We start from the raw sequence: 53,659 nt of genomic DNA on the forward strand, positions 1-53,659 counted from the left end.
GAAATGGTGATGCCGGGCGACAACGTGAAGATGAACGTGACGCTGATCGCGCCGATCGCGATGGAAGAGAAGCTGCGCTTCGCCATCCGTGAAGGCGGTCGTACCGTCGGCGCCGGCGTCGTCTCGAAGGTGTTGAAGTAATCAAGTGTTCGGGGCGCGGAGCATCCGCGCCCCGGCGTTGTAAAGCCGCGAAAGCGCAAGGCCGATAGGCTGAGGAACGAAAATGCAAAGGCAGAAAATTCGCATCCGGTTGAAAGGCTTCGATCACCGCGTGCTCGATGTTTCGACCCGCGAGATCGTCAATACGGCGAAGCGCACGGGTGCTCAGGTGCTCGGTCCGATCCCGCTTCCGACCCGGCTTGAGAAGTTCACCGTGCTGCGTGGCCCGCATATCGACAAGAAGAGCCGCGAGCAGTTTGAAATTCGGACACACAAGCGTGTGCTCGACATCGTAGACCCCACTCCCCAGACGGTGGACGCGCTGATGAAGCTCGATCTCGCTGCGGGTGTGGATGTCGAGATCAAGCTCTAAGCCTGATCGTCGATCAAAACGAGGAATGGGACCCATGCGTTCCGGAGTGATTGTCAAAAAGGTCGGTATGACCCGTCTCTTCATGGAAGACGGTCGTCACGTACCTGTCACGGTGCTGAAGCTGGACAACTGTCAGGTTGTCAGTCAGCGCACGGATGAGAAAAACGGCTATACGGCGGTTCAGCTTGGCGCGGGTCGCGCCAAGGCGAAGAACGTGCCGAACGCCCAGCGTGGTCAGTTCGCGCGTGCGTCGGTAGAGCCGAAGCTTGAGCTCGTCGAGTTCCGCGTCAGCGCGGATAACCTGCTTGATGTGGGTGTCGAGATAACGGCGGACCATTTCGTGGCCGGCCAGCATGTCGACGTCTCTGGCACATCGATCGGTAAGGGCTTTGCCGGTGTCATGAAGCGCCACAACTTTGGTGGTCTTCGCGCATCGCACGGCGTTTCGGTCAGCCATCGTAGCCACGGCTCGACGGGTCAGAACCAGGATCCGGGCAAGGTCTTCAAAGGCAAGAAGATGGCCGGTCACATGGGCGCCTCGCGCGTCACCACGCAGAACCTCGAAGTCGTCCGTACGGACGTCGAAAAGGGCCTGATCATGGTGAAGGGTGCGGTGCCGGGGTCCAAGGGCGGCTGGGTGCTTGTGCGCGATGCCGTGAAGACCGCACTGCCGGACAGCGTTCCGATGCCCGGCGCGTTCCGCCGCAATGGCGAAGCTGCTGCCGCTCCGGTCGAGGCCGCGCCCGCCGAGGCGCCTGCTGAAGAAGCCGAAGCTCCGAAGGAAGGTGCGTGATGAAGATCGACGTTCAAACGCTTGAAGCCAAGAAGGCCGGCACCGTCGATCTGACGGATGAAGTCTTCGCGCTTGAGCCGCGTCAGGACATCCTTCACCGGATGGTCGCCTGGCAACTCGCGAAGCGTCAGGCCGGAACGCACAAGACGAAGGGCCGCTCCGAAATTTCGCTCACGGGCAAGAAGTTCGTGAAGCAGAAGGGCTCTGGCGGCGCCCGTCATGGCGACCGCAAGGCGCCGCAGTTCCGCGGCGGCGGCAAGGCTTTCGGTCCGGTTGTTCGCAGCCATGCGTTCGATCTGCCGAAGAAGGTTCGCGCGCTTGCGCTGCGGCATGCGCTCTCGTCGAAGGCGAAGAGCGACAACCTGATCGTTCTCGACGAGGCGAAGTTCGCCGAGCCGAAGACAAAGGTTGCGAAGGAAGCCTTCGCGAAGCTCGGTCTTACTTCGGTGCTGGTTATCGATGGCGCCGAGCTCGATCAGAACTTCGCTCTGGCGGCGCGTAATCTGCCGAAGGTCGATGTGCTGCCGGTGCAGGGCATCAACGTGTACGACATTCTGCGGCATGAGAAGCTTGTGCTTACCAAGGCCGCACTTGAAAGCCTGGAGGCTCGCTTCAAATGAACGAGCGTTATTACGACATCATCGTGTCGCCCGTGATTACCGAAAAGGCGACCATGGCTTCGGAAGCGAACCAGGTCATCTTCAAGGTGGCGGCGGATGCAACGAAGCCGCAGGTCAAGGAAGCGATTGAGAAGCTCTTCGAAGTGAAGGTGAAGGCGGTCAATACGCTGAACCGGAAGGGCAAGACGAAGCGGTTTCGCGGTATCGCGGGGCGGCAGAGCGATTTCAAGAAGGCGATCGTTACCCTCGAAGAGGGCCATTCGATCGACGTGACGACTGGACTTTAAGTCCTGGACTTCAAGTGGGGCTTTCTGAAGCCTGCAAAGTGAGAAGCCTGGAACGATGGCACTGAAAAAGTACAAACCGACAAGCCCCGCACAGCGCGGCCTCGTGCTCGTCGACCGCTCGGGCCTTTACAAGGGCAAGCCGGTCAAGAGCCTGACCGAAGGACTGTCGAAGTCCGGCGGCCGCAACAATCATGGCCGTATCACGGTCCGGTTCCGGGGCGGCGGTCACAAGCGCAGCTATCGCATGATCGACTTCAAGCGCTCCAAGGCGGATATGTCCGCCACGGTCGAGCGTCTTGAATACGATCCGAACCGCACGGCGTTCATCGCCCTCATCAAGTATGAGGACGGCGAGCTGTCCTACATCCTGGCGCCGCAGCGTCTTGCCGCTGGCGACAAGGTTGTCTCGGGCGCCCGTGTGGACGTGAAGCCTGGCAATGCGATGCCGCTCGCGAATATTCCGGTCGGTACGATCGTGCACAATGTCGAGATGAAGCCGGGCAAGGGCGGTCAGATCGCACGTTCCGCGGGTGCCTATGTGCAGCTCGTCGGTCGCGATCAGGGTTACGCGCTTCTCCGTCTCTCGTCCGGCGAACAGCGCATGGTCCCGGGTACCTGCATGGCGACAATCGGCGCCGTCTCAAACCCCGACCATTCGAACATCACCATCGCCAAGGCCGGCCGTAATCGCTGGCTCGGCAAGCGCCCGCATGTTCGCGGCGTCGTGATGAACCCGGTCGACCATCCGCATGGCGGCGGCGAAGGCCGCACCTCGGGCGGCCGCCACCCGGTTACACCGTGGGGCAAGCCGACCAAGGGCAAGAAGACACGCGCCAACAAGGCAACCGACAAGTACATCGTCCGTAGCCGTCACCAGAAGAAGAAGAAGGGTTAAGGGAGCTCGATATGGCACGTTCTCTCAAAAAGGGTCCCTTCGTGGACGGCTACCTTCTGAAGAAGGCGGATGCGTCGCGCTCGTCGGCCCGTAAGGAAGTCATCAAGACGTGGAGCCGTCGCTCCACGATCCTGCCGCAGTTCGTGGGCCTGACGTTCGGTGTCCACAATGGCAAGAAGCATGTTCCGGTGCTCGTGACCGAAGACATGGTGGGCCACAAGTTCGGCGAGTTCTCGCCGACGCGGACCTACTACGGTCACACCGCCGACAAGAAAGCGAAGAAGGGCTAAATCATGGGCAAAGCTGCTACCAAGCGTCGCCTGCCCGATAACGAGGCGCAGGCTGTCGGCCGGATGCTCCGGGTGAGCCCGCAGAAGCTCAACCTCGTCGCGCAGCTCATTCGCGGCAAGAAGGTCGACACGGCGATTGCCGACCTGACCTTCTCGCGCAAGCGGATCGCGGACGATGTGAAGAAGGTTCTTCAGAGCGCCATCGCGAACGCAGAGAACAACCACGACCTCGATGTCGACGACCTCGTCGTCGCAGAGGCCTATGTGGGCAAGAACCTGGTCATGAAGCGCTGGCATGCGCGGGCTCGCGGTCGCGTTGGCCGCATCCAGAAGCCCTTCAGCCAGATCACCATCGTTGTGCGGCAAGTCGAGGAGCAAGCCTGATGGGTCACAAGGTAAATCCGATCGGTCTGCGGCTCGGCATCAACCGCACTTGGGATTCGCGCTGGTTCGCGGGCCGTCATGAATACGGTCAGCTCCTTCACGAGGACATCAAGATCCGCGAACTGCTCTCCGAGCAGCTGAAGCAGGCCGGCGTGTCCAAGATCGTGATCGAACGTCCGCACAAGAAGTGCCGCGTGACGATCCACACAGCCCGTCCGGGCGTGGTGATCGGCAAGAAGGGTGCGGATATCGAGAAACTGCGCCGCGACATCGGCAAGATCACCTCTTCGGAAGTGCATCTGAACATCGTCGAAGTGCGCAAGCCTGAGATCGACGCGACGCTTGTCGCCGAGAACATTGCGCAGCAGCTGGAGCGCCGCGTGGCGTTCCGCCGGGCGATGAAGCGGGCAGTGCAGTCGGCCATGCGTCTCGGGGCCGGCGGCATCCGCATCAACTGCGCGGGCCGTCTCGGCGGTGCCGAAATCGCGCGCACGGAATGGTATCGCGAGGGCCGGGTGCCGCTGCACACGCTTCGCGCCGATATCGACTACGGCGTAGCCACGGCGAAGACCGCCTATGGCACATGCGGCGTGAAGGTCTGGATCTACAAGGGCGAGATCCTCGAGCACGATCCGATGGCTTCCGAGCGCCGTGCGCTGGAAGGCAGCGGTGAAGGCGGCGGTGGCCGTCAGCGTCGCGAAGATCGCGGCTGAACGGCAGAGAATTGAGCGAAGAGAGTTTCGACAATGTTGCAACCGAAGCGCACTAAGTTCCGCAAGGCTCACAAGGGCCGTATCCATGGCAAGGCCAAGGGCGGAATGAATCTCGACTTTGGGGCTTTCGGCCTCAAGGCGCAGGAACCGGCCCGTATCACGGCCCGGCAGATCGAGGCGGCGCGCCGCGCGATCACCCGTCACATGAAGCGTGCGGGCCGCGTGTGGATCCGGGTGTTCCCGGATGTGCCGGTTTCCTCGAAGCCGACCGAAGTCCGCATGGGTAAGGGCAAGGGCGCGCCGGAATACTGGGCGGCGCGCGTGAAGCCGGGCCGCATCATGTTCGAGATTGACGGCGTTCCGCATGCCATCGCCGAAGAGGCGCTGCGGCTTGGTGCGGCGAAGCTTCCGATCAAGACGCGTTTCGTTTCGCGTCCCGGCGAGCACGCCTGAGGATCAAGACCCCGCCTTCTTCTGGCGGACGAATGAAAGGGTAAGGCCATGAAGGCCAACGAAGTACGAGATATGACGCCGGATCAGCTCCAGGACGAGCTGCTGAAGCTCAAGAAGACGCAGTTCAACCTGCGCTTCCAGGGTGCGAGCGGCCAGCTCGAGAAGGTTCACCAGATGCGCCAGGTGCGTCGTGATATTGCGCGGGTCAAGACGATCCAGCGCCAGCGCACCGCCGAAGCGAACAAGGGCTGAGGACACTAAAATGCCGAAGAGAATCCTTCAGGGTGTCGTGGTCAGCGACAAGAACGAAAAGACGGTGGTCGTGAACGTCGAGCGCCGCTTCAAAGATCCGCTGCTCAAGAAGATTGTGCGCCGGTCCAAGAAGTATCACGCGCATGACGAGAACCGGAGCGCGAAGATTGGCGATATCGTCAAGATTCGTGAGTGCGCACCGATCTCGAAGCTGAAGAAGTGGGAAGTTTTTACGGACGAGGCCTGATCCCTTTCGGATTAAGGAACCGGTTCGAGCAAGGCGGATGAAGTCATGATCCAGCAAGAGACCAACCTGGAGGTAGCCGATAACTCGGGTGCGCGTCGTGTGATGTGCATCAAGGTTCTCGGTGGCTCCAAGCGGAAGTACGCTTCCGTCGGCGACATTATTGTCGTCAGCATCAAGGAAGCGATCCCGCGCGGCAAGGTGAAGAAGGGCGACGTCATGAAGGCGGTCGTCGTTCGCACGGCGAAGGATATCCGTCGCGCCGATGGCAGCGTCATCCGCTTCGACCGCAACGCGGCGGTTCTGATCAACAATCAGGGCGAGCCGATCGGTACACGTATCTTCGGCCCGGTGACCCGCGAACTTCGCGCGAAGAACCACATGAAGATCGTATCGCTTGCGCCGGAGGTGCTGTGATGGCTGCGAAGATCAAAAAGGGCGACAAGGTCGTCGTTTTGGCCGGTAAGGACAAGGGCAAGAAGGGCGACGTGGTTGCCGTCTTCCCGAAAGAGAGCAAGGCGCTCGTTCAGGGCGTCAACATGGTGAAGCGGCACGAGAAGCCTTCGCAGACTGCGGCGGGCGGCATCTCCACCCGCGAAGCGAAGGTGCATCTGTCGAATCTCGCGATCCAGGATCCGAAGACCGGCAAGCCGACGCGAGTTGGATTCAAGACGCTGGACGATGGCCGCAAGGTTCGCGTGGCCCGGGCGTCGGGAGAGATGATCGATGGCTGAAGCTCAATATACGCCACGGATGAAGGAGCAGTACCTCGCGCAGGTACGCCCCGAACTCACCGAGAAGTTCGGCTACAAGAACCTGCTCCAGGTGCCGCGGCTCGAGAAGATCGTGATCAACATGGGTGTTGGCGAGGCTGTTGCCGACTCCAAGAAGATCAAGAGTGCTTTCGAGGATCTGCAGGCGATTTCCGGCCAGAAGCCGGTTGTCACCAAGGCGAAGACCTCGATTGCGACGTTCAAGCTGCGTGAAGGCATGCCGGTCGGTGTGAAGGTCACGTTGCGCGAAGACCGGATGTACGAGTTCCTCGACCGTCTGGTCACGGTCGCGCTGCCGCGCGTTCGAGATTTCCGCGGGCTCAATGCGAAGAGCTTCGACGGCCGCGGCAATTTTGCCATGGGTCTCAAGGAGCACATCGTGTTCCCGGAAATCGACTACGACAAGGTCGACCAGGTCTGGGGCATGGACATCATCGTCTGCACGACGGCGAAGACGGACGACGAGGCGCGTGAGCTGCTTCGCCGGTTCAACTTCCCCTTCACGAAGTGATTTTTTCAGCGGTCCGCACGACGCGGACGCACGGAGGTTAAAATGGCTAAGAAGAGCGCCATTAATCGGGACCTGAAGCGGCGGAAGCTGACGGCGAAGTACGCCGAGAAGCGTGCCAAGCTCAAGGCTGCCACGAAGGACGAGTCGCTCTCGATGGAAGAGCGCTTCCAGGCGCAGCTGAAGCTCGCAGAGCTGCCGCGGAATTCGTCGAAGACACGTATTCACAATCGCTGCGAGATTACCGGCCGTAGCAAGGCTTATTACCGCAAGCTGCGCATGTCGCGTATCGCCCTTCGGGACCTCGCGTCCAGGGGTCAGATTCCCGGCATGGTAAAGTCGAGCTGGTAGGAGAGACGCGAATGACGATGACCGATCCTCTTGGCGATATGCTCACGCGCATCCGCAATGCTCAGCTTCGCGGCAAAGGCAAGGTGGTAACGCCTGCCTCGAAGCTGCGTGGCTGGGTGCTGGACGTGCTCGCCGACGAAGGCTTCATCCGGGGCTATTCGCGCGTCGAATACCCGGGCGGAAAGAGCGATTTCGAGATCGAATTGAAGTACAACGAAGGCGCACCCGTCATTCAGATGATCGAGCGCGTGTCGACGCCGGGCCGCCGGGTTTATTCGTCCGTCAAGACGATGCCCACGGTTCACAATGGCCTCGGCATTTCGATCCTCTCGACGCCGAAGGGCATCATGTCCGATGCGGCGGCGAAGGAACAGAATGTGGGTGGCGAGGTGCTCTGTCGCGTCTTCTAAAGACGGGACGGCAACGAGATACTGACGACAGGAAAAAGAGACCATGTCGCGAATTGGTAAGTACCCCATCGAAGTCCCCAAAGGGGTGACGGTGACGCTGAGCGGCCAGGATGTTGCCGTGAAGGGCCCGAAGGGCGAGCTCAAGCTTACGCTGGTTGACGATGTCACGGTGGAGCAGGGCGAGGCCGGACTGAAGGTTGCTCCGCGTGAGGACACGCAGCGCGCTCGCGCGATGTGGGGCCTCAGCCGTACGCTGGTGAAGAACCTCGTGGACGGTGTCACGGACGGCTTTACGAAGACGCTTGAAATCAACGGCGTCGGTTATCGTGCGGCCATCCAGGGAAAGAACCTTCAGCTGAACCTTGGTTTCAGCCACGAAGTGCTCTATCCGATCCCGGAAGGCATCGATATCAAGTGCACGAAGCCGACCGAAGTCGTGATCAGCGGCATCGACAAGCAGAAAGTCGGGCAGGTCGCCGCCGAAATTCGCGGCTATCGCGGTCCCGAGCCCTATAAGGGCAAGGGCGTGAAATACGCCGGCGAGTATATCTTCCGCAAGGAAGGCAAGAAGAAGTGAGCGGATGCAGGTCATGAGCAACACGAAGTCACTCTCCAATCGCCGGGCCCAGCGCACACGCGCAAAGCTGGCCCGTGCGTCGGCGGTCCGTCCGCGTCTGTCGGTCTTCCGGTCGTCCAAGCACATCTATGCGCAGGTGATCGACGATTCACGCGGCGTCACGGTCGCGGCCGCCTCTTCGATCGAGGAGGCGCTCAAGTCGAAGACAGGCGCCAATACGGAAGCCGCGGCACAGGTGGGCAAGCTCCTCGCCGAGCGTGCGAAGGAAGCGGGCATCACCGATGTCGTCTTCGATCGTGGCGGTTACATCTATCATGGGCGCATCAAAGCGCTCGCCGACGGCGCCCGCGAAGGCGGTCTCAACTTCTAAAGGATTTTGGCTGTGGCACGTAAAGACAACAGAGACCGGGAAGAGCGCGATAGCGAATTTGTGGACAAGCTGGTTCACATCAATCGCGTTGCCAAGGTCGTGAAGGGCGGTCGCCGCTTCGGCTTCGCCGCGCTCGTGGTCGTAGGCGATCAGAAGGGCCGCGTCGGCTTCGGTCATGGCAAGGCACGCGAAGTGCCGGAAGCGATCCGCAAGGCGACGGAAGCCGCCAAGCGTTCGATGGTCCGGGTGCCGCTGCGCGAAGGCCGCACGCTGCATCACGACGTCGACGGCCGCCACGGTGCGGGCCGCGTCGTACTCCGCGCTGCGCCTCCCGGCACCGGCGTCATCGCCGGCGGCCCGATGCGCGCCGTGTTCGAGACGCTCGGCGTTCAGGACGTGGTTGCGAAGTCGCTTGGTTCGTCGAACCCCTACAACATGGTGCGCGCGACTTTCGACGCGCTTAAGAATGAGCAGAGCCCGCGTATGGTCGCGGCGCGCCGGGGCAAGAAAGTCAGCGAGATCGTTGGCCGCCGTTCGGACGCCGCTGCCGAGGCCGGCCTCGAGTAAGGCGAGAGGAACGAGCGATGTCAGCGAAAAAGTCCGGCAGCAAGACGGTGACCGTGCAGCAGATCGCCAGCCCCCTGCGGCGTGAGCCGTCGCAGCGGCAGACGCTGGTCGGGCTTGGCCTGAACAAGATGCGCCGTACGCGCACCTTGGAGGACACGCCCGCCGTGCGCGGCATGATCAACAAGGTGGCTCACCTCGTCCGCGTCGTGGACGAGGCCTGAACCCCATTATCGACTGAGCATCAGGCTCGCGAGGCAAAGTTATGAAACTGAACGAAATCCGGGATAACGAAGGCGCGCGCAAGTCGCGCATCCGCGTCGGACGCGGTATCGGCTCCGGCAAGGGCAAGACCGGCGGCCGTGGCGTCAAGGGTCAGAAGTCCCGTACCGGCGTCGCGATCAAGGGGTATGAAGGCGGCCAGATGCCGATCCACATGCGCCTGCCGAAGCGCGGCTTCAAGAACCTTTTCCGTCTCGACTACAACACCGTGAACATCGGCCGCGTCCAGACGGCGATCGACGCGGGCAAGCTCGACAAGGGCGCGAAGGTCGATGCGGCGGCACTCATCGCGGCCGGCGTCATTCGCCGCGCGAAGGATGGTGTGCGTCTTCTCGGGCAGGGCGAGCTCAAGGCGAAGCTGGACTTCGTCGTCGCGGGTTGCTCCGCCGGCGCGAAGGAAGCCGTCGAGAAAGCCGGCGGTACCGTGACTGTGGTTGAGCCGAAGGCAAAGGCCGCGGCCGAGTAATCTTCGTCACGGGACTTAATCCCCTGCGCGCTCAAGGTGAGATGAATGGCATCAGCGGCTGAACAGCTTGCGGCGAACCTCAACTTCTCTGCCTTTTCCAAGGCAACGGAGCTGAAGAATCGCATCTGGTTCACTCTGGGTGCGCTTCTCGTCTATCGCCTGGGCACCTATATCCCGCTGCCGGGTATCGATCCCACGGCTCTTGCGCAGGTCTTCCAGCAGCAGCAGTCGGGTATTCTCGGCGTCTTCGACATGTTCGCAGGCGGCGCAGTCGGCCGTATGGCGATTTTCGCGCTTGCGATCATGCCCTACATTTCGGCCTCGATCATTATTCAGCTGATGACGAGCGTGTCGCCCCATCTTGCCCAGCTCAAGAAAGAAGGCGAGCAGGGCCGCAAGCAGATCAACCAGTATACGCGCTACGGTACGGTGGTTCTTGCGACGCTGCAGGCTTACGGTATCGCTGTCGGCCTCGAAGGGGCGGGCAATGTCGTGCTCGATCCGGGCATCTTCTTCCGCGCCACCACGGTTATCACGCTGGTTGGCGGCACGGTTTTCCTGATGTGGCTCGGCGAGCAGATCACGTCGCGCGGCGTCGGTAACGGTATTTCGCTGATCATTTTTTCGGGCATTGTCGCCGAGCTGCCGCGTGCGCTCGCCGGTACGCTCGAACTTGGCCGTCAGGGCGCTCTTTCGACCGCCGTCATTCTCTTCCTTGCCGTCATGGTCATTGCGGTGATCATGGGGATCGTGTTCGTGGAGCGCGCCCAGCGCCGTCTCCTCGTGCAATATCCCAAGCGCCAGGTCGGCAACAAGCTCTATGGCGGCGACAGCTCGCATCTGCCGCTGAAGCTGAACACGGCCGGCGTCATTCCGCCGATCTTCGCCTCGTCGCTTCTGCTGCTGCCGATCACGATTGCAAATTTCACGTCGGGGCAGGGGCCGGACTGGCTCAATACCGTCACGGCGCTGCTCGGCCACGGCCAGCCGCTCTACATGGCGTTCTATGCCGCGGGCATCATTTTCTTCGCCTTCTTCTACACGGCCATTGTTTTCAATCCGCAGGACACGGCCGACAATCTGAAGAAGTATGGTGGCTTCATTCCGGGCATCCGTCCGGGCCAGAGGACCGCCGAACATATCGACTATGTGCTGACCCGGCTGACGGTCGTCGGCGCTCTCTATCTCACCATCGTTTGCCTGCTGCCGGAGATCCTTATCTCGCAATACAGCGTGCCCTTCTATTTCGGCGGTACTTCGCTCCTCATCGTGGTGAGCGTGACGATGGATACGGTGTCGCAGGTGCAGAGTCATCTGCTGGCGCACCAGTATGAAGGGCTGATCAAGAAATCGAAGCTGCGCGGGGCCAAACGATGAAACTGATACTTCTCGGACCGCCCGGCGCCGGCAAAGGCACCCAGGCCAAGCGTCTGGAGGACAAATACGGCTTCATCCAGCTTTCGACGGGCGACATGTTGCGCGCCGCCGTCGCAGCCGGAACCGAGGTCGGCAAGGTTGCCGAAGGCATCATGGCGCGCGGCGAGCTCGTTCCGAACGAGGTGGTCGTCGGGATCATCTCGGACCGCATCGAGCAGCCGGATGTCGCCAAGGGCTATATCCTGGACGGCTTCCCCCGGAACGTCGCCCAGGCCGAAGCGCTGGACGAGATGCTGAAGGGCAAGGGTACGGAACTCGATGCCGTTGTAGAACTCGCGGTCGATGACAGCATTCTTCTGAGCCGCATCGAGGGACGCGCCGCCGAAACGGCTGGCGGCGCCCGGGCGGATGACAATGCGGAGGCGCTCGCGAAGCGCCTTACGGTCTATCATGAGCAGACGGCGCCCCTGATCGCCTATTACAAGGGCAAGGGCAAGCTCAAGGCCGTGGACGGCATGACGGATATGGATGAGGTAACCCGCCAGATCGAGGCGGCCCTCGGGCTTTAATAAGGAAAGGGGAGTTTGCTTAGCCGGTTGACTGGGAAGTAGTAAATTCTATAATCCCGGCCTTCGCGGCGGTGCTTTCATGGAATTGTCCGGTTATGGGCCGAAAATTGGCGGATTTCCGCGGTTTTCGGGTGGTCCCATCCGGGGTTTTCGTACAGGTGCCGTGTAAGCGATTCCCGAAGTTTAGGAGAGACACGTGGCTCGTATCGCTGGCGTCAATATCCCGACCAACAAGCGGGTGGTCATTGCACTGACCTATATCCACGGCATTGGCGACACCAAGGCCCGTGAAATCTGTGGTTCTGTCGGCGTTCCCGCCGAGCGCCGGGTCAATGAACTGACCGACGCCGAGGTCATTCAGATCCGCGAAACGATCGACCGCGACTATCTCGTCGAGGGCGATCTGCGCCGCGACGTCGCGATGAACATCAAGCGGCTGATGGATCTCGGCTGCTATCGCGGTCTGCGTCACCGCAAGGGCCTGCCGGTTCGCGGCCAGCGCACCCACACCAATGCGCGCACGCGCAAGGGCCCGGCGAAGGCGATCGCAGGCAAGAAGAAATAACGCCCTTAGGACATTGAGAGCCGGGGCGCGGTTTCGCGTTTCCCGCCTGACACGAAGGTTGAATACGGATGGCGAAGGAAAAGACGCGCGTCAAGCGCAAGGAACGCAAGAACATCTCGTCGGGCGTCGCCCACGTGAGTTCCACGTTCAACAACACCATGATCACGATCACGGACGCGCAGGGCAATGCGATTTCGTGGTCGTCGGCGGGCATGATGGGTTTCAAGGGCAGCCGCAAGTCGACGCCCTTCGCCGCGCAGATGGCGGCGGAAGATGCGGGCAAGAAGGCCATGGAACACGGCATGCGCACCCTTGAAGTCGAGGTTTGCGGTCCGGGTTCGGGCCGCGAGTCGGCGCTTCGCGCGCTGCAGTCGGTGGGTTTCACCGTCACGACCATTCGCGACGTGACGCCGATCCCGCACAATGGCTGCCGTCCGCCCAAGCGGCGCCGCGTCTAGCGACCGGTATCCGGCTGGCGCCTCCCAGGAGGTGCGGCCACGTCCGGGCTCGCACGATTGAATGGTGGAGCGGACGTTAAAGAGATCAGGTGGCGGATGTCTCCCGCCCGGAGTGCCGCAAGCACTCCGCAAACGACGGCACGAGGTTATCGACGTGATCCAGAAGAACTGGGAAGAGCTTATCAAACCGAACAAGCTCGAAATCAATTCGGGCCATGACGCGCAGCGTTTCGCGACGGTTGTCGCCGAACCGCTCGAGCGCGGCTTCGGCCTCACACTCGGCAACGCGCTTCGCCGCGTGCTGATGTCCTCGCTCCAGGGCGCGGCCGTGACCGCCGTCCAGATCGACGGCGTGCTGCATGAGTTCTCCTCCATCGCGGGTGTCCGCGAGGATGTGACGGATATCATCCTCAACATCAAGAACCTCGCGCTGCGTCTGCATGCCGAGGGCCCGAAGCGCATGTCGCTTTCGAAGAAGGGGCCGGGCGTCGTGACGGCCGGCGACATCACCGCTGGCAGCGACATCGAAGTGCTGAACCCCGAGCTGGTGATCTGCACCCTCGACGAGGGCGCCGATATCCGCATGGAATTCACCGTCGCGCTCGGCAAGGGCTATGTCGCCTCCGACCGCAACCGCCCGGAAGATGCGCCGATCGGACTTATCCCGATCGACAGCCTCTACAGCCCGGTGAAGCGCGTTTCCTACAAGGTCGAAAACACCCGTGAGGGCCAGGTTCTCGACTATGACAAGCTCGCGCTGCAGATCGAGACGAACGGCGCCGTGACGCCGGAAGATGCGGTGGCTTATGCCGCGCGCATCCTGCAGGACCAGCTCCAGACCTTCGTGAACTTCGAAGAGCCTGAACAGAAGCATGTCGAGGAGAGCCGCCCGGAACTCGAGTTCAACGCGGCGCTGCTCAAGAAGGTCGACGAACTGGAACTTTCCGTCCGTTCGGCCAACTGCCTCAAGAACGACAATATCGTTTACATCGGCGACCTGATCCAGAAGACGGAAAGCGAAATGCTCCGCACTCCGAACTTCGGGCGCAAGTCGCTGAACGAGATCAAGGAAGTCCTCGCTCAGATGGGCCTCCATCTCGGTATGGAAGTCCCGAACTGGCCGCCGGAGAACATCGAAGAACTGGCGAAGCGGTACGAAGATCAGTACTAATGCATTTTCCGGTTGGGCGGCGTTCGGCTAACCGGAAAAATGCGACGTCCAAAGTAAGTAATTTATTGCCGCGTCCTGACGACGCCGCAGCTAACGAGGAGAAGGGCCCATGCGCCACGCAAATGCAGGCCGCAAGCTCAACCGGACCGCAAGTCACCGCAAGGCCATGTTCGCCAACATGGCGGTCGCGCTCATCAAGCATGAGCAGATCGTCACGACGCTGCCGAAGGCGAAGGAGCTTCGTCCCTATGTGGAGAAGCTCATTACGCTCGGCAAGCGGGGCGACCTGCATGCGCGCCGTCAGGCCTATGCGGCGTTGCCGGACAAGGTCTGGGCCGCCAAGCTCTTCGACGTGCTTGGCCCCCGCTATCAGGAACGTCAGGGTGGTTACATCCGCGTCCTGAAGGCCGGCTTTCGTCATGGCGACAATGCGCCGATGGCCGTGATCGAGTTTGTCGATCGCGACGAGAGCGCGAAGGGCCAGGACTCCGGTCCGGTCTTCTCCGCAGAGGAAGCGGAAGACGCCTGATCTTCGCGTCTCCTCCAGAGATTCAAGGGCGGTGCCTTGCGGGTGCCGCCCTTTTTCTTTGTGCGCCCTCTCGCTTCCTCCCGCACTCCATGACGGGATCGTAACGCGCGGGAGCGCATTTGAGCCTTGTCAGGCCGTGTCCGTCCCCGCAAAATTTACCCGCGGCATGTGGTTTGTTGGGGCTTTTAGAGGCCGAATGCCCGTCCTCTCCGGGGCGAGCTCAATGGTGGTGGAAATGTTGTCGGGAACTTCCTGGACGGGCGCATTCACAATGGCGCTCGCAGCCGTGCTGTTCGGCGCGGTGCTTGCCTTCTTTCCCTGGTCCGTGCGCGCGGAAGCGGCGAAGCAGGTGCCCTCCAGCCATGCGCAAGTCGAGCTTTCCTATGCGCCGGTGGTGAAGCGCGTCGCGCCCGCCGTCGTCAATGTCTATACGAAGCGCGTGGTGAAGGAGAGCGCCCGCTCGCCCTTCTTCAACGATCCCTTCTTCCAGCAGTTCTTCGGCAATCGCTTCAGCTTCGGCGTGCCGCGCGAGCGGGTGCAGCAGTCGCTGGGGTCCGGCGTCATCGTCGACCCCTCCGGGCTCATCGTCACCAATTTCCATGTCATCAAGGGCGGCGAGCAGTTCACCGTCGCGCTTTCCGACCGGCGCGAGTTCGAGGCGGAGCTTGTTCTTGCCGATGAGCGCACGGACCTTGCCGTGCTTCGCATCGACAATGGCAAGCAGAAGCTTCCTCATCTCACCTTCCGAAATTCCGATGCCGTCGAGGTGGGCGACATCGTGCTCGCCATCGGCAACCCCTTCGGCGTCGGGCAGACGGTGACGTCGGGCATCATCTCGGCGCTTGCGCGCACGCATGTCGGCGCATCCGACTACCAGTTCTTCATCCAGACGGACGCCGCCATCAATCCGGGCAATTCCGGCGGCGCGCTGGTGACGATGGATGGCCGTCTCATCGGCATCAACAGCGCCATCTTCTCGCAGACGGGCGGCAGCATCGGCATCGGCTTCGCGATCCCTTCCAACATGGTCGAAAGCGTCGTCGCCAGTGCGCGTGATGGCGGCCGTGTGAAGCGGCCCTGGTTCGGCGCCGCGCTCCAGCCCGTCGATAACGAGCTGGCGCAGTCGCTCGGGCTCGACCGGCCGGGCGGCAGCCTCATTCGCGACATCTATAAAGGCGGCCCGGCGGCGAAGGCGGGGCTGGAGGTCGGCGATGTCATTCGCGCCGTGGACGGTTTCGAGGTCGAGGATCCGCAGGCCGTTCGCTACCGCTTCGCGACCAAGGGGCTTGGCGGCAAGGCGCGGATTTCCTATCTGCGGAACGGCAAGACGGGTCAGGCGGAAGTGGCGCTCGTGGTGCCGCCGGAAGTTCCGCCTGCGGATGAAACGGAAATCGAGGGCCGCAACCCCTTCGCGGGCGCAACCGTCGCCAATCTCTCGCCCGCCATTGCCGACAAGCTCGGCCTCGATGCGATGGGCGGGGAGGGCGTCGTCATCTCGCAGGTCGAGCCCGGCTCGGCCGCAGACCAGATCCAGTTTCAGCGCGGCGACATCGTGGTCGAAGTCGCAGGCGTGAAGATCGGGGAGGTGTCCGATCTCGTGAAGGTCACGGCCACGCGCCGCCCCCAATGGGACTTCTCGGTGAAGCGCGGCGAGCGCGTCTTCTCCGCGACGGTGGGCGGGTAGGGGGCGGTCTTACGACCCTTCCTCTTCGCCCATCTGCGACTGGAGATAGTTTTGAAGGCCGACCGTCTTCACCAGATCGAGCTGCGTCTCGAGGAAGTCGATATGCTCTTCCTCGTCCTCCAGAATGCGCTCGAAGATTTCACGGCTGATGTAGTCGCGCGCCTGCTCGCAATAGCCGATGGCCTCCTTGTAGAAGGCATGGCCCGCATATTCGAGCTTCAGGTCGCATTCCATGCATTCGACTGGCGTCTCGCCGATCAGCAGCTTGTCGAGGTCTTGCAGGTTGGGCAGGCCCTCAAGGAAGAGGATGCGCTCGATCAGCTTGTCGGCATGTTTCATCTCGTCGATCGATTCGTGATACTCGACCTCGCCGAGACGCTTCAGCCCCCAGTTCCTGAACATGCGCGCATGCAGGAAATACTGATTGATGGCGGTCAGCTCCATCTTCAGGGCCTTGTTCAGATATTCGATGACCTTGGCGTCGCCGCGCATGTTTGACCTCGTTTTGCCGACTCGTTTGAGAAAGAGTAGGCCGAAGGCGCGCGGGGTCAAACTCGCATTTCAGAAAAATGCAGTAAAAACAATCAGTTGCGAATGCTTTTGAGAGTATTTCTCGGCTAAGAGCGTTTCCAGGCGAAGTGCCTCCTCCAAAAGAAGGGGCGGTTCGCCGTCCGAAGCGCGACCCAAAGAAAAACCGGCCGGCGAGGGTCAGTCCGCAGCGGCGAGGACGGAGGCCATAGCGGTTTCGTTCCGCGCTTCCTCGATCATGCCTGCAAGGGTGGGCAGGCAGCGGCCGCATTGCGGCTTGCAGCCCATGGCGCGGTGGGCGGCGGCGGGCGTGTCGACATGCGGGGCGTTTGCGAGGACTTCCCGCACAGTCCGGCAGTTCTTGGCATTGCACACGCAAACGATCATCTGACGCCTGTTTCCTGGCCCGGTTTTTCGCCTGTTCCCCGCCATTTCCGGCGACAGGGTGAAAACATGCCAGCCCTGCGAATGGTTTGCAATAGCGTTGTGAGTGACAATCGCTCGCATTTTGCCGCAGGGCGCGGCCGGGCCCAGAAAACGGTCTTGCGGGTGCCTCAGCAAGCCGCTCAAAACATGATACACAGCGCCCATGAGCAGTCTTTTTGAAGCCGCCGGCATGGATGAGGGAGCCCCGCGCCCCCTGGCGGACCGGCTGCGCCCGAAAGTGCTCGAAGAGGTCGTGGGGCAGGATCATCTGCTCGGCGAGAAGGGCCCGCTCGGGCGGATGCTCGCGGCGGGGCATCTCTCCTCCATCATTCTCTGGGGACCGCCCGGCACCGGCAAGACGACCATTGCGCGCCTTCTCGCGGATCGGGTCGGGCTTCACTTCGAGCCCATGTCGGCGATCTTTTCCGGCGTGGCGGACCTGAAGAAGATTTTCGAGGCGGCGCGCGGGCGCCGTGCGACGGGCAAGGGCACGCTGCTCTTCGTGGACGAGATCCACCGCTTCAACCGGACCCAGCAGGACAGCTTCCTGCCCGTCATGGAGGACGGCACGGTGACGCTTGTCGGCGCCACCACGGAGAACCCGTCCTTCGAGCTCAATGCGGCGCTTCTTTCGCGCGCGCAGGTCATGGTGCTGAACCGGCTCGACGACGCGGCGCTGGAAGAACTGCTGCAGCGGGCCGAGGCCTTCTACGAAAAACCACTCCCGCTCGACGATGATGCGCGCGCCTCGCTGCGCGCGATGGCGGATGGCGATGGCCGCTTCGCGCTCAATCTCGCCGAGGAGGTTCATGCACTGGCGCCCTCAGAACCCTTCGACACGGGCGCGCTCGTTGCCGCCGTGCAGCGCCGCGCGCCCCTCTACGACAAGGGGCGGGAAGGGCACTACAACCTCGTCAGCGCGCTTCACAAGTCGATCCGGGGGTCGGATTGCGATGCCGCGCTCTATTGGCTGGCGCGCATGCTGGTCGGCGGCGAAGACCCGCTCTATATCGTGCGCCGTCTTGTGCGCGCCGCCATCGAGGATATCGGCCTTGCCGATCCTGAAGCCGTGCATCAGGCGATCGCCGCCAAAGATGTGTTCGATTTTCTCGGCGCGCCGGAGGGCGAGCTTGCGCTGGCGCAGGCGGTGATCTATCTCGCCACGGCGCCGAAATCGAATGCCTCCTATGCGGCTTTCGGCGCGGCGAAGCGGTCTGCGCGCGACACAGGCTCCGTCGCACCGCCAGCCCATATATTGAATGCGCCGACCAAGCTCATGAAAGAGCTTGGCTATGGCGCGGGCTATGAATACGACCATGACGCGCCGCAGGCCTTTTCCGGCCAGGACTATTTCCCGGAGGAAGTCGGCCGTCAGCAATTCTACACGCCGGTCGAACGCGGTTTCGAGCGCGAGATATCGAAGCGTCTCACCTATTGGCGGAAGTTGAGAGAAGAGAGGGAGACATGAACAGCATTTTCGCGGTCGCCATCGGCGGCGCCATCGGTGCTGCAAGCCGTCATCTGTTCAATCAGCAAATGGCTCGGCTTTTCGGCATCAACTTTCCCTGGGGCACCTTCGGCGTCAATGTCATCGGCTCCTTCGTCATGGGGCTTGCTGTCGGCTTCTTCGCGCTCAGATATGAGCCCTCCGCGGAGATGCGCAGCTTCGTCACCACCGGCATTCTCGGCGGCTTCACGACCTTCTCCGCCTTCTCGCTCGACGCGGCCAACATGATCGAGCGCGGGCAGGCGGGCCTCGCCGTGCTTTATATCGGCGGCTCGGTCGTGCTGGCTCTCGCCGGTCTCTTTCTCGGCCTCTGGATCGCAAGGGTAATGTTTCCCGCATGAGTGAAGTTTCGCAGATCGGCGTCACGGAAGAAGAAGACGGCGTCAGGCTCGACCGCTGGTTCAAGCGGCGTTATCCCATGCTCACGCATGGCCGCCTCGAAAAGCTCCTGCGTACGGGGCAGGTGCGTGTCGATGGCGCGCGCGTGAAGGCGAATGCGCGTCTTGGTGCGGGGCAGGTCGTTCGTATTCCACCGCTCGGCGAGGAAACGGCAAAGCCCGCGCCCAAGCCCGAGCGCGCGGTCAGTGCCGCCGATGCGGAAGAAATCCGCGCCTGCGTCATCCATAAAGACAAGTCCGTCCTTGTGCTGAACAAGCCCGCGGGCCTTGCCGTGCAGGGCGGCACCAAGACCGAACGCCATCTCGACGGCATGCTCGACGCGCTCATCTTCGAGGCAAAGGAGCGCCCGCGCCTCGTTCACCGTCTCGACCGCGACACGTCCGGCGTCCTCGTTCTGGCGCGCACCGCGAAGGCCGCCGCCGCGCTTGCAAAGGCCTTCAAGCAGAAGGATGCGCGCAAGATCTACTGGGCGCTCGTGGTCGGTGTGCCGGTCCCGCGTCAGGGCACGATCAATCTCGCGCTGACGAAGCAGGGCGGTCCCCGTGCCGAGCGTGTTTTTGCGGCGAAGAAGGGCGATGAGGGCGCGCGCGATGCCGCCACGCATTTCTCGACGGTCGCGACCGCCGCGCACAAACTCGCCTGGGTCGCCTTCATGCCGCTCACGGGCCGCACGCATCAGATCCGCGTTCACGCTTCGGCCATCGAGACGCCTATCGTGGGCGACGGCAAGTATGGCGGCGTCAATGCGCATCCGGGTGGCGAAATTCCGCGCAAGCTGCACCTGCACGCTCGCTCGCTTGATATCGCCCATCCCGATGGCGGGCGCCTCTTCCTCGAAGCCGAACTTCCGCCGCACATGAAGGCGAGCTGGAAACTTCTCGGCTTCGACGAGCGCGATGCGAAAGATGCCTTTGCGGGGCTGGAAGAATGACCTCACCGCGGTCTGGGTCCGGCTTGGTGCGTTTCACGTTCTCGCCTGCCTTCATGTCCGGTGTATGGTAGTCGCGGACGTTGACGCCGCCAGCCAGGACGCAAATCTCATCAGTCATATTGTGGGGGTTGTGAGGGATTTTGAAGACCTTTGCGATTTGGCTTCGACGTTCATGAACAACCCTGCGTCTACCGGTCCTGGGTTGGATGATAATTTGTTTTGGTGATGTCTCTGAGTTTGTGAGCTGTGACTTTAGGATGATGAGCTTTTGACTTCCCCCCTCCGCCTTGTCGTCTTCGATTGCGACGGTACACTGATCGACAGCCAGCACATGATCGTCGCGGCGATGCACCATGCCTTCGACGCGCATGGGCTGGAAAACCTGCCGCGCGAGCAGGTGCTCTCCATCGTCGGCCTTTCGCTCGACGAGGCCATCGGGACGCTGGTGCCGCATGTCGAGCTTCCGGTCCGCCGCCGCGTCACCGAGAGCTACAAGGATGCCTTCCATGAATTGCGCGCCCGCAAGGACTTGGCTGAGCCACTCTTTCCCGGCGTCCGCGAAGCGCTCGATGCGCTCCATGCCCGCGACGACATGGTGCTCGGCATCGCCACCGGCAAGTCGCAACGCGGTCTTCGCCACGCCCTCGAGCTTCACGGCCTTCGCGACTATTTCGTGACGCTGCAGACAGCGGATGACGCCCCCTCGAAGCCGCACCCGGAAATGCTCCTTCGCGCCATGCGCGAGGCAGGCGCCGAAGCGGCGGACACGGTTCTTGTCGGCGATACGAGCTACGACATGGCGATGGCGCGTTCCGCAGGGGCGCATGCGTTCGGCGTCGATTGGGGCTATCATGAACCCCATCTGCTCCGTTCGGCGGGGGCGCATTGCGTGCTCTCCGGTTTTGCCGAACTCGCGCCTGCCGTCGAGGCCATCTGGCCGGGCCGGGAGCGGGCCATTGGAGCCGCCGCCGGAGGGGCCTGAGAGCCATGAGAAAACTTCTCGCTATCGTTCTCGTCGTCGTTCTGTTGTTCGCGGGTGCGCTTTATGCGCTGACCCTGATCGATCTCGGCCGTTTCGCCCCGCAGATCGAAGCCGCTGCCGGGCAGGCGACAGGCCGGGTACTGAAGATTGAAGGTCCACTGCATATCGGCTTTTCTCTCGTGCCGACGGTCGTTGCGGAGGATGTCAGTTTCTCCAATGCCGCCTGGGGCACGAAGCCGCAAATGCTCACGGCGGAAAAGCTCGCGCTCCAGGTTGCGCTGCTGCCGCTTCTCTCAAGCGATCTCGATGTGCGCAGCGTCACCATCGAGGGCGCGGATATCTTCCTTGAAACGGATCGCAAGGGCCGGGGTAACTGGGTGTTCGGCGATGCCGCGCCCGCGCCGAGGCCCGAAGCGGAAAGCGGTGCGGGCATGTCGCTCGCCCGCGTGCCGGAACTGAATGTTTCCGATTTCCATCTCGCCTATCGCGATGGCGAGACGGGGCAGGTGTCGGAAGCGGCCTTCGAGCAAGTGACGCTTGCGGCGAAGGGCGGCGGCTTCCATGCCGTCATCGAGGGTGAGGTAAATGGTTCTCCCGTTTCCTTTGCCTCCGACATCGAAGGCGACACGGAGAAGGCCGCCCTCAAGGGTGCAACGCTCACAGTGGCTGGCACGAGCGTCGGTGGCGATCTCGCGCTCGACATGACGGGCAAGCCGAAACTGTCGGGCGCGCTCACAAGCGAGGCGTTCGACGTTACGCCTTTCCTGAAGGGCGGCGGTTCGGACAACGGCGGTGCCGTCTTCAGCAAGGAGCCTCTGCCGCTGGAGCGGCTCACGGCGCTCGATGCCGATCTTTCTTTCGCGCTTGGCGAACTGCGCTATGGCAATGTGGTTCTTACCGAACTGAAGCTCCCGGTCACGATCGATAGCGGCAAGCTTTCGGCGCCGCTCACGGCGAAGTATCGCGGCACGCCGGTAGAGCTTGCGCTCAAGGCGGATGGTGCGAAGGGCAGTCTTGGCATCGATGCCAGTGCCGCGAATTTCGATCTCGGCAAACTTCTCGCCGATCTCGATCTCTCCACCATGCTGAATGCGCGGGCCGATTTCGGCGCGCAGCTGAACGGTCAGGGTAAGTCGCTTCATGCGATTGCCGCTTCGCTCGGGGGCCAGACCAATCTCGTTATCGGCAGGGGCACGATCAATTCGCGTGCCTTCGCCATCGTTTCGGACGATCTGGTAAATGTGCTGATCCCGTCGGGTGAGAGCGGCGATACGGCGAAGCTCGTCTGCGCGATCAGCCGTTTCGATTTTACGCGCGGTGTCGGCAAGGCGTCCGCGCTTGCGCTCGAAACGGACAGTCTGATCACCACAGGTTCCGGCACGGTCGATCTCGGGGGCGAGCGGATAGACCTTCTCTTCAAGCCGAAGCCGAAAAAGGCCAGCCTTGTCAGTCTTGCTTTCCCCGTCCGCCTTTCCGGTCCGCTGACCGCGCCAACCGCCGGTCTCGACCGGACGGGCGTCGTTACGGGCGTCGCCACCGCCGTCGGCGGCGCGGCGCTCACGGGTGGCATCGGCGCGCTGTTGCCGCTCATGAGTACGGGCACGGACTCGGTTGCCTCTGGCGGCGATTGCGGGGCGGCGGCCGCGGCGGCGAAGGAATCCTCCGGCATCGCGGGCACGGTCGGCGGTGCGGCGGAAGGTGCGGCCAGAAGCATCGGCGACACGCTTGAGAATATCGGTAAAGGCATATTCGGAAACTGATGAACAGCGACAACGACAATAACGAAGACGAATCCACCGCGGCGATTTTCGATCTCGCGCGCAACCGTTCGCTGGACCAGCAGGTCTCTCATCCGGGCCGCGAGAAGCGCAAGCTGCCGAAACGGTTCTACAAGAAAGCCGAGGCGGGCCCGCATGAGGATGGCCATGCAATCCTGCTCGACGGGCGCGCGGTAAAGACACCCTCGAAGCATCCGCTTGCCATGCCGTCGCTGCCGCTGGCGGAGGCGGTCGCCGCCGAATGGGAGGCGCAGAAAGACGAGATCGACCCGCGCTCCATGTGGCTCACCAAGCTTGCCAATACCGCGGTCGACCTCGTGGCGCCGCGCCGCGCGGCGGTGATCGACGAACTCGTCACCTATGCGGGCGCCGATCTTCTCTGCTACCGGGCGGAACATCCGGACGTCCTTGTCGCGCGTCAGGCGGCGCTCTGGGATCCTCTCCTTGCCTGGGCGGCGGAGAAGGGCATCGCCTTCACTTCCACCACCGGCATTGTCCATGTCGCGCAGCCCGAAGCCTCGCTGGAGGCTTACCGCGAGGCGCTGCGCGCGCTGGACCCGTTCCGCCTTGCCGCCCTCCACAATGCGGTGACGCTGACGGGGTCCGCCATTCTCGGCCTTGCCGTCACATTGGGTCACATCGCGCCGGAGGAGGCCTTCGATATCGCCCATCTGGACGAGCATTGGCAGATGGAACTTTCCGGCCATGACGAGGAAGAGGTGGCGAGACTCGCCGCGCGGCGTTCCGAATTGCTCGAAACGGGCCGTTTTATCCATCTTCTCGGCTGAATCCGCTCTCGCCGCGCCACCTGACGCAGCGTTGCCGGGCGCAGCGATGCCCATTCCGTCTCACCCATAGGCCCGCCCATAGGAATGGCGGCCAAGCCATTGGCAAAAACGAGATTTCGGTGCTATTCAGGTCGCCTTCGCGGAGACCGCGACAGCGCCAGCGGGCCGCTTCGATCCAGCCCCGCATTCCGGCGTTCATACCAGTATTTCCCGGTCGCCCCCCGAACTTCAGGGGAGGGCGGCTCGTCCGGTTATTGAGGGGGCGGCATGAAGGACATTCTTCGTCGGCTTGAAGAGCGGCGGCAAGAGGCGAAAGCCGGCGGCGGTCAGAGACGCATCGACGCGCAACACGCCAAGGGCAAGCTCACGGCGCGCGAGCGCATCGAGCTGCTGCTGGACGAGGGCTCCTTCGAGGAGTTCGACATGTTCGTCGAACATGACTGCCACGACTTCGGCATGGACAAGCAGAAGATCCCCGGCGATGGCGTCGTCACCGGCTGGGGCACGGTCAATGGCCGCCCCGTCTTCGTCTTTGTGAAGGACTTCACGGTCTTCGGCGGCTCTCTCTCGCGCAGCCATGCCAAGAAGATGACGAAGGTGCAGGACATGGCGCTGAAGACCGGCGCGCCCATCATCGGCCTTTTCGATGCGGGCGGCGCGCGCATTCAGGAAGGTGTCGATGCGCTTGGCGGCTATGGCGATGTCTTCACGCGCAACGTCATGGCGTCCGGCGTCATTCCGCAGATTTCCGTCATCATGGGCCCCTGCGCAGGCGGCGACGTTTACTCGCCCGCCATGACCGATTTCATCTTCATGGTCCGCGATACCTCCTACATGTTCGTGACCGGCCCCGATGTCGTGAAGACGGTGACGAACGAGACCGTCACCTCCGAAGAGCTTGGCGGCGCTTCGATCCACACCACAAAATCCTCGGTTGCCGACGGCGCCTTCGACAATGACGTGATCGCGATGACGCAGATCCGCCGCCTTGTCGATTTCCTGCCGCTCTCCAACAAGGACGAAGTGCCCGAGCGTCCCTTCTTCGACGACGCGAAGCGCATCGAGGAATCGCTCGACACGCTGATCCCGGCCAACCCGAACATGCCCTACGACATGAAGGAGCTGATCCTGAAGGTCGTGGACGAGAGCGACTTCTTCGAAATTCAGGAGAGCTTCGCCAAGAACATCGTCACCGGCTTTGCCCGCGTCGAGGGTCGCACCGTCGGCATCGTTGCGAACCAGCCGATGGTGCTCGCAGGCGTGCTCGACAGCGATGCCAGCCGCAAGGCCGCGCGCTTCGTGCGCTTCTGCGACTGCTTCTCCATCCCCATCGTCACCTTCGTCGACGTGCCGGGCTTTCTGCCGGGCACCGCGCAGGAATATGGCGGCCTCATCAAGCATGGTGCGAAGCTGCTCTTCGCCTACACGGAAGCCACCGTGCCGAAGGTCACCATCATCACGCGCAAGGCCTATGGCGGCGCCTATGACGTCATGGCCTCCAAGCATATTCGCGGCGACCTGAACTATGCCTGGCCGACCGCCGAAATCGCGGTGATGGGCGCCAAGGGTGCCGTCGAGATCATCCACCGGGCCGACATCAAGGACCCGGAAAAGATCGCGGCCCATACCAAGGCTTACGAAGACCGCTTCCTCAATCCCTTCGTCGCGGCCGAGCGTGGCTATATCGACGAAGTCATCATGCCGCATTCCACGCGTGCCCGTATCTCGCGGGCCCTCGCGCTCCTTCGTCACAAGGAACTCGAGAACCCGTGGAAGAAGCACGACAACATTCCGCTCTGAGGCGCGCCCATGTTCAAGAAAATCCTGATCGCCAACCGGGGCGAAATCGCCTGCCGCGTCATGAAGACGGCGCAGAAAATGGGCATCAAGACGGTCGCCGTCTATTCGGATGCCGACAAGGATGCGCTGCATGTCGAGATGGCGGACGAAGCCATCCATATCGGCGCGGCGGCCGCATCGGAATCCTATCTCGTCATCGACAGGATCATCGCCGCCTGCAAGGAAACGGGCGCCGAGGCCGTTCACCCCGGCTACGGTTTCCTGTCGGAGAACCCGAAGTTCGCGCAGGCGCTCGCCGATAACGGCATCGCCTTCATCGGCCCGAATATCAAGGCCGTCGAGGTGATGGGCGACAAGATCGAGTCCAAGAAGTTCGCCAACGAGGCCAAGGTCAACACGGTGCCGGGCTATCTCGGCGAAATCGCGGATACCGGCGAAGCCATCAAGATCGCCAACGAAATCGGCTATCCGGTCATGATCAAGGCGTCGGCCGGCGGTGGCGGCAAGGGCATGCGTATCGCATGGTCGGAAGCCGAGGTCGCGGACGGCTTCAACTCCTCGAAGTCGGAAGCCAAGTCCTCCTTCGGCGACGACCGCATCTTCATCGAGAAATTTGTCACGCAGCCGCGTCACATCGAAATCCAGGTGCTCGGCGACAAGCATGGCAATGTGATCTATGTGGCGGAGCGCGAATGCTCCATCCAGCGCCGCAACCAGAAGGTCATCGAAGAGGCGCCGTCGCCCTTCCTTGACGAGGCAACCCGCAAGGCGATGGGCGAGCAGTCGGTCGCGCTGGCGAAAGCCGTGAACTACGAAAGCGCGGGCACGGTCGAGTTCATCGTCGACAAGGACCGCAATTTCTATTTCCTCGAAATGAATACGCGCCTTCAGGTCGAGCATCCGGTGACAGAGATGATCACCGGCATCGACCTGGTGGAACAGATGATCCGCATCGCCTATGGCGAGAAGCTCGCGATCAGGCAGCAAGACGTGAAGATCAATGGCTGGGCGATGGAAAGCCGCGTCTATGCGGAAGATCCCTATCGCAACTTCCTGCCGTCGACGGGCCGCCTCGTGCGTTACCGCCCGCCGGAAGAGGGTACGCAGAACGGCCTCACCATACGCAACGACACGGGCGTGTTCGAGGGCGGCGAGATCTCGATGTTCTACGATCCGATGATCGCCAAGCTCTGCACCCATGCGCCGGACCGTCTCTCGGCCATCGACCACATGGCTTATGCGCTGGACCAGTTCCACATCGAGGGCATCCAGCACAACATTCCCTTCGTGAACGCGATCATGGAGCATCCGCGCTTCCGCGAGGGACGCCTCACCACCGGCTTCATCGCCGAGGAATACCCGGACGGGTTCCACGGTGTGCCGCTGTCGGACGACCGCGCCATGAAGCTCGCGGCCATTGCCGTTTTCATGAACGAGGTTCATGCCGAGCGCGCGGTGCAGATTTCCGGTCAGCTTGCCAACCGTCCGCGCACGCTTCCCGAGGAATGGGTTGTCGCCGTCGATGACTGGTCGCGCCTTGTCCGTGCCGAGGAGACGAGCGGGGGCCTGCGCGTCATCTTCCTCGACGACGAGGGTAATCGCACCGAGAGCCATCTCGTGCGTTCCCAGTGGCGTCCCGGTCAGGCCGTCTTCCGCGGCGAGATCGACGGCGATCCGATGGTTGTGGAAATCTGGCGTGCGAAGCAGGGCTACCGCCTGCGCTATCGCGGGGCTGCGGCTCATGCGGCTGTGCGTACCGTTACAGGCCACAGGCTGAACCAGCTCATGCCGGAGAAGGTCGCGCCCGATACTTCCAAGATGCTGCTCTGCCCGATGCCGGGCCTCGTGAAAGTCATTCACGTGACCGAGGGCCAGGAAGTGAAGGCGGGCGAGGCGCTTGCCGTCGTCGAGGCGATGAAGATGGAAAACATTCTCCGCGCCGAGTTCGACTGCACGGTCGAGAAGATCAACGCCGAGCCGGGCGACAGCCTCGCGGTCGATGCGGTGATCATGGAGTTTGCGTAAGGCCGGGAACGCCGTCCCCCGCCCCGAAATTTGCCCGCGCTTCGCTTTGCAAATTTCGACCCTCCCCGAGGGGAGGGTGGGCGGTAGATGTTACGTCGCGCTGAGGCGACTCCAGATCGTTTCGATCACATCATCGGTGCGAGCAAGTACGTCGTTGTTCCAGAAACGCAGGACGCAATAACCGTCCCGGTTCAGGAACTCTGTGCGGCGAGCGTCGTGCGCCACGCCCTTCGGTTCGCTGTGTTGACCGCCGTCGACTTCCACGATCAGTTTTCGTTCGAGGCAGGCAAAGTCGACAATATAGGGTCCGATGCGATGCTGGCGGCGGAAGTGGCAACCGAGCCTGTTCGCGCGAAGGCGAGCCCAGAGTCTCTTCTCTGCTTCCGTCATATTGCGCCTTGGCTGGCGTGCCCGGAGATCACTCATGTGATGAGTTTATCACCCACCCTCCCCTCGGGGAGGGTCAAACGGCCGTCAGGCCGTTTGGGGCGGGGGGACGCGGAAACACCCTCCAACCCTGTCTCCCGCGCCTCTCCCGCGCTATAGTCACCCCCGGGGCAGAGACAGGAAGGAAACGACAATGCGCGGCGGCATCCGGGTTGCGGTTCTCACTCTCATGACGCTCATCGGCGTGGGCTTGCTGCCCGCCCTTGCGCAGGCCGCGCCGGAGGAGCCTTCGGGCCGGGCCGTCGAGTGGCAGAGCGGAGACGATGTCTTCGCCGCCGCGGAAGAACTCACCTTCGACCGCAAGGTAAAGGGCGGGCTCACGGCTGCCGGGCGCATCGTCATTCTGACCGACGATGCCGAGATCGAGGGCGATGCCTGGATCACGGCGCGCCGCGTTGCCGTCGAGGGTGAGATCGACGGCGATCTCTCGATCCGTGCGCAGGAAGCCCTCATCAATGGCGAGGTGAAGGGCAACGTCACCTTCTATGGCCTCGACCTTTCGCTCGGGCCGGATGCCGAGATCGACGGCGACGTCACCTATTACTCGCCCTCCGCCGCGCAGATCGACAAGGGCGCGGAAGTGAAGGGCGAGATCAACGGAGAGGATTTCGCCTCGGGCCGTGGCGTCGAACAGGCGCGGCCCGCGCCCCCCGCACAAATGCGCGAGACATGGCGCCGGGAACATATGCAGGAGCGCTGGGACGATCAGTCCGGTCTTTCCGCACCCGGCTATCATATGTCCGCTTCGGGCGCGGTCTTCTTCGGCGTTTTTGCCATTGCCTTCGCGCTCCTCGCCCCCGTCACCACGACGCGGATGCGCGAGGGGCTGGCGGACGAGTGGGCACTCGCTTTCGGGCTTGGCCTGCTCTGGCTCATCGGCCTGCCCATTCTCGTCTTCCTCGCCGCCATCACCATTGTCGGCCTGCCCATCGCCTTCCTGCTGTTGCTGCTCTGGCCGCTCGGCATGGTCTTCGGGCTCATTGCCACGCTGGCCGCTTTCGGGGATTTCATTTCGAGCCGTATCGGCGAGTTTGGCCGGGGCACACTTGGACGCATTGTCGGCATCGTGCTGGCGACGGCGCTCGTCTGGGTCGGTATCTCGATTCCGGTCCTCGGCGCGCTTGTCTGGCTGGCAGCGGTCGCGGGCGGCATCGGCCTTCTCTATATCGGCTTCCGTACGCAACCGCTTTGAAAATCCCCCGCCCCGAAATTCGTTTCGCGGTGCTCACGAATTTCGACCCTCCCCGAAGGGGAGGGTGGGCGGTAAGCTCCGTGCATGGGGGACTTGCAAGCACGCCGGCTAAGACGGGATATGACGGAAGCGGAGAAACGGCTGTGGAGCCGTCTTCGCAGCAACAGACTTGGTGTCCATTTCCGCCGTCAGCATCGTGTGGGCCCCTACATCGTTGACTTTGCCTGTCTCGAACGAAAGTTGATCGTCGAGGTTGACGGTGGCCAGCACAACGAGCGCGACGGGTTGGCACATGATGCCCGCCGCACCGATTTCCTGAACCGGTACGGCTATTCCGTTCTTCGCTTCTGGAATAATGATGTTCTTGCCCGTACCGACGATGTCGTCGAGACGATCTGGTACCATCTCAATCCGGCAAAGTACTAACCGCCCACCCTCCCCTCGGGGAGGGTCAAACGGCCCTTTTGCAGCCTGTCAGCAAAAGCAAACTCAAGGAGGGCTGTTTGGGGCGGGGGTGGCGCGGTACTCACTCCGCCGGGAACATGTGCCGGTAGGGTGCGGCTTCCTCGAAGACGCGGGCAAAGGATGGCCGCTTCATCAGCCGCTCGAAATAGGCGGCGAGGTTCCGGCGTTCGCCGAAGGGCACGATCCGGTCGGCATAATAGAGCGTGGGCGCGGCGGCGCAGTCCGCCATGCTGAAACTGCCGCCCGCCGCCCATTCGCGATCCGCCATCTGTCCGTCGATGAAACCGTAGGTCTGGGCGAGCTTCGCTTTCGCTTCTTCCACGCCCGCAGGGTCTTTGCGCTCCTCGGGCTTCAGCCGGTCGCTCACGACGCTGAACAAGTGCTGGTTCACATGGAGGTCGAAGAAGCGGTCCATCAGGCGCACGGCCCGTGCGGCTTCCTTGTCCGCCGGTATTAGCGGCGCCGGGGCAGGGTGGCGGTCGTTCAGATATTCGATGATGACCGTCGCCTCCGGCACGGTCTCGCCGCGGGCCTCGTCCACCAGCACCGGAAACTTCACCATCGGCCAGACCGCGCCGAGCCGTGCGCGGTCATCTTCGTTGCCGAGGTCGATGAATTCGGGCGTGAAATCGACGCCGCTTTCGTAAAGCGCTACCAGCGCCTTCTGGCAGAAGTTCGAAAGCGGGTGGTAATAGAGCCTGAGTGTCATGGATGTTTTCTCCGCTGTTTTGTTCCGCCCGCCCTTGAGGTCAGGAGGGCTGCATGAGGGGCCATACTTCGACAACGCCTTGTGCGACGGCGCAGGGTGTTCGTGAAACCATCTCCACGGCTTCAGCCAGATCGGCGGCTTCGATGATCGCAAAGCCCGCCACTGGCAGCGGCGACGTCATGAACGAACCATCCGCCGTTTCAACATGTGAAGCATCGGGGTTGCGCACTTGCACAGGAGCACCCGCGATCCCCATCAATACGCCGTCTTGCTGCAGCTTCGCGTCGTGAGCGTGGGCTGCGTCCCGAATGGCGGGGGCGGTGCGGTCATACCCCTCTTGGTCGCCATATCCGATCGTCACGAATTTTGGCATGGCTCGGTTCCTTCGTGCTGTGGATGGCTGGGCTAAACGTGCTTTCCGTCCGCAATCACGAACAGGCAAATCTGATTGCGTTTCACAACTGGTTGTATCCTGCATATACCGATGCGATAATGCAACCGGTTTTCGGAACGGGGAGAGGCGCATGGACGAGAAGAGATCGGGCTGTCCGATCAACCTTGCGCTGGAGACGGTGGGCGACAAGTGGAGCCTCCTCGTCATCCGCGACATGATCTTCGGCGGCAGGCGCCATTTCCGGGAGCTGTTGAATTCCGAAGAAGGTATTTCCTCGAACATCCTTGCCGACCGTCTGCGTACCCTCACCGAAGAAGATATCCTCAGCCGCGCGGACGACCCCTCCCACAAGCAGAAGGTGATCTACAGCCTCACCGAAAAGGGGATCGAGCTGCTGCCCGTCCTCGCCGCCATGTCCGCCTGGGGCGTGAAATACCTGCCCGTCACGGAGGAGCTCGGCATTCGCGCGAAACTGCTTACCGAAGGCGGGCCGAAACTCGTTTCCCGTTTCATGGACGAGCTGCGCGAGGAGCATCTGGGGATAAAGACGAAGCGCCGGCGTGGTCTCACTGCGCGTGAGGAGCTGCAAGCCGCCTATGAGGAGGTTGTGACGCGGAAGGGGAGGCGAAGGAAAGCCGGGGACAAGTTTTCTGCATGACGCGCGCTTGGGTCGAGAGGCGGGCAGGCCTGTTCGCTTGTTCTTGTCCCCGCTTTTCCTCGTGCGCTACCCGGCGGGGACGGGGGGGGAGGGGATGTTTCGCTTGTCCCCGGTTTCGTCCGTAGGGGGAGGATAAGTCCTTCATTTATGACGTTTTCATGACGTTCGTGTGACGGTCGTTGATCCGGCGTGTGCGGATGAAGGCGCAAGTTCATGCCGCAAAAGGCGAATCCGGCTTGTCCCTGAATAATATCAGTCTACGGATGATTTATGCGGTGCCGCCGCCGAAGACTCCGGCAAATGTCCGCTTCAGGGCGAGGTCGACATCCGCCATTCCCGCGGTGAGGCCGAGATCGGCGAGGCTGGTCACGCCGTGCTGGCTGATGCCGCAGGGGACGATGCCCGTAAAGTGATCGAGGTCGGGGTCGACATTCAGGCTAACGCCATGAAACGTCACCCATTTTCGGATGCGAACGCCGATGGCGGCGATCTTGTCTTCCGCCGTCATTCCCTTCTCCGGGCGGCGGACCCAGACGCCCACGCGGCCTTCGCGCAGTTCGCCGGTCACGTTGAACTCGGCCAGCGTGGCGATCAGCCAGCGTTCCAGGTCTTCCACATAGGCCCGCACATCCGGTTTCCGGCGCTTCAGGTTCAGCATCACATAGGCCACGCGCTGGCCGGGCCCGTGATAGGTGTATTGCCCGCCGCGGCCCGTCCTGAAGACGGGAAAGCGTTTGGGATCAATGAGATCGCGGGCATCGGCGCTCGTGCCTGCCGTGTAGAGCGGGGGGTGTTCGAGCAGCCAGACGAGTTCCGGCGCGGTGCCGTCCGCGATGGCGGCGGCCCGTTTTTCCATTTCGGCCACAGCCTCGTCATAGGGTACGGGCGCGTCGGAGATGCGCCATTCCAGCGTCTCTGTGGCCTCTTCGGTCATCGTCTGCGGCTTAACCATGAAGTAACTCTAGCATGCGATTTTGACTGACGTATCAGTGCTTTGGGCAATTGGGGTCGCTCGTGAATTCCGTCAACAGCGTCTATGTCGAACTCTCCGTGGTGCTTGGCAAGACCTCGCTCCCGATTCATCAGCTCCTGAAAATGGGGCGTGGTGCGGTGATCGAGCTTGGCACCAAGCAGGATGAGGAAATCTGGATACTCGCCAATAACGTGCCCATCGCGCGCGGCGAAATCGTCGTTCAAGGCGAGCGAGTAGCGGTTTCCATTACCTCTGTGCTCTCCACCTCGGAGTCCAGTTCGGCGCAAGGCTGAACTCAAAGACATTGAAAACCTGTGTGAAAGGGCCCTTTTCGGGCCCTTTTTGTTATTCTGCATCATCTCAGTGTGAAAAATAATATTATACGGACGATAGTTGAATTATAGGGCATAGTTGCTATGTCTAACGGGAAATCAGACGGCACCGGGAGGTGCGCATGTTTCCGATCCTGCTCGATCTTGGTTCCCTCAAGGTGATTCTGGTCGGCGAGGGCGAGGCGGCCGGGAAGCGGCTGGCCGTTCTCGATGATGCCGGTGCGCCGGGGCTGGAGGTCTATTCCTCAGCGCCTTCCCCGGCTTTCTCGACGCAGGCGGGCAGTCGGCTCAAGGGTGCCCGGCCGTCCGAAGAAGCGCTGAAGTCTGCCGATATTGTCTTCCTGGCGGGGCTTGGCGATAGGGAAAGCGTTGCGCTGGCGGGCAAGGCCCGCGCTGCCGGGACGCTGGTGAATACCGAGGATGTGAAGCCGCTTTGCGATTTTCATGTGCCCTCGGTCGTCCGGCGCGGGGATCTGGTGATCTCCGTTTCGACGGGCGGCAAATCGCCGGGGCTCGCGCGGCGTCTCCGGCGATATCTCGAAGGTCTTTTCGGGCCCGAATGGGCAGGCCGGCTCGACGAACTCGGGCGACAGCGCCGGACCTGGCGATCGGAAGGGCATGAACTGGCGGAAATCGGCCAAAAAACCGATGCCTATATCGAAGAGAAAGGCTGGCTCTCATGACAGCTATCGATCTCAGAAAGCGGCCGGGCACAGCGGCCATGAGCGCGGACCGCGCGGCCGTCATGGACGCGGCGACCGTCGTGTCGCCCGCTTTGCAGCGTATTCGCGACAGAAATACAGGCCTCGGCGGCATTGAGCTCCTCGAATCCGTCATCAAGACCGAATTTCCGGGCAAGATCGCCGTGGTTTCCTCTTTCGGTGCGGAATCCGCCGTGCTGCTTCACATGGTGGCGCAGGTCGATCCCGCGACGCCCGTGATCTTCCTCAATACCGGCAAGCTTTTCGGCGAGACGCTGCGTTATCGCGACCGTCTGCAGGACAGGCTCGGCCTGATGGACATTCGTTCTGTCGGGCCCCATCCGGGCGATCTTGCGGTGAAGGATCCGAACGGCGGGCTTTGGAATGCCGATCCGGATGCCTGCTGCTTCATCCGCAAGGTGCTGCCGCTGGAGCGCGCGCTGGAGGGGTTCGATGCCTCGATTACGGGGCGCAAGCGCTTCCAGACGAGTGCACGTTCCGCCATGGAAGCTGTCGAGGAAGAGAAGGTCCGTGGCACAGGTGAGCCGGGCTCGGCCAACGGCACACGTTTCAAGGTCAATCCGCTCGCGGAATGGGGACAGGAAGACCTTGAGGCCTATCTGGATCAGCACAAGCTGCCGCGCCATCCGCTCGTGAAGGATAACTACCTTTCCATCGGTTGCATGCCTTGCACGGAGCGGGTTCCTGAAGGCGGTTCCTATCGCGACGGGCGTTGGGTCGGCAAGGATAAGGACGAGTGCGGCATCCATCTTCCCAACAATATTGATGGTGATGGCATTTAAGCGCGCTTTCCTGCGATTTGCCGCTTGAGCAAGCGTCAGGGATTTGTTACATCCGCCCGGCTCACGAAACATGCGGTCGTGGCGGAATTGGTAGACGCGCAGCGTTGAGGTCGCTGTGGGGTAACTCCCGTGGAAGTTCGAGTCTTCTCGACCGCACCATCTGAGCTTTGAGGCTTCCGAAGGCCTGTTTTTCCTTTTTAAGAGCCTTTGGCGGTTTCGGCCTTTCTGGCTATCTCTTCCCTGGACGATCCGGCACGATTCTTAACTCTTGCGTACCCCTTGCGGAGCGCAAGATGATTGCTTCGTGCCTGCGTAGATGTCTCTGGGGAGGGGCCTAAGTGAACAAGCCACCATCGATTCTGTTTGTAGGGCATAGCCACGTCGTCTGCATTGCCGCGGCGGTCCGGAAAACAGGGGTGACCGATGTCGGCGTAATCAATCTCCTTGAAATCCCGGGCAAGGCGAAGCTGACGACACAAAAGCTTGCCGAGCAGATCATGCACATGTCGCCGATCCGGCGGCCTGATGCCCTCTGCCTGTGCATGAACGGCAATGATCACAACGCCTATGGCGTGACAGAAAACCCCATTCCCTTTTCGCTCGGTGACCGTGAGAAGGGCTGTATTCCCGAGATCGGCGAGGAACGTCAGTTTATTTCGTACCGGGTTATGCGGGATATCTTCGAAAAGCCGCGCATGCGCAGACTGGTCAAACATGTCTTCGATGCGTTTCCGCAAGCGGCACGATATTGGCTCTGTCCGCCTCCGCCGATTTGCGACTGGGCTTACATAACCTCCAATCCAATCGTGTTTAGCGACATGATCCAGTTTGGTCCTGCTCCGGAATCATTGAAAAAGCAGCTCTATCGCATTCAGTGCGATGTTCTCAGGGACATGGCTCTGGAAGGAAGGGCTACTTTTATCGAGCCAGATTCACGTCTCGTTGAAGATGGATTTCTGCGGCCGCAATACTGCGCAGACCCCACTCACGGTAATTCTCTCTATGGCGAAGTCATGTTGAGCGCTGTGCGCGAAAGAGCGGGAGCGTTCGCGTGAAACATCCTTACATCGGCGTTCCCGGACATCAGATATGGCGCAATGAGCCGGGCATACATGACGGTTCTCTGTTGGACCCTGTCTTGGATGCGCCATTTCGAATCGGAAGAGACGATCGCATCGTGACAGCGGGAAGTTGTTTCGCCCAACACGTTGGACGGTCACTGCAGGAATCAGGCTTTACGCATCATGTCACCGAAAAGGCGCATTCAATTATCCCCGAGGACATAGCGCGGAAACATAATTACGGCATGTTCGCAGCGCGCTACGGCAATATCTATACCGCCCGGCAATTGAAACAGCTTCTGCAGCGCGCGTATGGGGAGTTCGCGTCACTCGTGCAGGCCTGGGAGATCTCGGGCGAGGATGGGATCGTCGATCCATTTCGACCCCGGATACAGCCGGGTGGCTTTCTCAGCGCAGCCGAGTTGGAGGCGGACCGCAGATATCATTTCCGCTGCGTGCGAAGAGCTGTTGAGGAGATGGACATTTTTGTATTCACCCTTGGGTTGACGGAGGCTTGGGTGGATAGTCGCGATGGCGCCGTCTTCCCGCTTGCTCCCGGGGTGGATGGAGGTGTTTACGACGAGGGCGAGGTCGGTTTTGTCAACTTCAACGAGAACGAGACCTATGAAGATCTCAAGTTCGCTCTCAATTTCATTCGGTCAATCAATCCGGCGGTGAAGATCATTCTCACCGTATCGCCTGTTCCATTGAATGCCACGTATGAGAACCGCCATGTTCTTGTTTCGACCGTCTGGTCGAAAGCTGTTCTCCGCATTGCTGCGGAGAGGGCGACAAGGGAGCTGGCCGACTGCGTCTATTTCCCGTCCTACGAGATTGTTACGAGCCCGCATGTACGCGGCCGCTACTTCGAGGAAGATTGCCGGGAAGTAACGATGGAAGGGGTTCGGCACGTTATGGACCTCTTTCTGAAGCACTACACCGAGGAAGGTGAAAGGATACTGGCCGCTTCCCGGGAGCCGATCGTTGACGAAGCCACCCGTTACGTTCAGGAGCTCCAGAGAAAAATCCAGATGTTTTGCGATGAGGCAATGATCGACAACGCCTGAAAGCCAATCTTCGGGCCGTCTTCATTTGTCAGGGCTTCAGGACGATCAGCTTTGGCGGCATTTTCGCGGTTTGCTGAGGTTTTTCATGCCGGACCGGCTAGTAGGCCGGGGGCAAATAGCGCACACTCCCCGCAACTCGGACCCGCGATTCACAGGGAGTGATGCTTGCACGATCCGGCTCTCTCAAATGCTCCGGAAGAAACGGCGGAGGAAGCCCTTTCGCCGGGCTTCGTGCGCTCGGTTGTCGATGCCGTGGACCGTGCCGATGCGCCGCAGGCCCGCGAGCTCGTGCTGCCGCTTCGTCCTGCCGATCTTGCCGAGCTTTTCGAACTCTTGCGCAACGATGAGCGCGAAGACCTCGTTCGAATTCTTGGTACGGACCTCAATCCGGAGGTTCTGAGCGAACTCGACGAGAGCGTCCGAGACCACGTGATCGAGCTTCTCGATCCGAAGGATATCGCGGCGGCGCTCACCGAAATGGATTCGGATGACGCCGTCTATCTCCTTGAGGATATGGACGAGGCGGAGCAGCGGCTGATCCTCGAACAGTTGCCCGCTACAGAGCGCGCGGCCCTCGAACAGTCGCTTGACTATCCCGAATATTCAGCCGGCCGCCTTATGCAGCGCGAGCTTGTTGCCGTGCCGCCTTACTGGGATGTCGGGCAGACCATCGACTATCTGCGCGAGGCGGATGACCTGCCGGACGAATTCTACGAAATCTTCGTGGTCGATGCGGGCTACAAGCCTGCGGGCACGGTGCCTTTGTCGCGCGTCATGCGCATGAAGAGGCCGGTCAAGATTTCAGAGATCATGGAAACCGAGCAAACGCTTATTCCGGTGACCATGGACCAGGAGGACGTTGCCCTTCAGTTCGGCAAATACGACCTTATCTCTGCCGCCGTGGTGGATGATGCGGGCCGTCTTGTCGGCGTCATCACGGTGGACGATATCGTCGAGGTTATCAGCGAGGAAGCAGCCGAGGATATCCGTCTTCTTGCCGGTGTTGGCGAAGAGGCGATATCGGACTCTGTCTTTCAGACGACGCGCAGCCGCTTTCCCTGGCTTTTCGTGAACCTGTTCACCGCCGTTATTGCGGCCGCGGTGATTGCGCTTTTCGATGCGTCGATCGAGAAGATGGTGGCCCTTGCCGTACTCATGCCGATTGTCGCTTCGATGGGCGGCAATGCCGGTACACAGACCATGACGGTCACCGTGAGGGCACTTGCCACGCGAGATCTCGTCAATTTCAACGTCCGGCGCACAATCCTTCGCGAGTTCCTGGTCGGTATCGTGAACGGTCTTCTCTTCGCCGTTGTTCTCGGTTGTCTCGTGTTCCTTGTTTTCGGGGATATAGCTCTGGGCGGCGTTATCGCCGCATCCACCCTTATCAATCTCATTGCCGCCTGCCTGTCGGGCATTCTCATTCCGCTGGGGCTTGATAGGATCGGGGTGGATCCGGCCGTGTCTTCTGCGGTCTTCGTGACGACGATGACGGATGTGGTCGGTTTCTTCTCGTTTCTCGGACTTGCAGCGCTGGTCCTGTTCTATTGAGCGCCGGAAGGCAGGCGGAGGTTTCATGTTCGACGCGATGAAATGGCGGAGCATTTTTCTGCTCACCCTTCTGCTTGCGGCAATTATTCCCGCCGCCGCTTCCGCATCCGGCTGGCGCGAAGGCTCTCCCATGTCCACGGGCCGCGCCTTTGCAGGTGGAGCAGTCCTTGGCGGTGACCTCTATGTAGTCGGCGGTGATAGTACATCGGGGCCCCGCGCTGTTGCCGAAATTTACGACATACGCGGGGATATCTGGCGCGCCGCTCCGGCGATGCCCGTGGGCCTTCAGCAGTTCGGTATGGCCGCATTGGGCGGCAGACTTTACGTCTCTGGTGGCTATGAAGCGCCGGCACCCCAGCGTCCGGATTTTATGTCACCACAGGACACGGGCGGGTTCGGCACTGTGTCGGAGGGTGGAGATACTTCCCATGCCTGGGTCTACGATCCGCGTGTGGGCACATGGCTGAGCATTGCCGATATGCCGGGCAAGCGTGCAGGGCATGGGTTTATTCCAGTCGGCGGCAAGATTTATGCGATCGGTGGACGTGGGAGCAGCGCCACGCGTGTCTGGGCTTATGATCCAGGCGGGGACAAGTGGGAAATGGCAGGTGACGCCATGCCCGCGCCGCGTGTTGCGGCAGCCTATGTTGAAGTCGACGGGCGTATCTATGCAATCGGCGGCCTCTCGAACGGGACGGTGACTTCGCGCGTAGATGTCTTCGACCCATCGACGGGCCGTTGGCAGAGCGGGCCTTCCTTGCCAACACCGCGGTCCGGGCATGTGGCCGCGCTTCTCGATGGCAAGGTGCATGTGACTGGAGGCGAACAGCAGGTGCCGCCGCGCACCTATGGGGACCATTTCATTCTCGATCTCGCAAAGGGGAGATGGGAAAAAGCCAGACCTATGCCCACGCCCCGTCATGGCGCGGTCGCTGCCGCTGCCGATGGCAAATTTGTCGTTGTAGGAGGTAGTCCCGGCGCCGGCGTCTACACGGTGTTTACGGAGTCCGATGTGGTCGACATATATTCTGCAGAATGAGTCCGCAGGCTCTGCCTCGTTGGGGCCGTGACGGTTTGTACAAGGGCGTGGCATAAACGCCCGGCAATAGCAGGGAAATGCTCATGCTTCCGAACGAATACCCTTCGCTGGACTTCGATCTCGGCGATACCGCAGACATGATCCGCCACACGGTACGTGCCTTTACAGCGGACAAGATCACGCCGCGTGCGGCGGAGATCGATCGCTCGAACGAGTTCCCGCGCGATCTCTGGCCTCAACTCGGCGAATTGGGCCTCCTCGGCATTACGGTCGAGGAAGAATTTGGCGGAACGGGTCTCGGCTACCTGGAGCACGTGGTGGCGATGGAGGAGATCAGCCGTGGTTCGGCCAGCGTCGGGCTTTCCTATGGCGCCCATTCCAATCTCTGCGTCAATCAGTTGCGGCGCTGGGGCACAGATACACAGAAGCAGAAATACCTGCCGAAACTCATGTCCGGTGAACATGTTGGCGCACTTGCCATGTCTGAGCCTGGCGCGGGCTCGGATGTCGTTTCGATGCGCCTCAAGGCAGACAAACAAGGCGACCGTTATGTTCTCAACGGCAACAAGATGTGGATCACCAACGGTCCGGATGCCGATACATTGATTGTCTACGCGAAGACGGACGCAAGTGCGGGGGCGAAGGGCATTACACCTTTCCTGATCGAGAAGGGCATGAAGGGTTTTCGTCCAGCCCAGAAACTCGACAAGCTCGGTATGCGTGGCTCCAATACGGCCGAACTCGTATTTGAGGATTGCGAAGTCCCCGAGGAAAATATTCTGGGCAAATTGAACGAGGGCGTGCGCGTGCTGATGTCCGGCCTCGACTATGAGCGCGCGGTGCTTGCCGCCGGTCCGCTCGGCATCATGCAGGCCTGCATGGATGCGGTCGTTCCCTACGTCCACGAACGCAAACAATTCGGTGAACCGATCGGTACGTTCCAGCTCATGCAGGGCAAGCTTGCCGACATGTACTCAACGATGAACGCCTGCCGTGCCTATGTCTACGCAGTGGCGAAAGCCTGCGACCGGGGACAAACGACGCGCAAGGACGCGGCTGGTGCGATCCTCTATGCGGCGGAAAAGGCGACATGGATGGCGCTTGAAGCGATCCAGACGCTGGGCGGCAATGGCTATATCAACGATTATTCGACGGGCCGCCTGCTGCGCGACGCCAAGCTCTACGAGATCGGGGCGGGGACAAGCGAGATCCGCCGCATGCTTATCGGACGAGAACTTTTCAACGAGACGGCGTAACCGTTCAGGGCTGCTTCATCAGCCCTAGCGTCCGGAAGATTGCCGGAGCGATCCAGGTTGCATATAGCCCCATGATGGTGACGGCGGCGTAGCCCGTGATCGCTTCGGGCAGGCCGATGGTGATGCCGCCGCTCATGAGCCCCGCACGCAGGATGAAGAGGCCGACAATTCCGCCGACAGCCATGACGATGCGGAGCCACCATGCTGGAAGGACTGGGGCTTGTGGCGCCGCCTTTCGGTCGAGCGCTGCGCCTGCGAACCAGCCAAAAAGCAGAAACAGAACCGAGGCGATGCCTGTCGGATCTTCGCCCTGCGGCCAGATAATCCAGAGGAGCGGAATAGTGACAAGAATGACGGCAAAGTCGATCCAGGCCGGTAGCCGCCGCCAACGAGCCACGACGTTTTCGTGAACCAGCGCGGCGAAAACCGCCAGGCTGAGAAGACCGAGGGCGATACCCGCGAGCACATCCTCGACGTCATGCACGCCCAGATAGAGGCGGCTGAAGCAGACGCCGGCTGCAATGAAGACGGCCGCCACCCATGCCCACCGGCGCTTCATCTCGTAGGCCAGCCAGAACCACATGGCGATAGCAACCTGTGCGTGGCCGGAGGGGAGGCCATAGGAATCTGCGACGCGGTCGCCGTCGAGCTGGAAGGCGGGGTCGGGGCGCGCGTCTTGCCAGAAATCCTTCAGCCAGCCATTTACGACAGCCGTTATGGCGATGAGCACGGTCAGCCGCGTGAATAGGTTGCGGTCCCAGAGCCAGTAGCCGATGGGCAGGAAGATCAGGAAGAAGGGCGTGTAGCCGAGAAAGGTGAAGCCATTGAATATCGCCGTGGCCGTATCGCTGCGTAAGGGCAGCACCCAGCTCATGTCGTGCAGGAAATTTTCCACCCGGGTTCCCCCCTACTTTGGCCCCCTGTTTGGCGGCACGTGTTTCTAGGCTAGGTTTTCTCACGAATCCCGGCCAGTTGGTCCAACTCTAGCGTGGAAAAGAACTTATGGCACAAGGTAGCGAAAAAGATCCGGTGGTCATCGTCAGTGCGGCGCGTACCCCCATGGGCGGGTTCCAAGGGGCGCTTGCGGCGAAGACAGGCCCGGAACTTGGCGCGATAGCGGTCAAGGCGGCCGTCGAGCGGGCAGGACTGACACCGACCGCTGTGGACGAGGTGCTGATGGGGTGCGTTCTGTCTGCCGGTCTGGGTCAAGCGCCTGCGAGACAGGCGGCGCTTGGTGCCGGGCTCGATGAGGGCACACCCTGTACGACGGTCAACAAGATGTGCGGTTCGGGCATGAAGGCCGTGATGATGGCCCATGACGCGATCACCGGCGGCAATGCGGAGATCGTCATTGCGGGTGGCCTGGAGAGCATGACGAACGCACCTTACCTGCTCCCCAAGGCTCGGGGCGGCATGCGCCTCGGACATGGCGAGGTGAAGGACCACATGTTCCTTGATGGGCTTGAGGATGCCTATGAGGGCCGCCTGATGGGCTTCTACGCGGAGGAGACGGCCAAGCACTATCAGTTCACGCGCGAGCAGCAAGATGCCTATGCGGTGGCTTCCTTGAGCCGCGCCAGGAAGGCGGTCGAGGATGGCACCTTCTTGCATGAAATCGTGCCGGTCGAAGTGACGACGCGGAAGGGTGCCGTCGAAGTTGTAAACGACGAACAGCCGATGAGTGCCGACCCTGCCAAGGTTCCGACACTGAAACCAGCCTTCGCTGCGGGCGGCTCTGTAACGGCTGCCAATTCAAGCTCGATCTCGGACGGTGCGGCGGCGCTTGTCCTCATGCGTCTTTCGGAAGCGGAGCGGCGGGGGCTCACGCCGCTTGCTGCCATTCGCGGCCAGACCATGCATGCGCAGGCACCCGCCTGGTTCTCGACGGCTCCGGTTGGCGCGATTTCGAAGCTCATGGAAAAGACCGGGTGGTCGAAAAGCGATGTGGACATCTGGGAGGTCAACGAGGCTTTTGCCGTGGTCGCAATGGCGGCGATGCGCGATCTCGAGCTCAGTCATGAAAACATGAACATTTATGGCGGTGCCTGCGCGCTTGGCCATCCGATCGGTGCGTCAGGCGCACGTATCCTCGTGACGCTTCTCAACGCCTTGAAGCAGACGGACACGAAGCGGGGGATTGCCTCACTCTGCATCGGGGGCGGCGAGGCGACGGCGGTTGCCATCGAAAGGCTGAACTAGGCGCTCTCTTTCGAGAGTGCCGTTTTCACATGTTCGGCGAGTGCGATGAGGCCGTTCAGCGGGCGGATGAGCACTTCGATGTGAGTCATTTGGCCGGTATCGTTCACCGTAAAACGGTCGATACCTTTCAGGCGGGTGTCGCCGATGCGGGCTTCGAATTCGAGGATAATCTCACGCCCGTCTACCCATTCCTTGGTGTAGGTGAAGTCCTCGAATCCCTGCATGACCGCTTTGAGGATCGCTATCACATAATCCTTTGAGGCCTTGGGCTTGTAGAAGGCGGGGGAGGATATCTTCGCGCCGTCGGCGACGAGTGCGTCGAGCAGTGCGGGATCGTGCCTTTCCACATAGGCGTACCAACGGTCCAGGAACTTTCGTGCATCGGCATCATGTTTCTCCGACATCGGTTCCTCCGCGAATTATTTCAGCACACCCTGCAAAACGAGGCGGGTGTGGATATCGATCAGCGTCTTCCGGTCGATCCGGCCTTTCGCATCGTACCATGTGCAGATGCCGGTAAGCATGGCAAGGATTGCATAGGTGCTGACACGTATGTCCTCAATTTTGAACAGCTTGTTGACGGCGCCTTGTTCCAGAATTTCGTAGAGCCGGTCCTCATAAGTCTTGCGCAGCGCCACGATTTTTCTGCGGTTCTTCGGTTCGAGACTGCGAAGCTCTGACGAGCCGATAAACACCTCTCGCTTGCGTTCGATATGGTAGGTGAGGTGGAAGGCGATGAAAGCCTGAAGCCTTTCCAGTGGATCTGCGATGCCTTCGAGTTCCTCGTCGATGCTCGCAAGCAGCGTCACCATGTGGTTGTGGATCAGGTCGAAGAGCAGATCCTGCTTGGTCTCGATATGATTGTAGAGCGAGCCCGGCTGCAGGCCGACGCGGGCGGCAAGCCTGCGCAGGCTCATCGCTTCGAAGCCATGCTCGTGAACAAGATCGAGGCCCGCTTCGCGAATAGCGGCGAGTGTTTTTTTTCCCGAGGAGCCTGCCGTTCTGCTCAATAGACGATCCTTCGTTCCTGGATGTTCCCGGTCTTGCCTGCCCTTAAATACGAACGTATGATCGTTTTTATAAAAAATCCAGCCCGAGGAATGAAGGCCGTGGCCATTCTGAAGACAAGCGTCAATACGCGGGATGCCCGCTTCAAGGAAAACGCGGAAGCGATGGCGGCGCTGACCGCCGCGCTCAATGTGGAGAGGGCGCAGGCGGCGCTCGGTGGCGATGAGCGCTCGCGCGAGCGTCACGTGTCGCGAGGCAAGATGCTCCCTCGGGAGCGTGTCTTTGGACTCATCGACCCGGGTACACCATTCCTCGAGCTGTCTCCCATGGCGGCGCATGGCATGTATGGCGAGGCGATCAACGCTGCCGGCATTATTACCGGTATCGGACGGGTTGCGGGGCTGGAATGCGTGATCGTTTGTAATGATGCGACGATCAAGGGTGGAACCTACTACCCCATGACGGTGAAGAAACATCTGCGTGCGCAGGAGGTGGCGCTCGAAAACAATCTTCCCTGTTTTTATCTCGTGGATTCCGGCGGTGCGAACTTGCCGAACCAGGCGGATATTTTTCCGGACAGGGAGCATTTCGGCCGTATTTTTTACAATCAGGCGCGCATGTCCGCGAAGGGAATTCCGCAGGTTGCGGTCGTCATGGGGTCGTGCACGGCGGGTGGTGCTTATGTGCCTGCCATGTCCGATGAGACAGTTATCGTACGCAAGCAGGGCACGATTTTCCTCGGCGGACCGCCGCTTGTGAAGGCGGCAACAGGTGAGATCGTAACGGCAGAAGACCTCGGTGGTGCCGACGTTCATTCTCGCAAGTCGGGCGTCACCGATCATTATGCGGTGGATGATGCCCATGCACTCGCTATCGCCCGCCAGATTGCGGGTACGCTTAATAGAAAGAAGTCCGTCGCTATTCCTCTCGCCGAGCCGAAGGCACCGCTTTACGACACGGCAGAGCTCGATGGCGTTGTACCCGCTTCGCTTTCCGTTCAGTACGACGTGCGGGAAGTGATCGCACGGCTGGTGGACGGCTCCGATTTCGACGAGTTCAAGAAGCTCTACGGCACAACGCTTGTCTGCGGTTTTGCTCACATACACGGGCTTCCAGTCGGCATAATCGCGAATAACGGCATTCTCTTTTCGGAATCGGCCCTGAAGGGAGCTCATTTCATCGAACTCTGCTGTCAGCGCAAGGTGCCACTTCTTTTTCTCCAGAACATTGCAGGTTTCATGGTCGGCCGTGAATATGAAACCGGCGGTATCGCCAAGGATGGCGCCAAGCTGGTGACGGCGGTGGCGTCGGCCAATGTGCCGAAGGTCACGCTGATCATCGGCGGCTCCTACGGCGCGGGCAATTACGGCATGTGCGGCCGCGCCTATTCGCCCCGGTTCCTTTTTACCTGGCCGAATGCGCGCATTTCCGTGATGGGCGGCGAGCAGGCGGCGAGCGTTCTCGCGACCGTTCATCGCGATGCGGATAAATGGACGCCGGAAGAAGCCAACGCCTTCAAGGCACCGATCCGCGCAAAGTATGACGAGGAAGGGCACCCCTGGTTTGCGACGGCGCGGCTATGGGATGACGGCATCATCGCTCCTTCGGAGACGCGGCGCGTCCTGGCGCTCGCCTTCTCCGCAACGCTTAACGCAGAAATACCGGAGACGCCCTTTGGCGTCTTCCGGATGTGAGGAGAGGCACATGTTCAAATCTCTCCTCATTGCCAATCGCGGCGAAATCGCCGTCCGCATCATCCGCACCGCGCGTCGCATGGGCCTGAAGACCATAGCGGTCTATTCAGACGCCGATGCCAATGCTTATCACGTGGCGGAAGCCGACGAGGCCTACCGGATCGGGTCTGCACCGGCGGCCGAGAGTTATCTGCGGGTAGAGGCCATACTGGACGCTTGCGCGCGGTCCGGCGCAGAGGCGGTCCATCCGGGCTACGGCTTTCTCTCGGAGAATGCGAGCTTTGCGGACGCCTGCGCGAAAGCGGGGCTCATTTTCGTCGGACCGCAGGCAGATGCAATCCGTGCGATGGGGCTCAAGGATGCAGCCAAGGCGCTGATGGAGAAGGCAGGGGTGCCTGTCGTTCCCGGCTATCACGGGGACAATCAGGACGTGGATTTTCTAAGCGCGCAAGCGGAGAAAATCGGCTACCCGGTTCTCATCAAGGCTGTGGCAGGCGGAGGTGGCAAGGGTATGCGCCGTGTCGACGATCCCGCCGATTTCGGGAGGGAGCTCAAAAGCGCGCAACGCGAGGCGGGCTCCGCTTTCGGTGACGAGCGTGTGCTGGTCGAAAAATATGTAGCGCGTCCGCGTCATATCGAAATTCAGGTCTTTGCAGACAACCATGGGCAGGCCGTGTCACTTCACGAGCGCGATTGCTCGTTGCAGCGCCGTCACCAAAAGGTGATCGAGGAAGCGCCCGCGCCAGGAATGCCGCCCGAGATGCGGAAAGCCATGGGCGAGGCGGCGGTCGCGGCTGCCAAGGCTATCGGCTATAGCGGCGCAGGCACGGTCGAGTTCATTGCCGATGCGAGCGAAGGCCTGAAGACCGACGGTTTCTGGTTCATGGAAATGAATACGCGGCTTCAGGTGGAGCATCCGGTGACGGAAGCGATCACCGGGCTCGATCTCGTGGAATGGCAACTCCGCGTTGCGGGCGGCGGGCATCTGCCCATGACACAGAGTGAGGTGCCGCTGAATGGCCATGCTGTTGAAGTACGACTCTATGCAGAAGATCCTGCGAAGAAGTTTTTTCCATCGACCGGCAAGGTGCTGAGATTGCGTGCACCCTCCAACATGCCCCATGTCCGTACCGACATGGGTGTACGCGAGGGTGATGAAGTCAGCATGTTTTATGACCCGATGATCGGGAAGATCATAGCGCATGGTGAGACGCGGCTGATTGCGCTCCGCACACTCCGGGGATTTCTTTCGCGCATGGAAGTGGCGGGTCCGAAAACCAATCTCGCCTTTCTTGCTGCTGTCATGGGGCATGATGCCTTCATGGCCGGGGATATCGATACAGGGTTCATTGACCGCCATCTTGAGGATCTTGTTCCCATGCGAGGTGTGGGATCACGTGTTCTCGCCCTCGGCGTGGCGGGGCATCTTCTGCGACGCAAAGCTGAGGCCGAGGTTGTGCAACAGCGGCGAGATGAACCCCGTTCACCCTGGGCTGCGAATGACAGCTGGGTTCTTGGCGGACACCGGAGCGAAGTGCTGAAGTTTGCTGTCGCGGGCGAGGAGGTTACGCTCACTGTCATGCCAGAAGGTGATAGCTGGCGTATTGCTGGAGCGCGCCCCGATGGTGAAGAGGTCATCGTCTCGGCCGTCATGGATGATGATCATGTGCTGACCGCGACGGTTGACGGGGTTCGCCTCACGGCTTCTTGCGTGGAAAAAGGGACAGGCCTTATCCTCATCCATGAAGGTGCTGCGACCGAATTCGAGATTGTTGACCCGATGGACGTTGACGTGGCATCGGATGCGGATACTGGAGCGCTCAAGGCACCGATGCCCGGCAAGATCATCCAGGTACTGGCTGAGGCGGGTACCAAAGTGAGGAAAGGTGCCGGGCTTGTCGTGATGGAAGCGATGAAGATGGAACAGACGCTGGTCGCGGGAATGGATTCCCTCGTCGCAGATGTTCGTGTGGCTGTCGGTGACCAGGTAGAGGCGGGCGCTGTGCTTGTGTCCTTTGAGGAGAAGGCGGAGTGACGGTTCACCTCGTCAAGCTTTGCGTCGGTGCCGAGGATATTTCAGACCTGGCGGCATGGCAGGCCGCGCGCCTTGCTGAAAAGAAGAAACTGAAGCAGCCGCAGGTTCTTGCTCATGTAACGCGCATGACGCCCAAGCGCGCCGACGAACTTCTCGCAGGCGGTTCGCTCTACTGGGTGATGAAAGGCGTTATCCGGTGCCGTCAGAAACTTATCGGTATCGAGCCTTTCACGGATAATGAAGGGGTCGGACGCTGTCGGCTTGTCCTCGACGAGGAGATCGTGGCAACGCGGCGACAGGAGCGGCGGCCTTTCCAGGGCTGGCGCTATCTGGACCCGAAGGACGCCCCCTCCGATGTGAAAAAGGGCGAAGCCGAAGACGACATGCCAGAGGAAATGCGCCGGGAGCTGGAAGAGCTGGGGCTTCTCTGAACCCACCCCAAAGAGCGGGTGACAGTGCGCTCCTGCCGTGCTGGTGTTGGAAAAACACGAGGGAGGGGACAATGCGGCGCGATATCGAGTTTCAGACGGAAGACGGCGTGACGCTTCGCGGCTGGTTCTACCAGGGCAAGGGAGTGAAGGGGCCTGCGCCTACGGTCGTGATGGCGCATGGCTTTTCTGCCGTGAAGGAAATGTATCTCGGAGACTTCGCGGAATTCTTCGCGGAGGAGGGGATATCCTCGCTCGTCTACGATCATCGGAATTGCGGCGCCAGCGACGGAACCCCGCGCGGACATCTCGATCCTCGCGAGCAGATCGATGGATACCGCGATGCCATCACCCATGTACAGGCTATGGATGAGGTGGACGAGAACCGTATCGGTATCTGGGGGTCGAGTTATTCAGGAGGCCATGTGCTCGTCGTCGGTGCGATCGACCGGCGGGTCAAATGCGTCGTTTCCCAGGTGCCGCTTGTCGCGGGGCTCGAGTCGGCGCGACGGCTTATTCGCGGCGATCACTGGAAAGCGACAAGGGCCGGTTTCGAGGCGGACCGTGCAGCGCGGATGCGCGGCGAGCCGAATGCCCGTGTGCCGGTGACAGCGCCGGAAGGCGAGCCCTGCGCGCTTCCGACGGCCGACACTTATGCGTTCTTCACCGAGTTCACCAGGTCGAATTCGACCAATTGGGAGAACGAGGTAACGCTGCAGTCTGTTGAGCTCTTTACGGAGTACGAACCGGGTATATATGCGTCGCGTATATCACCGACGCCACTTCTTCTGGTCGCAGCGCTGGAGGATCATCTGACGCCCTACGACATGACAGCACGAGTCTACGAAGACGCATTGGAGCCCAAGAAATTCCTGCAACTTCCTTGCGGCCATTTCCAGGCCTATACCGGGGACATGTTCAAGATGTCGGCCCCCGTACAGCGCGACTGGTTCAAGACGTATCTTTGAGATGCTTCAGACCGGCATATTGTCGATGAGGCGTGTTTTGCCGATCTTTGCGGCAACAAGAATACGTGCCGGAGCCGTCGGCCTGTCATCAGGAAAGGCGGCGAGCGAAGTTGAATCGCGGATTTCCAGATAATCGAGCTTTTCGAAGCCGAGCGCGAGAATGCGCTTTCCACCTTTTGCCGTTGCGTCCGAAATCGACGCGCCGTTCGCCACGCTTGCTGCCGTTTCGCGCAGGATCACATTGAGCTGCCCGGCCGACTTTCGTTCTTCCGGTGAGAGGTAAACATTGCGCGATGACAAGGCGAGACCATCCGGTTCGCGCATGATAGGACCGCCGAGGATTTGGGTCGGGATATCTAGATCCGCCACCATGCGGCGGATCACCATGAGTTGCTGCCAGTCCTTCTCGCCGAAGATTGCGATATCCGGCATGGCACGAAGAATGAGCTTTGCAACGACGGTGGCGACACCTGCAAAATGCGTGGGGCGGAATGTTCCCTCGAGCGGTTCGCTGACACCCGTGAGGGAAATCGTCGTCGAGAACCCCTCCGGGTACATGTCGTCGGCATTCGGTGCGAAGATCAGGTCCGCCTTGCCTTCAAGTTTGGCGGCGTCTGCTGCTTCGGTGCGGGGATAAGCGGAGAAATCCTCGTTTGGCGCAAACTGCGTGGGATTGACGAAGATGGAGACAATGGTCCGGTCCGCATTCTTGCGCGCTTGATCGACAAGCGAGAGATGGCCTTCGTGCAATGCGCCCATGGTTGGCACGAGGGCGACGCTCAGCCCCTCTTTGCGCCAGGCGGCAACAGCCTCTCGGAGATCGGCGGCGCTGCGTGCAACTGAAATTTCATAGCTCTCGGTATCGAGCGGCATGGTCGTATCCTCCGGTAAGCCGCGCGGAAGATAGCGGCGCAAAGGACAGACATCAATTGCGCTCGATTTCGTGCAGGAGAGACTTATATCTTCATCATGAAACAGATTTTGTCCGTCACTTTTGCTGTCCTGATTGCGGCCCCTGCGTTTGCACGCGGCCCTACGTCACCCGAGCTGCCGCAACTCCAGACCATTCCGAATCCTGTGGCAAAGCCGGAACCACGCAAAAGCTTCATCCCCGGCCATAAGAGCGAATATGGCGGGTGGGTAAGGCCGCAAATGCGCGAAGGCGCACCTATTCCGCCGGTCGCGCCATCACAGGAGTCGAAGGGGTATATACCCGGTCACTATGACAAAGACGGCAACTGGGTGCCGGGGCAGCCTCACTGAGGATCAGGTGAGACGCCCTTCAATGGCATTCGCGTAAAGCGCTTCATAGGCGGGAACGCTCATCGGGACCGGATTTCCGCCATTCGAGGGGTCGTCAAGCGCCATGATGGCAGCTTCGGGAATGATGTCGGTATCGACGCCAATTTCCTTCAGCGTATGCGGAATACCAACTTCCTCGCGCAAACCCAGCACCCAGTCCACAAAGCCGGAAAAACTCTGGTTCTTGAGGTTGAGGTAGCGTGCGGCGGCTGTCAGCTTATCCTCGATGGCAGCCTTGTTGTGGACGAGCACATAGGGCATCACCACGGCATTGGTGAGGCCGTGATGTGTGCCGCGTAGCGAGGAGCAGGGGTGACTCATTGCGTGCATCGAGCCGAGCCCCTTCTGGAACGCGGTCGCCCCCATGGACGAGGCAGCCATCATGAAGGCCCGAGCCTCGACATTGCTGCCATGTTTCGTTGCCTCGGGTAGCCAATCCTTGACGAGCCGCATGCCTTCCAGGGCAACGCCCTGCGCAAGCGGGTGCCAGAAGGGCGAGCACCAGGCTTCAAGATTGTGGGAGAGCGCGTCCATGCCGGTTGCTGCCGTTATGTGAGGCGGCAGGCCGGTGGTCAGTTCCGGATCGCAGATCACATCGACCGGCATCATCTTCGGGTGGAAGATGATCTTCTTGGTGTGATCGCTTTCATCTGTGATGACGGCGGCGCGGCCGACCTCGGAGCCCGTACCTGCCGTTGTCGGGATAGCGATTACCGGCGCGATGCCTTCAGGATCTGCACGTGTCCACCAGTCTTCCCGGTCTTCATAGTCCCACATAGGCCGGGTCTGGCCGGACATGAAGGCGATAGCCTTACCTGCGTCCATGGCGCTGCCTCCGCCGATAACGATGACGCCATCATGCTTGCCATTGCGGAAGACCTTGAGACCTGCTTCGACATCGGAGCCGACAGGGTTCGGGTGAACATCGGTGAAGAGAGCAGGGGGGATGCCGTTCTTTTCGAGCAAGGCAAGCGTTTCTGCAATCATCGGCAGTGGCTTCAAGCCTGGATCGGTCACGAGCAGAGGCCGGTTCATGCTGGCCACCGAACAGGCTTCTGCCAGTTCTGCAATACGCCCCGGACCGAAGCGCATCTTGGTCGGGAAGTTCCAGTTGCCGTTCAGGCTCGGATAGGCATCCATCATTTTGTTCTGGTTCTCAGGTGAAAGCTCTTCGGCCGGGTCACGTATTCGTAGCCGACGCGCGAAAGGGTGGCGCCCCGCCCGCTATCCTTGACGCCGGTCCATGCAAGAGCAGGGTCGAGATAATCGCAGCGATTGAGGAAGAAAGTGCCCGTGTCGATTTGCTCCCCGATTTTTTCCCCGGCGTCCTCGTCTTCCGTCCAGACGGATGCTGTGAGCCCATAGGGGCTGTCGTTCATGAGTTTGACCGCCTCCTCATCGGAGTGAACCTTCATGATACCGACGACCGGACCGAAGGTTTCGTCCCGCATCACATCCATCTGATGGTTCACGTCGACCAGGACCTCGGGACCGAGATAGGGCGTCCCCGCCTTCGATGCGGGGAAATGTGTTTCGCCCACCAAGGCCCGCGCACCGGTACGCTTGGCTTGCTCGATCTGGCCACGGACGAAGGTGGCTGCCGAGGTGCGCACCATTGGACCAATGGTTGTTTCCGGGTCGAGCGGATTTCCAAGCTTGTACTTTTTCGTGAGGTCCGCGAAACCCTCGACGAAGTCGTCATAGACGTCCGCGTGGACATAAAGACGTTCCTTGCCGCAGCAGGACTGGCCGGAATTGAAATAGGCGCCATCCACCAGATTTTCGACGGCGAAGGGCAGGTTCGCGTCGGCCCGTATGTAGGCTGGATCCTTGCCGCCAAGTTCAAGTCCGATACCGACAAATCTGTCCGAGGCGGCCTTCACGACGGCATGGCCGCCGCCGACCGAGCCCGTGAACATGACCAGATCGGTGCGCGGATCCGCAATCGTGCGCTCCGTTGCATCGTGGCTCATATGTGCGACCTGGAAAAGGCCGTCCGGGGCGCCCGCCTTTGCAAAGGCTGTTGCAAAGCGTTCGGCACAAAGGGGCGTCTGGCCCGAATGCTTCAGGATTACCGCATTGCCGGCCATGATAGCGGGCACTACTGAGTTTACGGCAATGAGATATGGGAAGTTCCAGGCGGCGACGACGAGAACAGTTCCAATCGGTTCGCGACGGACCCAGCGGCGAAAGCCTTCCTTGGGGCCTGCGTCGATGTCCGCCAAGGCGTCTCCTGCGATCGCGATCATGTAGCGCGCGCGCTCTTCGAAGCCCTTGAGTTCACCCGCTCCAAAAGCAACGGGACGCCCCATCTGCCAGGCAAGTTCGGGGACAATTTCGTCTTTCATCGCGAGGAAGGCCTCGACGAAGCGCAGGCAAAGCGAGGCGCGCTCTGCCACCGGCACGTATTTCCAGGCAACTTGTGCTGCCTTCGCAACCGACAAGGCGCCGTCGATTTCAGCCCACGTCGTGAGAGGGCGTTCGGCGTAAACGCTTCCGTCGACCGGGGATATGACCTTCAGTGTATCGCTCATCCGCGCTCAAAGCCTCTCAACAGTTCCCAGTCCGTGATGCGGCGCTCATATTCCATCTGCTCCCAACGGCCCGCATGAAGATAATGTTCGACCACATCTTCGCCGAGTGCGGCACGGAGCGTATCCGATTTTTCCAGCGCCGTAAGTGCGTCACGAAGGCTTTTGGGAAGGGAAGGGATGCCCGCACCGCCATAGGCATCGCCGGTAAACTCGGGTTGGAGAGCGAGTTTTTGTTCGACCCCCTGCAGGCCGGCCGCGAGCAGCGCGGCATAAGCCAGATAGGGATTGAGGTCCGCGCCGCCGATCCGGCACTCAATTCGCAGGCTCTTGCCCTTACCGCACATGCGGAAACCGGCAGTGCGATTGTCATTCGACCAGACGATGTTGGTCGGCGCGAAGGAGCCGTCCACGAAACGCTTGTAGGAATTGACCTGGGGGGCAAGGAAATAGGTGAGTTCATGTGCGTGGCGGAGCTGCCCGGCGAGAAAATTCTGGCAAAGTGCCGACATTCCATGGGGCTCGGACCCTTCTTCAAAGAAGTGGGCTTCTTTCGCCTTTTCATCCCAGAGCGACATGTGAATATGGCAGGAAGAGCCGGCGAGTTCGTAGTTCCACTTCGCCATGAAGGTCACAGCCCTGCCATGCAGCCAGGCGATTTCCTTGATACCATTTTTCAGTAGCGTGTGCCGGTCGGCCATCTCCAGTGCCTCGGCATAGCGCACATTGATCTCCTCCTGTCCGGGGCCCCATTCGCCTTTGGAGTTTTCGACGGGGATGCCTGCGCCTTCAAGGCCCGTGCGGATAGCACGCATGATGCCTTCTTCTTTTGTTGTGGCGAAGACGTGATAGTCCTCAATGTACCAATTGGGGCTTTTGAGGTTTTGATAGCGCTTCTCGTGTGCGCTTTCGAAGGTTTCGTCGAAAAGGTAGAATTCAAGCTCCGACGCCGTGAAGGCCTTCATCTTCATGGCGGCAATACGCTTCAATTGCCTTTTTAGTATCGATCGAGGGGCGTGCGGTACGTCTTCGCCGTGATGGTCGACTGTGTCGCAGATTACGATGGCTGTGCCCGGCAGCCAGGGAACGCGCCTCAGTGTCGCGATGTCGGGTTTCAGCGCGAAGTCGCCATAGCCCTGCGCCCAGCTTGCCGCCTTGTAGCCGGGGACTGGTTCCATATCCGTGTCGACAGTGAGCAGGTAGTTGCATGCATGCGTTTCGTGGACGCCTGTATCGAGAAAGAAGGGCGCGGCCATTCGTTTTCCAACCAAGCGCCCCTGCATATCCGGCATTGCCATGACGACGGTGTCGATTTCACCGGATGAGACAAGGTCGGAGAGCTGGTCGAGGGTGAGCATGCCATTCATTCGGAAAATCCCGGAGGTTGTCGCCAAGGAGATGAAGGGCAGCGGTGTTTCTCGCGCTACCGTCAGCCAATAGATCAAGTGTAGCCACAGAGATGGGGGAGGCCGCAAGAGCCGGATGAACGGCCCGTTAGATATCCCTGGGGCGGGAATGTTGACGCGTTCCCGGCGAGCACCCAAACTCCGCACGATTCGGCAGAG

65 protein-coding genes, 1 tRNA gene and 1 pseudogene are annotated in these 53,659 nt (G+C 61.0%); 54 read left to right on the forward strand and 13 right to left on the reverse strand.

The features are described from left to right. The 29 genes and pseudogenes from tuf to ABJO61_RS04355 all read left to right on the forward strand — a co-directional run. Positions 1-141 (forward strand): annotated as a pseudogene (gene tuf, locus ABJO61_RS04215) (elongation factor Tu); the annotation flags it as partial. An 82-nt stretch (positions 142-223) separates the two neighbouring features. Next, positions 224-532: a 30S ribosomal protein S10 gene (gene rpsJ / locus ABJO61_RS04220; protein WP_012111657.1), complete on the forward strand. Its 309-nt coding sequence runs from the start codon at positions 224-226 to the stop codon at positions 530-532. Between the two features lie 34 nt (positions 533-566). Further along, a complete protein-coding gene (rplC, locus tag ABJO61_RS04225) occupies positions 567-1,325 on the forward strand; it encodes a 50S ribosomal protein L3 (RefSeq protein WP_348323694.1) in 759 nt (252 codons plus the stop codon). After that, on the forward strand, positions 1,325-1,945 hold the full coding sequence (gene rplD, locus ABJO61_RS04230; protein WP_348323696.1) for a 50S ribosomal protein L4: 621 nt from the start codon (positions 1,325-1,327) through the stop codon (positions 1,943-1,945). Before rplC ends, rplD begins: the two co-directional genes overlap by 1 nt. Continuing rightward, on the forward strand, positions 1,942-2,232 hold the full coding sequence (locus ABJO61_RS04235) for a 50S ribosomal protein L23 (RefSeq protein ID WP_293332339.1): 291 nt from the start codon (positions 1,942-1,944) through the stop codon (positions 2,230-2,232). The genes rplD and ABJO61_RS04235 overlap by 4 nt, the downstream gene beginning before the upstream one ends. Before the next feature lie 55 nt (positions 2,233-2,287). Beyond that, on the forward strand, positions 2,288-3,127 hold the full coding sequence (rplB, locus tag ABJO61_RS04240) for a 50S ribosomal protein L2 (protein WP_348323698.1): 840 nt from the start codon (positions 2,288-2,290) through the stop codon (positions 3,125-3,127). Positions 3,128-3,138: 11 nt separating this feature from the next. Then, complete coding sequence (rpsS, locus tag ABJO61_RS04245; protein WP_348323700.1) at positions 3,139-3,417, forward strand: 30S ribosomal protein S19; 279 nt, start codon at positions 3,139-3,141, stop codon at positions 3,415-3,417. 3 nt (positions 3,418-3,420) lie between these two features. After that, positions 3,421-3,801, forward strand: coding sequence for a 50S ribosomal protein L22 (rplV, locus tag ABJO61_RS04250; RefSeq protein ID WP_348323702.1), 381 nt, complete (start codon positions 3,421-3,423; stop codon positions 3,799-3,801). After that, positions 3,801-4,514 (forward strand): 30S ribosomal protein S3, encoded by a 714-nt coding sequence (gene rpsC, locus ABJO61_RS04255; RefSeq protein WP_348323704.1) that lies wholly within the window; start codon positions 3,801-3,803, stop codon positions 4,512-4,514. Before rplV ends, rpsC begins: the two co-directional genes overlap by 1 nt. A 33-nt stretch (positions 4,515-4,547) precedes the next feature. Continuing rightward, positions 4,548-4,967 (forward strand): 50S ribosomal protein L16, encoded by a 420-nt coding sequence (gene rplP, locus ABJO61_RS04260; protein WP_293332324.1) that lies wholly within the window; start codon positions 4,548-4,550, stop codon positions 4,965-4,967. Positions 4,968-5,015: 48 nt separating this feature from the next. Then, complete coding sequence (rpmC, locus tag ABJO61_RS04265; protein ID WP_293332321.1) at positions 5,016-5,219, forward strand: 50S ribosomal protein L29; 204 nt, start codon at positions 5,016-5,018, stop codon at positions 5,217-5,219. 10 nt (positions 5,220-5,229) lie between these two features. After that, the gene (gene rpsQ, locus ABJO61_RS04270) at positions 5,230-5,466 is read left to right on the forward strand and encodes a 30S ribosomal protein S17 (RefSeq protein WP_348323707.1); all 237 of its coding nucleotides are present in this window, start codon (positions 5,230-5,232) and stop codon (positions 5,464-5,466) included. A 45-nt stretch (positions 5,467-5,511) separates the two neighbouring features. Further along, on the forward strand, positions 5,512-5,880 hold the full coding sequence (rplN, locus tag ABJO61_RS04275) for a 50S ribosomal protein L14 (protein ID WP_012111668.1): 369 nt from the start codon (positions 5,512-5,514) through the stop codon (positions 5,878-5,880). Then, positions 5,880-6,197 carry a 50S ribosomal protein L24 gene (rplX, locus tag ABJO61_RS04280; protein WP_293332313.1) on the forward strand — a complete coding sequence of 106 codons (318 nt, stop codon included), beginning with the start codon at positions 5,880-5,882 and terminating at the stop codon, positions 6,195-6,197. The genes rplN and rplX overlap by 1 nt, the downstream gene beginning before the upstream one ends. Beyond that, a complete protein-coding gene (rplE, locus tag ABJO61_RS04285; protein ID WP_348323710.1) occupies positions 6,190-6,747 on the forward strand; it encodes a 50S ribosomal protein L5 in 558 nt (185 codons plus the stop codon). Before rplX ends, rplE begins: the two co-directional genes overlap by 8 nt. 42 nt (positions 6,748-6,789) lie before the next feature. Then, positions 6,790-7,095 carry a 30S ribosomal protein S14 gene (rpsN, locus tag ABJO61_RS04290; RefSeq protein ID WP_348323712.1) on the forward strand — a complete coding sequence of 102 codons (306 nt, stop codon included), beginning with the start codon at positions 6,790-6,792 and terminating at the stop codon, positions 7,093-7,095. Between the two features lie 11 nt (positions 7,096-7,106). Then, positions 7,107-7,505, forward strand: coding sequence for a 30S ribosomal protein S8 (gene rpsH / locus ABJO61_RS04295; RefSeq protein WP_348323714.1), 399 nt, complete (start codon positions 7,107-7,109; stop codon positions 7,503-7,505). Positions 7,506-7,548: 43 nt separating this feature from the next. Further along, the gene (rplF, locus tag ABJO61_RS04300; RefSeq protein WP_348323716.1) at positions 7,549-8,082 is read left to right on the forward strand and encodes a 50S ribosomal protein L6; all 534 of its coding nucleotides are present in this window, start codon (positions 7,549-7,551) and stop codon (positions 8,080-8,082) included. Between the two features lie 13 nt (positions 8,083-8,095). Continuing rightward, positions 8,096-8,452, forward strand: coding sequence for a 50S ribosomal protein L18 (rplR, locus tag ABJO61_RS04305; RefSeq protein ID WP_348323718.1), 357 nt, complete (start codon positions 8,096-8,098; stop codon positions 8,450-8,452). Between the two features lie 12 nt (positions 8,453-8,464). After that, entirely contained in the window at positions 8,465-9,019 is a 555-nt protein-coding gene (gene rpsE / locus ABJO61_RS04310; RefSeq protein WP_348323720.1) for a 30S ribosomal protein S5, read from the forward strand. A gap of 17 nt (positions 9,020-9,036) precedes the next feature. After that, positions 9,037-9,240 carry a 50S ribosomal protein L30 gene (gene rpmD / locus ABJO61_RS04315; protein WP_293332293.1) on the forward strand — a complete coding sequence of 68 codons (204 nt, stop codon included), beginning with the start codon at positions 9,037-9,039 and terminating at the stop codon, positions 9,238-9,240. A 41-nt stretch (positions 9,241-9,281) separates the two neighbouring features. Then, positions 9,282-9,764: a 50S ribosomal protein L15 gene (gene rplO / locus ABJO61_RS04320; protein ID WP_348323722.1), complete on the forward strand. Its 483-nt coding sequence runs from the start codon at positions 9,282-9,284 to the stop codon at positions 9,762-9,764. Between the two features lie 45 nt (positions 9,765-9,809). Then, on the forward strand, positions 9,810-11,141 hold the full coding sequence (gene secY, locus ABJO61_RS04325; protein WP_348323724.1) for a preprotein translocase subunit SecY: 1,332 nt from the start codon (positions 9,810-9,812) through the stop codon (positions 11,139-11,141). Next, on the forward strand, positions 11,138-11,710 hold the full coding sequence (locus ABJO61_RS04330) for an adenylate kinase (protein ID WP_348323726.1): 573 nt from the start codon (positions 11,138-11,140) through the stop codon (positions 11,708-11,710). Before secY ends, ABJO61_RS04330 begins: the two co-directional genes overlap by 4 nt. 196 nt (positions 11,711-11,906) lie before the next feature. Next, positions 11,907-12,275 carry a 30S ribosomal protein S13 gene (rpsM, locus tag ABJO61_RS04335; RefSeq protein ID WP_293332281.1) on the forward strand — a complete coding sequence of 123 codons (369 nt, stop codon included), beginning with the start codon at positions 11,907-11,909 and terminating at the stop codon, positions 12,273-12,275. 68 nt (positions 12,276-12,343) lie between these two features. After that, complete coding sequence (rpsK, locus tag ABJO61_RS04340) at positions 12,344-12,733, forward strand: 30S ribosomal protein S11 (protein WP_293332278.1); 390 nt, start codon at positions 12,344-12,346, stop codon at positions 12,731-12,733. 154 nt (positions 12,734-12,887) lie between these two features. After that, positions 12,888-13,904, forward strand: coding sequence for a DNA-directed RNA polymerase subunit alpha (locus tag ABJO61_RS04345; RefSeq protein ID WP_348323782.1), 1,017 nt, complete (start codon positions 12,888-12,890; stop codon positions 13,902-13,904). A 109-nt stretch (positions 13,905-14,013) separates the two neighbouring features. After that, complete coding sequence (gene rplQ, locus ABJO61_RS04350; protein ID WP_348323729.1) at positions 14,014-14,433, forward strand: 50S ribosomal protein L17; 420 nt, start codon at positions 14,014-14,016, stop codon at positions 14,431-14,433. Between the two features lie 271 nt (positions 14,434-14,704). Next, positions 14,705-16,117: a DegQ family serine endoprotease gene (locus tag ABJO61_RS04355; protein ID WP_348323731.1), complete on the forward strand. Its 1,413-nt coding sequence runs from the start codon at positions 14,705-14,707 to the stop codon at positions 16,115-16,117. Between the two features lie 9 nt (positions 16,118-16,126). Here ABJO61_RS04355 and bfr read toward each other — a convergent pair whose 3' ends face one another. Then, positions 16,127-16,609 (reverse strand): bacterioferritin, encoded by a 483-nt coding sequence (gene bfr, locus ABJO61_RS04360; protein ID WP_348323733.1) that lies wholly within the window; start codon positions 16,607-16,609, stop codon positions 16,127-16,129. 216 nt (positions 16,610-16,825) lie between these two features. After that, complete coding sequence (locus ABJO61_RS04365; protein ID WP_348323734.1) at positions 16,826-17,032, reverse strand: hypothetical protein; 207 nt, start codon at positions 17,030-17,032, stop codon at positions 16,826-16,828. Between the two features lie 202 nt (positions 17,033-17,234). Here ABJO61_RS04365 and ABJO61_RS04370 point away from each other — a divergent pair, with 202 nt between their 5' ends. From ABJO61_RS04370 to ABJO61_RS04405, 8 genes are all read left to right on the forward strand, one after another. Continuing rightward, entirely contained in the window at positions 17,235-18,539 is a 1,305-nt protein-coding gene (locus ABJO61_RS04370) for a replication-associated recombination protein A (RefSeq protein WP_348323736.1), read from the forward strand. Next, positions 18,536-18,919, forward strand: a complete 384-nt coding sequence (crcB, locus tag ABJO61_RS04375) for a fluoride efflux transporter CrcB (protein WP_348323738.1) — start codon at positions 18,536-18,538, stop codon at positions 18,917-18,919. Before ABJO61_RS04370 ends, crcB begins: the two co-directional genes overlap by 4 nt. Continuing rightward, positions 18,916-19,908, forward strand: coding sequence for an RluA family pseudouridine synthase (locus ABJO61_RS04380; RefSeq protein WP_348323739.1), 993 nt, complete (start codon positions 18,916-18,918; stop codon positions 19,906-19,908). The genes crcB and ABJO61_RS04380 overlap by 4 nt, the downstream gene beginning before the upstream one ends. Positions 19,909-20,176: 268 nt before the next feature. Beyond that, the gene (locus ABJO61_RS04385; protein ID WP_348323741.1) at positions 20,177-20,890 is read left to right on the forward strand and encodes an HAD family hydrolase; all 714 of its coding nucleotides are present in this window, start codon (positions 20,177-20,179) and stop codon (positions 20,888-20,890) included. 5 nt (positions 20,891-20,895) lie between these two features. Continuing rightward, on the forward strand, positions 20,896-22,650 hold the full coding sequence (locus ABJO61_RS04390; RefSeq protein WP_348323743.1) for an AsmA family protein: 1,755 nt from the start codon (positions 20,896-20,898) through the stop codon (positions 22,648-22,650). Then, positions 22,650-23,456: an ATP12 family protein gene (locus ABJO61_RS04395; RefSeq protein WP_348323745.1), complete on the forward strand. Its 807-nt coding sequence runs from the start codon at positions 22,650-22,652 to the stop codon at positions 23,454-23,456. Before ABJO61_RS04390 ends, ABJO61_RS04395 begins: the two co-directional genes overlap by 1 nt. Before the next feature lie 267 nt (positions 23,457-23,723). Next, a complete protein-coding gene (locus tag ABJO61_RS04400; RefSeq protein WP_348323747.1) occupies positions 23,724-25,256 on the forward strand; it encodes an acyl-CoA carboxylase subunit beta in 1,533 nt (510 codons plus the stop codon). Between the two features lie 9 nt (positions 25,257-25,265). Then, entirely contained in the window at positions 25,266-27,281 is a 2,016-nt protein-coding gene (locus tag ABJO61_RS04405) for an acetyl/propionyl/methylcrotonyl-CoA carboxylase subunit alpha (RefSeq protein ID WP_348323749.1), read from the forward strand. A 90-nt stretch (positions 27,282-27,371) separates the two neighbouring features. Here ABJO61_RS04405 and ABJO61_RS04410 read toward each other — a convergent pair whose 3' ends face one another. Beyond that, on the reverse strand, positions 27,372-27,707 hold the full coding sequence (locus ABJO61_RS04410) for an endonuclease domain-containing protein (protein WP_348323751.1): 336 nt from the start codon (positions 27,705-27,707) through the stop codon (positions 27,372-27,374). A 154-nt stretch (positions 27,708-27,861) separates the two neighbouring features. On the opposite strand from ABJO61_RS04410, the gene ABJO61_RS04415 reads away from it, so the two are divergent. Together ABJO61_RS04415 and ABJO61_RS04420 are read left to right on the forward strand one after the other, a co-directional pair. Further along, the gene (locus ABJO61_RS04415) at positions 27,862-28,920 is read left to right on the forward strand and encodes a polymer-forming cytoskeletal protein (RefSeq protein ID WP_348323752.1); all 1,059 of its coding nucleotides are present in this window, start codon (positions 27,862-27,864) and stop codon (positions 28,918-28,920) included. Positions 28,921-29,004: 84 nt separating this feature from the next. Continuing rightward, positions 29,005-29,346 (forward strand): endonuclease domain-containing protein, encoded by a 342-nt coding sequence (locus tag ABJO61_RS04420; RefSeq protein ID WP_348323754.1) that lies wholly within the window; start codon positions 29,005-29,007, stop codon positions 29,344-29,346. Positions 29,347-29,446: 100 nt separating this feature from the next. On the opposite strand, the gene ABJO61_RS04425 is transcribed toward ABJO61_RS04420, so the two are convergent. Both ABJO61_RS04425 and ABJO61_RS04430 read right to left on the reverse strand, forming a co-directional pair. Then, positions 29,447-30,094 (reverse strand): glutathione S-transferase family protein, encoded by a 648-nt coding sequence (locus tag ABJO61_RS04425; RefSeq protein WP_348323756.1) that lies wholly within the window; start codon positions 30,092-30,094, stop codon positions 29,447-29,449. Positions 30,095-30,134: 40 nt separating this feature from the next. Beyond that, a complete protein-coding gene (locus ABJO61_RS04430; RefSeq protein WP_348323758.1) occupies positions 30,135-30,467 on the reverse strand; it encodes a YciI family protein in 333 nt (110 codons plus the stop codon). Positions 30,468-30,618: 151 nt separating this feature from the next. Here ABJO61_RS04430 and ABJO61_RS04435 point away from each other — a divergent pair, with 151 nt between their 5' ends. Then, entirely contained in the window at positions 30,619-31,146 is a 528-nt protein-coding gene (locus ABJO61_RS04435; RefSeq protein WP_348323760.1) for a helix-turn-helix domain-containing protein, read from the forward strand. Between the two features lie 268 nt (positions 31,147-31,414). On the opposite strand, the gene lipB is transcribed toward ABJO61_RS04435, so the two are convergent. Next, entirely contained in the window at positions 31,415-32,098 is a 684-nt protein-coding gene (lipB, locus tag ABJO61_RS04440) for a lipoyl(octanoyl) transferase LipB (RefSeq protein ID WP_348323762.1), read from the reverse strand. Between the two features lie 62 nt (positions 32,099-32,160). On the opposite strand from lipB, the gene ABJO61_RS04445 reads away from it, so the two are divergent. From ABJO61_RS04445 to ABJO61_RS04485, 9 genes are all read left to right on the forward strand, one after another. Beyond that, the gene (locus ABJO61_RS04445) at positions 32,161-32,412 is read left to right on the forward strand and encodes a FliM/FliN family flagellar motor switch protein (protein ID WP_348323764.1); all 252 of its coding nucleotides are present in this window, start codon (positions 32,161-32,163) and stop codon (positions 32,410-32,412) included. A 161-nt stretch (positions 32,413-32,573) separates the two neighbouring features. Further along, complete coding sequence (locus tag ABJO61_RS04450; protein ID WP_348323766.1) at positions 32,574-33,134, forward strand: NAD(P)-dependent oxidoreductase; 561 nt, start codon at positions 32,574-32,576, stop codon at positions 33,132-33,134. Continuing rightward, a complete protein-coding gene (locus ABJO61_RS04455) occupies positions 33,131-33,955 on the forward strand; it encodes a phosphoadenylyl-sulfate reductase (RefSeq protein ID WP_348323768.1) in 825 nt (274 codons plus the stop codon). The genes ABJO61_RS04450 and ABJO61_RS04455 overlap by 4 nt, the downstream gene beginning before the upstream one ends. A 72-nt stretch (positions 33,956-34,027) precedes the next feature. Then, positions 34,028-34,114 (forward strand) — tRNA-Leu (locus ABJO61_RS04460). A 179-nt stretch (positions 34,115-34,293) separates the two neighbouring features. Beyond that, entirely contained in the window at positions 34,294-35,010 is a 717-nt protein-coding gene (locus tag ABJO61_RS04465; RefSeq protein ID WP_348323770.1) for a hypothetical protein, read from the forward strand. Continuing rightward, positions 35,007-36,083, forward strand: coding sequence for a GSCFA domain-containing protein (locus tag ABJO61_RS04470; protein WP_348323772.1), 1,077 nt, complete (start codon positions 35,007-35,009; stop codon positions 36,081-36,083). The genes ABJO61_RS04465 and ABJO61_RS04470 overlap by 4 nt, the downstream gene beginning before the upstream one ends. A gap of 165 nt (positions 36,084-36,248) precedes the next feature. Continuing rightward, entirely contained in the window at positions 36,249-37,634 is a 1,386-nt protein-coding gene (gene mgtE / locus ABJO61_RS04475) for a magnesium transporter (RefSeq protein ID WP_348323774.1), read from the forward strand. Positions 37,635-37,659: 25 nt separating this feature from the next. Continuing rightward, entirely contained in the window at positions 37,660-38,673 is a 1,014-nt protein-coding gene (locus ABJO61_RS04480) for a kelch repeat-containing protein (protein ID WP_348323776.1), read from the forward strand. Between the two features lie 83 nt (positions 38,674-38,756). Further along, the gene (locus ABJO61_RS04485) at positions 38,757-39,929 is read left to right on the forward strand and encodes an isovaleryl-CoA dehydrogenase (protein WP_348323778.1); all 1,173 of its coding nucleotides are present in this window, start codon (positions 38,757-38,759) and stop codon (positions 39,927-39,929) included. A gap of 4 nt (positions 39,930-39,933) precedes the next feature. Here ABJO61_RS04485 and ABJO61_RS04490 read toward each other — a convergent pair whose 3' ends face one another. After that, on the reverse strand, positions 39,934-40,824 hold the full coding sequence (locus ABJO61_RS04490) for a phosphatase PAP2 family protein (protein WP_348330699.1): 891 nt from the start codon (positions 40,822-40,824) through the stop codon (positions 39,934-39,936). Positions 40,825-40,931: 107 nt separating this feature from the next. Here ABJO61_RS04490 and ABJO61_RS04495 point away from each other — a divergent pair, with 107 nt between their 5' ends. Then, positions 40,932-42,128 carry an acetyl-CoA C-acyltransferase gene (locus ABJO61_RS04495; RefSeq protein WP_348327191.1) on the forward strand — a complete coding sequence of 399 codons (1,197 nt, stop codon included), beginning with the start codon at positions 40,932-40,934 and terminating at the stop codon, positions 42,126-42,128. Here ABJO61_RS04495 and ABJO61_RS04500 read toward each other — a convergent pair. Together ABJO61_RS04500 and ABJO61_RS04505 are read right to left on the reverse strand one after the other, a co-directional pair. Next, complete coding sequence (locus ABJO61_RS04500) at positions 42,125-42,532, reverse strand: nuclear transport factor 2 family protein (RefSeq protein WP_348327194.1); 408 nt, start codon at positions 42,530-42,532, stop codon at positions 42,125-42,127. The two genes, ABJO61_RS04495 and ABJO61_RS04500, sit on opposite strands and share 4 nt — an antisense overlap. A gap of 15 nt (positions 42,533-42,547) precedes the next feature. Continuing rightward, positions 42,548-43,138: a TetR/AcrR family transcriptional regulator gene (locus ABJO61_RS04505; RefSeq protein WP_348327197.1), complete on the reverse strand. Its 591-nt coding sequence runs from the start codon at positions 43,136-43,138 to the stop codon at positions 42,548-42,550. Between the two features lie 162 nt (positions 43,139-43,300). Here ABJO61_RS04505 and ABJO61_RS04510 point away from each other — a divergent pair, with 162 nt between their 5' ends. The 4 genes from ABJO61_RS04510 (at position 43,301) to ABJO61_RS04525 (ending at position 48,261) form a co-directional block, all read left to right on the forward strand. Beyond that, entirely contained in the window at positions 43,301-44,830 is a 1,530-nt protein-coding gene (locus ABJO61_RS04510) for a carboxyl transferase domain-containing protein (RefSeq protein ID WP_348327260.1), read from the forward strand. A 10-nt stretch (positions 44,831-44,840) separates the two neighbouring features. Next, positions 44,841-46,865: an acetyl/propionyl/methylcrotonyl-CoA carboxylase subunit alpha gene (locus ABJO61_RS04515; protein ID WP_348327200.1), complete on the forward strand. Its 2,025-nt coding sequence runs from the start codon at positions 44,841-44,843 to the stop codon at positions 46,863-46,865. Beyond that, positions 46,862-47,296 (forward strand): DUF1489 domain-containing protein, encoded by a 435-nt coding sequence (locus ABJO61_RS04520; protein ID WP_348327203.1) that lies wholly within the window; start codon positions 46,862-46,864, stop codon positions 47,294-47,296. Before ABJO61_RS04515 ends, ABJO61_RS04520 begins: the two co-directional genes overlap by 4 nt. 71 nt (positions 47,297-47,367) lie before the next feature. Then, complete coding sequence (locus ABJO61_RS04525) at positions 47,368-48,261, forward strand: alpha/beta hydrolase (RefSeq protein WP_348327206.1); 894 nt, start codon at positions 47,368-47,370, stop codon at positions 48,259-48,261. 6 nt (positions 48,262-48,267) lie between these two features. Here ABJO61_RS04525 and panC read toward each other — a convergent pair whose 3' ends face one another. The 4 genes from panC to ABJO61_RS04545 form a co-directional block, all read right to left on the reverse strand. Then, complete coding sequence (gene panC, locus ABJO61_RS04530; RefSeq protein ID WP_348327208.1) at positions 48,268-49,134, reverse strand: pantoate--beta-alanine ligase; 867 nt, start codon at positions 49,132-49,134, stop codon at positions 48,268-48,270. A 393-nt stretch (positions 49,135-49,527) separates the two neighbouring features. Beyond that, positions 49,528-50,706, reverse strand: coding sequence for an iron-containing alcohol dehydrogenase (locus tag ABJO61_RS04535; RefSeq protein WP_348327211.1), 1,179 nt, complete (start codon positions 50,704-50,706; stop codon positions 49,528-49,530). Next, entirely contained in the window at positions 50,703-52,097 is a 1,395-nt protein-coding gene (locus ABJO61_RS04540) for an aldehyde dehydrogenase family protein (protein ID WP_348327215.1), read from the reverse strand. The genes ABJO61_RS04535 and ABJO61_RS04540 overlap by 4 nt, the downstream gene beginning before the upstream one ends. After that, a complete protein-coding gene (locus ABJO61_RS04545) occupies positions 52,094-53,461 on the reverse strand; it encodes a glutamine synthetase family protein (protein WP_348327218.1) in 1,368 nt (455 codons plus the stop codon). Before ABJO61_RS04545 ends, ABJO61_RS04540 begins: the two co-directional genes overlap by 4 nt. Between the last annotated feature and the right edge of the window lie 198 nt (positions 53,462-53,659).

The sequence above is a fragment of the Parvibaculum sp. genome, from assembly GCF_039973015.1.
Lineage (GTDB): Bacteria > Pseudomonadota > Alphaproteobacteria > Parvibaculales > Parvibaculaceae > Parvibaculum.

What these genes read in the sequence shown, in the direction of transcription:
- rpsJ (WP_012111657.1), top strand. Translation starts at nt 224, where the DNA reads ATGCAAAGGCAGAAAATTCGCATCCGGTTGAAAGGCTTCGATCACCGC.
- rplC (WP_348323694.1), top strand. Translation starts at nt 567, where the DNA reads ATGCGTTCCGGAGTGATTGTCAAAAAGGTCGGTATGACCCGTCTCTTC.
- rplD (WP_348323696.1), top strand. Translation starts at nt 1,325, where the DNA reads ATGAAGATCGACGTTCAAACGCTTGAAGCCAAGAAGGCCGGCACCGTC.
- ABJO61_RS04235 (WP_293332339.1), top strand. Translation starts at nt 1,942, where the DNA reads ATGAACGAGCGTTATTACGACATCATCGTGTCGCCCGTGATTACCGAA.
- rplB (WP_348323698.1), top strand. Translation starts at nt 2,288, where the DNA reads ATGGCACTGAAAAAGTACAAACCGACAAGCCCCGCACAGCGCGGCCTC.
- rpsS (WP_348323700.1), top strand. Translation starts at nt 3,139, where the DNA reads ATGGCACGTTCTCTCAAAAAGGGTCCCTTCGTGGACGGCTACCTTCTG.
- rplV (WP_348323702.1), top strand. Translation starts at nt 3,421, where the DNA reads ATGGGCAAAGCTGCTACCAAGCGTCGCCTGCCCGATAACGAGGCGCAG.
- rpsC (WP_348323704.1), top strand. Translation starts at nt 3,801, where the DNA reads ATGGGTCACAAGGTAAATCCGATCGGTCTGCGGCTCGGCATCAACCGC.
- rplP (WP_293332324.1), top strand. Translation starts at nt 4,548, where the DNA reads ATGTTGCAACCGAAGCGCACTAAGTTCCGCAAGGCTCACAAGGGCCGT.
- rpmC (WP_293332321.1), top strand. Translation starts at nt 5,016, where the DNA reads ATGAAGGCCAACGAAGTACGAGATATGACGCCGGATCAGCTCCAGGAC.
- rpsQ (WP_348323707.1), top strand. Translation starts at nt 5,230, where the DNA reads ATGCCGAAGAGAATCCTTCAGGGTGTCGTGGTCAGCGACAAGAACGAA.
- rplN (WP_012111668.1), top strand. Translation starts at nt 5,512, where the DNA reads ATGATCCAGCAAGAGACCAACCTGGAGGTAGCCGATAACTCGGGTGCG.
- rplX (WP_293332313.1), top strand. Translation starts at nt 5,880, where the DNA reads ATGGCTGCGAAGATCAAAAAGGGCGACAAGGTCGTCGTTTTGGCCGGT.
- rplE (WP_348323710.1), top strand. Translation starts at nt 6,190, where the DNA reads ATGGCTGAAGCTCAATATACGCCACGGATGAAGGAGCAGTACCTCGCG.
- rpsN (WP_348323712.1), top strand. Translation starts at nt 6,790, where the DNA reads ATGGCTAAGAAGAGCGCCATTAATCGGGACCTGAAGCGGCGGAAGCTG.
- rpsH (WP_348323714.1), top strand. Translation starts at nt 7,107, where the DNA reads ATGACGATGACCGATCCTCTTGGCGATATGCTCACGCGCATCCGCAAT.
- rplF (WP_348323716.1), top strand. Translation starts at nt 7,549, where the DNA reads ATGTCGCGAATTGGTAAGTACCCCATCGAAGTCCCCAAAGGGGTGACG.
- rplR (WP_348323718.1), top strand. Translation starts at nt 8,096, where the DNA reads ATGAGCAACACGAAGTCACTCTCCAATCGCCGGGCCCAGCGCACACGC.
- rpmD (WP_293332293.1), top strand. Translation starts at nt 9,037, where the DNA reads ATGTCAGCGAAAAAGTCCGGCAGCAAGACGGTGACCGTGCAGCAGATC.
- rplO (WP_348323722.1), top strand. Translation starts at nt 9,282, where the DNA reads ATGAAACTGAACGAAATCCGGGATAACGAAGGCGCGCGCAAGTCGCGC.
- secY (WP_348323724.1), top strand. Translation starts at nt 9,810, where the DNA reads ATGGCATCAGCGGCTGAACAGCTTGCGGCGAACCTCAACTTCTCTGCC.
- ABJO61_RS04330 (WP_348323726.1), top strand. Translation starts at nt 11,138, where the DNA reads ATGAAACTGATACTTCTCGGACCGCCCGGCGCCGGCAAAGGCACCCAG.
- rpsK (WP_293332278.1), top strand. Translation starts at nt 12,344, where the DNA reads ATGGCGAAGGAAAAGACGCGCGTCAAGCGCAAGGAACGCAAGAACATC.
- rplQ (WP_348323729.1), top strand. Translation starts at nt 14,014, where the DNA reads ATGCGCCACGCAAATGCAGGCCGCAAGCTCAACCGGACCGCAAGTCAC.
- ABJO61_RS04355 (WP_348323731.1), top strand. Translation starts at nt 14,705, where the DNA reads ATGGCGCTCGCAGCCGTGCTGTTCGGCGCGGTGCTTGCCTTCTTTCCC.
- bfr (WP_348323733.1), bottom strand. Translation starts at nt 16,609, where the DNA reads ATGCGCGGCGACGCCAAGGTCATCGAATATCTGAACAAGGCCCTGAAG.
- ABJO61_RS04365 (WP_348323734.1), bottom strand. Translation starts at nt 17,032, where the DNA reads ATGATCGTTTGCGTGTGCAATGCCAAGAACTGCCGGACTGTGCGGGAA.
- ABJO61_RS04370 (WP_348323736.1), top strand. Translation starts at nt 17,235, where the DNA reads ATGAGCAGTCTTTTTGAAGCCGCCGGCATGGATGAGGGAGCCCCGCGC.
- crcB (WP_348323738.1), top strand. Translation starts at nt 18,536, where the DNA reads ATGAACAGCATTTTCGCGGTCGCCATCGGCGGCGCCATCGGTGCTGCA.
- ABJO61_RS04380 (WP_348323739.1), top strand. Translation starts at nt 18,916, where the DNA reads ATGAGTGAAGTTTCGCAGATCGGCGTCACGGAAGAAGAAGACGGCGTC.
- ABJO61_RS04390 (WP_348323743.1), top strand. Translation starts at nt 20,896, where the DNA reads ATGAGAAAACTTCTCGCTATCGTTCTCGTCGTCGTTCTGTTGTTCGCG.
- ABJO61_RS04395 (WP_348323745.1), top strand. Translation starts at nt 22,650, where the DNA reads ATGAACAGCGACAACGACAATAACGAAGACGAATCCACCGCGGCGATT.
- ABJO61_RS04400 (WP_348323747.1), top strand. Translation starts at nt 23,724, where the DNA reads ATGAAGGACATTCTTCGTCGGCTTGAAGAGCGGCGGCAAGAGGCGAAA.
- ABJO61_RS04405 (WP_348323749.1), top strand. Translation starts at nt 25,266, where the DNA reads ATGTTCAAGAAAATCCTGATCGCCAACCGGGGCGAAATCGCCTGCCGC.
- ABJO61_RS04410 (WP_348323751.1), bottom strand. Translation starts at nt 27,707, where the DNA reads ATGAGTGATCTCCGGGCACGCCAGCCAAGGCGCAATATGACGGAAGCA.
- ABJO61_RS04415 (WP_348323752.1), top strand. Translation starts at nt 27,862, where the DNA reads ATGCGCGGCGGCATCCGGGTTGCGGTTCTCACTCTCATGACGCTCATC.
- ABJO61_RS04420 (WP_348323754.1), top strand. Translation starts at nt 29,005, where the DNA reads ATGGGGGACTTGCAAGCACGCCGGCTAAGACGGGATATGACGGAAGCG.
- ABJO61_RS04425 (WP_348323756.1), bottom strand. Translation starts at nt 30,094, where the DNA reads ATGACACTCAGGCTCTATTACCACCCGCTTTCGAACTTCTGCCAGAAG.
- ABJO61_RS04430 (WP_348323758.1), bottom strand. Translation starts at nt 30,467, where the DNA reads ATGCCAAAATTCGTGACGATCGGATATGGCGACCAAGAGGGGTATGAC.
- ABJO61_RS04435 (WP_348323760.1), top strand. Translation starts at nt 30,619, where the DNA reads ATGGACGAGAAGAGATCGGGCTGTCCGATCAACCTTGCGCTGGAGACG.
- lipB (WP_348323762.1), bottom strand. Translation starts at nt 32,098, where the DNA reads ATGGTTAAGCCGCAGACGATGACCGAAGAGGCCACAGAGACGCTGGAA.
- ABJO61_RS04450 (WP_348323766.1), top strand. Translation starts at nt 32,574, where the DNA reads ATGTTTCCGATCCTGCTCGATCTTGGTTCCCTCAAGGTGATTCTGGTC.
- ABJO61_RS04455 (WP_348323768.1), top strand. Translation starts at nt 33,131, where the DNA reads ATGACAGCTATCGATCTCAGAAAGCGGCCGGGCACAGCGGCCATGAGC.
- ABJO61_RS04480 (WP_348323776.1), top strand. Translation starts at nt 37,660, where the DNA reads ATGTTCGACGCGATGAAATGGCGGAGCATTTTTCTGCTCACCCTTCTG.
- ABJO61_RS04485 (WP_348323778.1), top strand. Translation starts at nt 38,757, where the DNA reads ATGCTTCCGAACGAATACCCTTCGCTGGACTTCGATCTCGGCGATACC.
- ABJO61_RS04495 (WP_348327191.1), top strand. Translation starts at nt 40,932, where the DNA reads ATGGCACAAGGTAGCGAAAAAGATCCGGTGGTCATCGTCAGTGCGGCG.
- ABJO61_RS04500 (WP_348327194.1), bottom strand. Translation starts at nt 42,532, where the DNA reads ATGTCGGAGAAACATGATGCCGATGCACGAAAGTTCCTGGACCGTTGG.
- ABJO61_RS04510 (WP_348327260.1), top strand. Translation starts at nt 43,301, where the DNA reads ATGGCGGCGCTGACCGCCGCGCTCAATGTGGAGAGGGCGCAGGCGGCG.
- ABJO61_RS04515 (WP_348327200.1), top strand. Translation starts at nt 44,841, where the DNA reads ATGTTCAAATCTCTCCTCATTGCCAATCGCGGCGAAATCGCCGTCCGC.
- ABJO61_RS04525 (WP_348327206.1), top strand. Translation starts at nt 47,368, where the DNA reads ATGCGGCGCGATATCGAGTTTCAGACGGAAGACGGCGTGACGCTTCGC.
- panC (WP_348327208.1), bottom strand. Translation starts at nt 49,134, where the DNA reads ATGCCGCTCGATACCGAGAGCTATGAAATTTCAGTTGCACGCAGCGCC.
- ABJO61_RS04535 (WP_348327211.1), bottom strand. Translation starts at nt 50,706, where the DNA reads ATGATGGATGCCTATCCGAGCCTGAACGGCAACTGGAACTTCCCGACC.
- ABJO61_RS04540 (WP_348327215.1), bottom strand. Translation starts at nt 52,097, where the DNA reads ATGAGCGATACACTGAAGGTCATATCCCCGGTCGACGGAAGCGTTTAC.
- ABJO61_RS04545 (WP_348327218.1), bottom strand. Translation starts at nt 53,461, where the DNA reads ATGAATGGCATGCTCACCCTCGACCAGCTCTCCGACCTTGTCTCATCC.